Here is a 54,494-nt window from a genome sequence, read left to right as displayed (position 1 = left end):
GCCGCCGCCCGCGACCTGATCAAGAGCCGCCACGAGCAGCTCCGCGACCTGCTCGATCGCGCCGAGACCGAGGCCGAACGCGAGCTGCCGACCATCGTCGAGGCCGCCCAGACCCGCATGCGCGAGGCGCTGGACGCCGAGCTGACCCGCCTGGAGGCCCTGGCCCGCCGCAACCCGGCGGTGCGCGAGGACGAGCTGACGGCGCTGCGCGAGGAGCGCGCCGCCCTGGACGCCGCCATCGAGGGCACCCGGCTGCGGCTGGACGCGGTGCGGGTCATCGTCACCATCGACGAGAACTCCCGCTAGGCGAGGCGGATCCCCCGAACGACAGCCCCCGTCGGTCATTGGCCGGCGGGGGCTCGTCGTTTCAGGACATGGAGAGGCGAAAGGGATGCGCTGATTGATGTCGCGAGCGATGAGAGGCTGGATGCCGCCGGAGCGCAGGAACCGGAGTGTAGCCTGCTACATGAGGATTCCGATCGGACCGGCGCCCCGGCACCGCCGGCGCCCAGGATCACTAGGTTTGTTCCCGACGAACCTACGCACTTCCTGCATCCCTGCAGGTCGTCGAGCGCAGCAATAAATCGGCGTTTCACTAGCCGAGGATATCGGTCAGCGCCTCCTCCAGGGTCGGGAAGCGGAACACGAAGCCCGCCTCCTCCAGGCGCGCCGGGCGCATGTCGGCGCCGGTCAGCAGCAGCCGCGACATCTCGCCGAGGCCGATCTCCAGCGCCTTGGCCGGCACCGGCAGCAGCGCCGGGCGATGCAGGTGCCGCGCCAGCAGGCGGGTGAAGACGGCATTGGTGACCGGGTGCGGGGCGCTGCCGTTGAAGGCCCCCTGCAGGTCGTCGCGCTCGAGCAGCAGCAGGATGGCGCTCACCAGATCCTGACGATGCACCCAGGGCATGAACTGGGTGCCGTCGCCCAGGCGCCCGCCGAGCCCCAGCTTGAAGGGCGGCAGCAGGCGCTGCAGCATGCCGCCGCCGGCGTCCAGCACCAGCCCCAGGCGCAGGATCGCCAGCCGGGTGCCGAAGGCCGTCACGCCCTCGGCGGCCTCCTCCCAGCGCTGGCAGAGGCGATGGGCGAATTCGTCGTGGGGCGGGGTCGCCTCGGTGACCACCGTCGCGCCCTGGTCGCCGTAATAGCCCATGGCCGAGGCCGAGACCAGCACCGAGGGCGCGTGCCCATGAGAGGCCTTGAGCTGCTCGCAGAGCTGCACCAGCTCGCGGGTGGCGTCGAGGCGGGAATCCAGCAGCCGCTCCTTCTGCGCCTCGCTCCAGCGCTTGCCGGCGATCGGCTCGCCGGCCAGGTTGACCAGCGCCTCCGGGGGCGTATCGACGAAGTCCAGCGCCGAGCGCCGCACGTCGACGCCCTCCGGCAACCGGAGCCGCGCCTGGGCGGGGTCCCGCGACACCACCTGTACCCGATGCCCGTCCGTGATCAGTCGACGGCACAGGGCCTGACCGACGAAACCGCTGCCTCCGGTGATCAATATGCGCATACCGCTCTCCATTCCGGGCTCCTTGGGTGGCGCCGAGCAAGTGTTATACAGGCTTTGTACAGGTCTGTTAGTCTAGCGGTAAACCCCGTTGACTGCATGAGCCCGACATGACTTCGACGCCCTCTTCCCACGCCGTGATCGGGGCCGGCATCGCCGGCCTGGCCTGCGCCCGTGCGCTGGCGGAGGCCGGCCACGACGTCACCGTGTTCGACAAGGCTCGCGGCCCCGGCGGCCGGATGTCCAGCCGCCGGCTCGAGGAAGGCGCCATCGAGCTCGGCGCCCAGAGCTTTCGCGCCGCCCACCCGGCCTTCCGGCGGCAGGTGGATACCTGGGTGAAGGCCGGCGTGGCCGCGCCCTGGCCCGACGCCCTGTGGCGGCTGGAAGCGGGCCGGGCGACGCGGCGGGCCGACGGCCGCCCCCGCTACACCGGCACGCCGCGGATGAGCGCGGTCACGCGCCATCTGGCCCGCGGCCTGACCCTGCGCGCCGCCACCCGCATCGTGTCGCTGGCGCGCGATAGCGACGGCTGGCGGCTCGCCGACGAGCGCGGCGCCACGCACGGCCCCTTCGCCACGGTGAGCCTGGCGCTGCCCGCGCCCCAGGCCGAGGGCCTGATCGCACCCCATGCGCCGGGGCTCGCGAGCGAATGCCGACAGCTGCCCCAGCGCGCCTGCTGGGCGGCCTGGGCCCGCCTCGAGGCGCCGCTCACGCTGCCCGGCGCCGAGGCCGGCTGGCCGCTGCTGCAGTTCGACGAGGGCCCGCTGAAGCGCGTGGTCCGCCACCGCACCAAGCCCGGCCGCGAGGATGCGCCCGAGCTCATCACCCTGCTGGCCGATCTCGACTGGAGCGAACGCCGGCTCGAGGACGCCCCCGATGCCGTGGCCGAAGACCTGCTCGCCGCCCTGAGCGCCGCGCTCGAGACGCTCCGGCCCGCCGCCGGCCTGCCGGCGGTGCAGGCGCGAGGCGCCCATCGCTGGCGCTATGCCGAGCCTGGTGCGGTGGCGCCGGGCGATGATCATCGCCTGACGGACACCGGCCTGGCGCTGTGCGGCGACGGCTGGCGCGGCGGGCGCATCGAGGACGCCTGGCTGTCCGGCCACCACCTGGGCGAGGCGCTGTGCCATCGCCTTTCCGACCCTGGAGATTTCCCGACATGAGCAATGCCCTGATCCTGATGGCCCACGGCTCCAGCGACCCCAACTGGCGCGCGCCCTTCGAGCGTCTCGCCGAACAGCTCTCCGCCCGGCTCTCCACCCCGCTGCGCCTGGCCTACATGGAGATCTGCGCCCCCTCGCTGGAGGACACCGTGGCCGAGCTGGCGGCCGAGGGCGTCGAGCGCGCCGAGATCCTGCCGCTGTTCTTCGCCGCCGGCCGCCACCTGCGCAAGGATGTGCCCGGCCAGGTCGAGGCCCTCGGCGAGGCGCACCCCGAGGTGCAGCTGACGCTGCTGCCGCCGGTGGGCGAGCATCCTGCCTTCGTCGAGGCCCTGGCGGCGGTGATCGCCGAACGAGCCGGCGAGAGCGACTGATCGTCGTGTTGTACATCGACCGTCTTTTGTACAAAATTGGTGGTTGAAGCGACACCCCTTCCGTCACCGATCTCACCGAGGCAGAGACCGCATGAGCGATCAGGCGAACCATCCGGCCGATGCGCCGCTCTATCCGATCCGCGAAGTCTCGCGCCTGACCGGCGTCAATGCCGTGACCCTGCGTGCCTGGGAGCGCCGCTACGGGCTGATCCAGCCCAAGCGCACCCCCAAGGGCCACCGACTCTATGCCAAGGACGACATCGCCCGCGTCGAACGCATCCTGCAATGGCTCAACCGCGGCGTCCCCGTCAGCCAGGTCCGCGAACTGCTGGAACAGCCCGAGGCCGTGGAGGCGCCGCCACCCGCGGCCGGCGACTGGGACAGCCAGCGCCGCCAGCTGCTGGCCGCCGTCGAGGCGCTGGACCTCGAACGCCTGGAAGCGCTGTTCAATCAGGCGCTGGCGCTCTATCCGGTGACCACCTGCCTCGACGAGCTGTGGCAGCCGGTGCTGCGCGAGCTGGAGGAGCGCTGGGACGATCGCCTGGGCGCCGACCTCCAGCGCCGCACCCTGGAAGCCTTCCTGCGCACCCGCATCGGCACCCGGCTGTATCACGCCAACGCCCAGGCCGGCGAGGCCACGCTGCTGATCGTGCCGCTGCCCGACGACGGCCCGATGTGGGGGCTGCTGGCCGCCCTGGCCGCCGCCGATCGCGGCTATCGCGTGCAGTGGCTCGACGCCGCGCTGCCGCCCCAGGAGCTGACGCTGGCCGTGGAGCGCTTCCATGCCACCGCCCTGCTGCTGGCCAGCGGACGCGCCGAGCGCGCCGATCTGATCCGCCGCCAGCTGCCGCGCCTGGCCGAGCAGCTCGAGGTACCGGTGGCGCTGTGCGGGCCGGTGGCGCGCATCCGCGCGGCCGATCTCGACGCCTCCGGCGTGGAGCTGCTCGGCGACGACCTGAGCCACGCCATGACGCGCCTGAAATCCCTGACCCAAGCCGCCTGAACGGAGGCGCCGATGTCCCCGACCCTGGTCTGGTTCCGCAGCGACCTGCGCATCCACGACAACACCGCCCTGGCCGCCGCGGCCCGCCGTGGCCCGGTGATCGGCGTCTTCCTGCGCTGCCTGCCCCAGTGGCAGCAGCATGGCCACGGCGCCAACAAGCTCGACTTCACCCGACGCGGCGTCGCCGCGCTGTCGGAGTCGCTGGCCGGGCTCAACATTCCGCTGCTGCATCGCGACATCGAGCGCTTCGACGAAGCCCCGGCGATGCTGCTCGACCTGGCCCGGGAGCTCGGCGCCGAGGCCCTGCACTTCAACCGCGAGTATCCCCTCGACGAGGCGCGCCGCGACGCCGCGGTGATCGAGGCCTTCGAGGACGCCGGCCTGGCCGCCCACGGCCATCGCGACGCCGTGGCCTTCGCCCCGGGCGAGCTGTTGACCGGCAAGGGCGACGTCTACGGCGTCTTCACGCCCTTCGCCAAGGCCTGGCACAAGGCGATCACCGCCGAGCGGCTGGCGCTGCACGACGCGCCCGAGCCCCAGGCCAGCCTGCCCGTCGCCCCCGACCCGATTCCCGAGCTGCCCGAGCTCGAGGACGCCCCGATCGACGGCCGCCTGTGGCCCGCCGGCGAGGGCCCGGCCGGGGACCGCCTGGAGCGCTTCCTGCGCTTTCGCGGCCGCCACTACGGCGACCAGCGCGACTTCCCGGCGATCCGCGGCACCAGCGAGCTCTCGCCCTACCTGGCGCTGGGCATGATCTCCCATCGCCAGTGCATGCAGGCGGTGATGGCCGAGAACGATGGCGCCCTGGCCGACGGTGACGCCGGCCTCACGGCCTGGGTCGGCGAGCTGATCTGGCGCGAGTTCTACCAGCACATCGCCGCCGGCTTCCCACGCGTGTGCCGCCACCGTGCCTTCCAGCGTCACACCGAGGCGCTGCCGTGGCGCGACGACGAGGCCGGTTTCCGGGCCTGGTGCGAGGGGCGCACCGGCTACCCCATCGTCGATGCCGCCATGCGCCAGCTCGTCGCCACCGGCTGGATGCACAACCGACTGCGCATGGTCACCGCCATGTTCCTGTCCAAGCATCTGCTGATCGACTGGCGCCGCGGCGAGGCCTTCTTCCTGCGCCACCTGGTCGACGGCGAGTTCGGCGCCAACAACGGCGGCTGGCAATGGGCGGCCTCCACCGGCACCGACGCCGCGCCTTACTTCCGCATCTTCAACCCCACCACCCAGTCCCAGCGCTTCGACCCGGAAGGCCGCTTCCTCGCCGAATGGCTGCCGGAGCTCGCCGAGCTGTCGCCCAAGGCTCGCCACGCCCCGGGCAACGACCTGCTGAGCGGCGTCGACTATCCGCCGCCCATCGTCGACCACAAGGCCGCCCGCGCCCGGGCGCTGGACGCGTTCAAGAACCTGCCCGCTGCCTGAGGCGGGCGCGTCTTCCCGGCCGCGTCTCCCGGTTCCTGTTCCCCCGATCACGCCCCGCCCTCGCTTCTCCATCTTCCCTCGCCCAGGAGGCCGTCATGTCACCCGATCCGGACCTGGAGGCCTTCTGCGCCTTCTACAACAAGCTAGACAATTCCTGTACAAAAAATCTGTACAAGATATATACTCCAGACATTGCATTCACCGACCCGCTGCATCGCATCGACGGCCTGCCGGCCCTGGAAGCCTACTTCGCCGCCCTGTACGAGAACGTCACGGCGTGTCGCTTCACCTTTCACGAGCGTCAGCGTCACGGCGACATCGCCTTCGTGACCTGGACGATGCACCTGGCCCATCGGCGGCTGGCGGGCGGCAGGGACATCACGGTGGAGGGCGCCTCGCGGCTGGTCTTCGCCGACGACGGATCGGGGCGGGTGAGTGAGCACCGGGACTACTTCGACGCCGGCGAACTACTATATGAGCGACTGCCGCTGCTGGGCACGGTGATCCGCTGGCTCAAGCGCCGCGCGGGAGGCTGAGGGGCCCGCCCCTCGAGCCATACGGCTGAAACCCGCAGGCCGTGCCCCGCGTATCCCTAACAAGAGACATCGCAGGACGCGAGGAGACGACATGACGGCACCCCACACGCCCCGCTGCATCTGGCTGACCGGCGCGACATCCGGCATCGGCCGGGCGCTGGCGACACGGCTGCTCGACCAGGGCCATCGGGTCGCCCTCAGCGCCCGCCGCTCGGACGCCCTGCAGGAACTGGCCGGCGAGCGCGACAACGCCCTGCTGCTGCCGCTGGACGTCGGCGACCGGGCTGCCGTGCTGGCCGCCGGCGATCGCATCGCCGCCCGCTTCGGCCACCTCGACCTGGCGATCCTCAACGCCGGCACCTGCGAATATCTCGAGGCCGGCACCTTCGACGCCGCGCTGATCGAGCGAGTCTTCGCCACCAACTTCTTCGGTGCCCTGCACGGCGTGGAAGCGGCGCTGCCGCTGCTGCGCCGGGCCAGGGCCCGGGGTGGCCGGCCACTGCTGGCCGCCACCTCCAGCGCCTCGGCCTATCTGCCGCTGCCCCGCGCCGAGGCCTACGGCGCCTCCAAGGCCGCGCTCAGCCACTTCCTGGAATCGCTGCGCCTCGATCTGGCCGGCGAAGAGATCGACGTCAGCCTCATTCATCCCGGCTTCGTGAAGACGCCGCTGACCGATCGCAACGACTTCCCGATGCCGATGCGGGTCAGCGTCGATCAGGCCGCCGAGGCGATCCTCAAGGGCCTCGAGGCCCATCGCCTCGACGTCCACTTCCCGCGCCGCTTCACCCTGCCGCTCAAGCTGCTGGGCATCCTGCCGCCGGGGCTGCGCTTCCGCCTCGGGCGACGCCTGGCCCGCGGCGCCGACACGGAGGCCTCGTCATGACGTCGCTCGCCACTCCCGCCTCTCCCCAGGGCCGCCAGCGCATCGCGGTGATCGGCAGCGGCATCGCCGGCATGGCCGCCGGCTGGTATCTGTCCCGCCGCCACGAGGTCACGCTGTTCGAGGCCGACACCCGCCTCGGCGGCCACACCGCGACCATGGACGTCGAGCTCGAGGGCCGCCACTACGCCATCGACACCGGCTTCATCGTCTTCAATGACTGGACCTATCCCCACTTCCGGCGCCTGCTGGCGACCCTCGGCGTGGAGAGCCAGCCCACCGAGATGAGCTTCTCGGTGCACGAGACGGCCCGCGACTTCGAGTACAACGGCCACAGCCTGCCGCGGCTGTTCGCCCAGTGGTCGAACCTGCTGCGGCCGAGCTTCCATGGCCTGCTGCGCGACATCCTGCGCTTCAACCGCGAGGCCACCCAGGCGATGGTCGACGACCGCCTGCCGGCGGACCTGACCCTGGGCGACTACCTGGACGCCGGCGGCTACGGCGAGGGCTTCCAGCGCCACTACCTGCTGCCCATGGGCGCGGCGATCTGGTCGGCCAGCATCGGCCAGCTGCGCGCCTTCCCGGCCCGCTTCTTCGTGCGCTTCTTCCATCATCACGGCCTGCTGTCGGTCAACGAACGCCCCCAGTGGTACACCCTGGTCGGCGGCTCGCGGGCCTACATTCCGGCGCTGACCGCGCCCTACGCCGAGCGCATCCGTCTGGCCACGCCGGTGCGCGGCCTGCGCCGCGAGGCCGACGGGGTGCACGTCCGCAGCGACGCCGGCGAGGAGCGCTTCGACCAGGTGGTGCTGGCCTGCCACGCCGACCAGGCGCTGGCGATGCTCGACGACGCCAGCCCCGCCGAGCGCCAGATCCTCGGCGCCCTGCCCTACCACGACAACGAGGTGGTGCTGCACACCGACACCCGCCTGCTGCCCCGCCGCCGGCGTGCCTGGGCGAGCTGGAACTACCGGCTCGACGGCCGCGGCGACGACGCCCGGGTCTCGGTGACCTACGACATGAACATCCTGCAGCGCCTCGAGGCGCCGCACACCTTCTGCGTGACCCTCAACGACGGCGACAGCATCGACCCGGCCAGGGTGCTCGGGCGCTACACCTACGCCCATCCGCAGTTCAGCCTCGCCGGGATGAACGCCCAGGCCCGCCACGCCGAGATCTCGGGGCCGGGCCGGCGCACGCACTTCTGCGGCGCCTACTGGCGCAACGGCTTCCACGAGGACGGCGTGTGGAGCGCGCTGCGGGTCGCCCGGGCGCTGGGCTGCGACCCCGACGCGCCGGCCGGCGCCCGGGCGACCACGGAGGTGCCGGCATGATCCAGGCTCCGCGCTCGCGCATCTACCGCGGCTGGCTGCGTCATCGTCGCTTCCTGCCCCGGGCCCACGCCTTCCGTTACCGGCTGTGGATGGCCTGGCTCGACCTCGACGAGCTGCCGGAGCTGTTCGACGGCGTGCCCGGCTTCAGCGCCCGGCGGCCGGCGCTGGCGCGCTTCCGCCGCGAGGACTACCTGGCGCCCCACGACCGGCCGCTCAAGGACGCCGTGCGCGCCGAGCTGACGCGGCTGCTGGGCGACGCCCCGGACGGCCGCATCTGCCTGCTCACCCAGCTGCGCACCCTGGGCGTGGGCTTCAATCCGGTGTCGCTGTACTACGCCTACGACGCCCGCGGCGAGCTGCGCGCGCTGCTCGGCGAGGTCAGCAACACCCCCTGGGGCGAGCGCACCACCTATGCCTGCCGGGTCGAGCCGCGGCGCCACGGCCATCGCGCCGAGTTCGACAAGGCCATGCACGTCTCGCCGTTCAACCCCATGGACATGCGCTACCGCTGGCGCTTCGACAGCCCCGGCGAACGCCTGAACCTGAACATGGAGACCTGGCGCGGCGACGAGCGCCACTTCGACGCCAGCCTGAGCCTGGAGGCCCGCCCGGCGACCCGCGGCGTGCTGCTGGCCACCCTGGCCCGCCATCCGGCGATGGCGCTGAAGACCCTCGCCGGCATCCATTTCGAGGCCCTGCGCCTGTGGCTCAAGCGCGTCCCCGTCCACGACCATCCCCGCCATCAGGAGAGTTCGCCGTGAATACACGCACCGCCAACGCCCGTCCACTGCCGGCCGAGGGCGACCGCCTGACGCGCTGGCTCAAGGCTCGCCTGCTGCCCCAGCTGGATCGTCTGGAAGGCGGCGAGATCACCCTGATCGAGGGCCATCAGCGCCACCGCCTGGGCCGCGGCGGCCCGCTCTCGGTGACCCTGGTGGTGCGCGACTCGCGGGCCTGGCGGCGCATGGCGCTGGGCGGCACCGTGGGCGCCGGCGAGGCCTACATGGACGGCGACTGGGACGCCGACGATCCGGTGGCGCTGGTGCGGCTGTTCGCCGCCAACCTGGAACGGGTCAACGGCGAGATGGAGGGCGGCCTGGCCGGCGCCGGCCGCTGGCTGCTCGGCGCGCTCTACCGACTGCAGCGCAACAGCCTGAGCGGCTCGCGGCGCAACATCGCCGCCCACTACGACATCGGCAACGACCTGTTCGCGACCTTCCTCGACCGCCGCCACTGGATGTACTCCAGCGCCGTCTTCCCCCGCGCCGGCGCCAGCCTCGAGGAGGCCTCGACCCACAAGCTCGACCTGATGCTCGAGCGCCTCGACGTGCGTCCGCATCACCACCTGCTGGAGATCGGCACCGGCTGGGGCGGGCTGGCCATCCACGCCGCCCGCACCCGAGGCTGCCGGGTCACCACCACCACCATCTCCGACGAGCAGTATGCCCACACCGCCCGGCGGCTGGCCGAGGAGGGGCTCGAGGACCGCGTCACTCTGCTCAAGCGCGACTACCGGGAACTGGAGGGCCGCTTCGACCGGCTGATCTCGGTGGAGATGATCGAGGCGGTCGGCCATCAGTACCTGGAGACCTACCTGACCACCCTCGACCGGCTGCTGACCGACGACGGCATGGCCATGCTGCAGGCCATCACCATCCGCGATCAGCGCTACGAGACCGCCAAGCGCGAGATGGACTTCATCAAGCGCTACATCTTCCCCGGCGGCTTCCTGCCCTCCCACCGCGTCATCCTCGACGGCCTGACCCGCCACACCTCGCTGAACCTGGTGGGTCTGGACGAGATCGGCCAGCACTATGCGCACACCCTGCGCGAGTGGCGCCACCGCTTCGAGGCCAACCTGGAGACCGTGCGCCGGCTCGGCTACGACGAGCGCTTCATCCGCATGTGGCGCTATTACCTGTGCTACTGCGAAGGCGGCTTCCTGGAGCGCACCATCGGCACCAGCCAGCTGCTGCTGGCCAAGCCCGGCGCGCGGCCGGCGCCGCTCTCGGGGGCGGTGTGAAGCGAGGGGTCTGGCGGGCGCTGGCCAACCTGGCCGGGTTCCAGCTGGGCTGGCTGGCCTGCGTGATGGGCGGCAGCCTCGCGGGGCTCGTCGTGGCGGGCGGGGTGATCGCGGCGCATCTGCGCTGGCAGGCACAGCCAGGAGAATGGCGCTGGCTGGCGGGTTTCGCGGGGCTGGGGCTCGCCATCGACGGCGGCCTGGCGCTGGCCGGGGGCTTTCGCTTCCCGCCGGAGACCCTCCTGCTCGGCCCGCTGCCACCGTGGCTGTGGCTACTGTGGCCGCTGTTCGCCACCCTGCTGCACCATTCCCTGGCCTGGCTGTGGCGCCACCCCTGGCTGGCGGCGGCCGGCGGCGCGACCAGCGGGCCGCTGTCCTACTATGCCGGCGCCCGGCTCGCCGGCGTCACCCTCGCACCCTGGCTGCTGGCCGTCGAGGCGCTGTGCTGGGCGGCGCTGTGCCTGTGGCTATGCCATCGACTCGGCCGACGCGGCGACCTCGCTCGCTTCGGCTGAGGACCATTCGCGCCAGCGCGTCTCCACGCCTTCGGCCACCACCTCCAGCGCCAGCCCCCGGGCCATGGCGGGCAACGCATCCAGCCCGACGGGCGATTCAGGGAAAGCACGGGCCACATGGCTTCGCTCTCGACTCTTCGACATGAATGTTTGCCCCCTCTTGTGAGCGGGCCATATCGTCACCATATCGGCCGATGCGAACATAACTGTACCCCGGACGACGGCGATGACCCTCCGGCACCCCGGCCGGCGTGCATTCGCGAGACACGAACAGTAGACTAGGCGTGGCCGCCAGGGCGGCCCATGCCGTTTCGATACGGCATACCACCATCTCGACACTCGGAACGATTCAGTGACCAAGCAACATTCCTTTGATCGCGAAGCACTGCTGGCATGCAGCCGTGGCGAGCTGTTCGGCCCCGGCAACGCCCAACTGCCGGCACCCAACATGCTGATGCTCGACCGCATCGCGCACATCCATGAAGAGGGTGGCGAACACGGCAAGGGCGAACTGATCGCCGAGCTGGATATCCGCCCGGACCTGTGGTTCTTCGACTGCCACTTCCCCGGCGATCCGGTCATGCCGGGCTGCCTGGGCCTCGACGCCATGTGGCAGCTGGTCGGCTTCTATCTCGGCTGGCTGGGTCACCCGGGCCGCGGGCGCGCCCTGGGCTGCGGCGAGGTCAAGTTCAGCGGTCAGATCCTGCCGGATGCCGAGAAGGTGACCTACCGCATCAACATCAAGCGCATCATCACCCGGCGCCTGATTCTGGGCATCGCCGACGGCACCGTGTCCGTCGACGGCCGCGACATCTATCAGGCCAACGACCTGCGGGTCGGCCTGTTCACCTCCACCGCGAATTTCTGATCAGGAGGCTCCCATGCGACGAGTGGTAGTCACCGGCCTGGGCATCGTGTCCTGCCTGGGCAACGACGCAACACAGGTTCTCGACGCCCTGCGCACCGGGCGCTCAGGCATTCGCTTCAAGGATGAATACGCCGAGCTCGGCTTCCGCAGCCAGGTGGCGGGCGTCGTCGATATCGATCTCGACGCCCTGGTCGACCGCAAGCTGCGCCGCTTCATGGGCGACGCCGCGGCCTATGCTTATGTCAGCATGGCCCAGGCGGTCGAGGACTCCGGCCTCACCCCGGAGCAGGTCTCCAACGAGCGTACCGGCCTGATCGCCGGCTCCGGCGGCGCCTCCAGCGCCAACCAGGTCGAGGCCGCCGACGTGATGCGCCAGAAGGGCCTGCGCCGAGTGGGGCCCTATCGGGTCACCCGCACCATGGGCAGCACCGTGTCCGCCTGCCTGGCCACGCCGTTCAAGATCAAGGGCGTGAACTACTCCATCTCCTCCGCCTGCGCCACCTCCGCGCACTGCATCGGCAGCGCCATGGAGCAGATCCAGCTGGGCAAGCAGGACGTGGTCTTCGCCGGCGGAGGCGAGGAGGAGCACTGGACGCTGTCCTGCCTGTTCGACGCCATGGGCGCGCTCTCGACCCACTACAACGAGACGCCCGAGCAGGCCTCCCGCCCCTATGACCAGGCCCGAGACGGCTTCGTCATCGCCGGCGGCGGCGGCATGCTGGTGCTCGAGGAGCTGGAGCACGCCCGCGCCCGCGGCGCCAAGATCTACGCCGAGCTGGTCGGCTACGGCGCCACCTCCGACGGCGTCGACATGGTCGCCCCGTCCGGCGAGGGCGCGGTGCGCTGCATGCGCCAGGCCATGGCCACGGTCGACGGCGACATCGACTACATCAACACCCACGGCACCTCCACCCCGGTCGGCGACGTCGCCGAGCTGAAGGCGGTGCGCGAGGTGTTCGGCGACTCCACGCCGGCGATGAGCTCGACCAAGTCGCTGACCGGGCACTCGCTGGGCGCCACCGGCGTGCAGGAAGCGATCTACTCGCTGCTGATGATGGAGAACGACTTCATCGCCGCCTCCGCCAACGTCGAGAACCTCGACGAGCAGGCCGACGGCTTCGACATCGTCACCGAGCGTCGCGAGGCCAAGGTCGAGCGCGTGCTGTCCAACAGCTTCGGCTTCGGCGGCACCAACGCCTGCCTGGTGCTGGAGAAGTATCGCGACTGACGCGCGATCATCGCCGCGGCCTGAACCCGCGCCGCGGCGATAAAAATGAAGAGAGGCGCCCCGCGGGGCGCCTCTCTTTTTTGTGTCTCGTGGCGCGGGTGGCGCCGGCGGTGAGTCGGCTCAGCTCGCCGCCGTCTCCCGGGGGCCGGCCTCGGCGTTCTCGTCGCGGGGGCGCGGCACCTCGGAGATCTCGGCCAGCTGCGCCTCGATCCAAGCCTCGGTCTCGGCCAGCACCTCTTCCGGGCTGCGGCCGACGGTCTCGATCGGCTCGCCCACCACCAGCGTCAGGCGCCCGGGATGCTTGACCCAGTGACGCCCCGGCCAGCGCTCGCCGGCATTGTGCGCCACCGGCACCACCGGCTTGCCGGCGCGGCAGGCGATCACCGCCCCGCTCTTGTTGTAGCGGCGACGCTTGCCCGGCTCGACCCGGGTGCCCTCGGGGAAGATCAGCACCGAGAGCCCTTCCTCGAGGCGCGTCTTGCCCTGGATCAGCACCTGCTTCATGGCCCGGGCCGGCTTGGAGCGGTCCAGGGCGATGGGATGCAGCAGCCTGAGCCCCCAACCGAAGATCGGAATGCTGAGCAGCTCCTTCTTGAGCACCGTGCACACCGGCGGCTTGAGCAGCTGCAGATAGACGGTCTCCCATTCGCACTGGTGGTTGGACAGCAGCACGCAGGGGCCATCGGGCAGCCGCTCGAGCCCGCGGATCTCGTAGCGCACCCCGCAGACCAGCCGGAACCAGGCGATGATGAAGTGGTTGTAGAGGTTGAGCAGGCGATAGCGCGAACGCAGCGGCAGCAGCGGTGCCGGCGGCAGGAACAGCACGCCGCACACCAGCATGGCGATGAAGTAACCGATATAGAAGATGATGCTGCGGATCACGCTCATGTCTCGCGGGTCTCCTCGACGGGGCGGGCATCGTCGTCGCGCGCCAGGCACCAGATGTCGAGCATGCGCCCCACCTCGAGCCGCCAGGGCTTCTGGTGGACGCCGAAGACGTCGAGCACCCGCCGGCAGTTCAGCACCCGGCGCAGCGGCTGGTCGTGGTGGTGGCTGAGCGCCTTGACGCCGCCCAGCGCGACCGTCTCGCCGCGCCCCTCGAGGCGGGTGACCAGCTGGGTGCGCACCATCGACACGAAGGTGTAGGCGCTGACCGGCTCGGTGCCGGCCAGATGGTAGCTGCCCCAGGCAGCGGCGCCGCAGCCCTGCTGCTGGAGCATGCCGATCAGCGCCATGGACACCGAGTCGGCGGACGTGGGGCAGAAGATCACGTCGTCCTCGGCGCGCAGGTCGTTGCCGCTGACCAGGGTGTCGAGCAGCTCGCCGAGCCAGGCATGGCTGCCATCCAGGGCGAACAGCGGCCCCAGGCGCACGATCAGGTGCCTCGGCAGCTCGGCGCGGATGCGCTCGCCGGTGGCGACCAGGCGCCGCAGCCCCTCGTCGCGGGGCGCGGGCACCACATGCTCGTCGATGGGCTCCTCGTACCCCTCCTCGTAGAGCTGGTCGGACACGCACCACACCAGCGGCACCTCCCGCTCGCGGCAGGCGGTCACGCAGGCCTCCACGGCCTCGGCATGGGCGGTCACGGCGGCCGGCGCATCGGTGATCGGGCGCGACAGCGGCGGAATCAGCAGCGCATCGGGGCGCACCTCGTCGAGCCGCTCCCGCGACAGCGTCAGGCCGGGCTCGATGACCAGCTCCACGTCGGTGCGACGATTGGCCTCGCGCGCCATGGCGAGGCTCAGACAGTGTCCGGCGTCCAGGATCAGCAGCTTCACGATGACTCCTCGGGGCTGGGCGTCGGGATCGCAGCGACCACGACTCACCAGACGGCGACAATCTTGGGAACCATGACGTGAGGGGCATCCTGAAACAGGACGCCCCTCACGTCGGCAATCGCGCCACTATACCATTACCGCCCGCCGTCATGGCAGCGCCGACCGTGCCGCCGGCACCGCAGGAGAACGCGCACGCACAGACGACAACGCCCTGCCGAAGCAGGGCGTCGTGAAGCCGCACGGGGAACGCGCCGAGGCTCGCCTCAGAACGGGATCTCGTCGTCGAAGTCGTCGAAGCTGCCCGGATCCGGGGCGCCGAAGTTGCCACCCTGCTGCTGGCCGCCGCCCTGGTTGGGTGCCGGCTGGGGCGCGGGACGCTGGCCGCCCTGCTGCTGACCGCCGAAGCCGCCGCCCTGCTGGGGCTGGCCGCCCGGGGGCTGACCGTAGTTGCCGCCCTGCTGCGGGCCGCCGAAGCCGCCGCCCTGCTGCGGCTGACCGCCCTGGGTCTGGCCGTAGCTGCCGCCCTGCTGACGCGGCTGACCGCCGCCGAAGCCGCCCGGCTGGCCGCCACCCATCTCGCCGCCACGCGAATCCAGCATCTGCATGTCGTTGGCGACGATCTCGGTGGAATACTTGTCCTGGCCGTTCTGGTCCTGCCACTTGCGCGTCTGCAGGCGGCCCTCGACGTAGACCTTGCTGCCCTTGCGCAGGTACTGCTGGGCGATCTCGGCGGTCTTGTTGAACATCACCACCCGGTGCCACTCGGTGCGTTCCTGACGCTGGCCGCTCTGGCGATCCATCCACGTATCGGTGGTGGCGAGGTTGAGGTTGGCCACGGCGGTGCCGGACGGGGTGAAGCGCACCTCGGGATCCTGTCCGAGGTTGCCGATGAGAATGACCTTGTTGACGCCACGGGCCATGGTTGACTCCTTGATTCTGTCGGAGGGCGGACCGCCGGGCGAGGCCCGGGCGAAGAGCCCCGGCCCCCGGAACGCTCGAATGCATGTAGGTAGATTGACGCGCCGGCCGCACCCGCGCGTGAAAGCCGGCCGCACCCGCGCGTGAAAGACCGATCCCGATACTATACGCGAGTTCCCGCCTCGACGCCGCCGGCGGAGCGGCGATCGCCGAGGCTCGGTCAGCGTGACCCGGTCAGCGTGACCCGGTCAGCCGCGACAGGGCCTCGGTGTCCAGCCGCTCGCGGTCGACCTTGAGATAGGCCAGCCGCTCCTCGGGCACCACCAGCACGTCCTCGACGCCGGCCACGGCGGCGAAGCGGGCCATCAGGGCGTCGAGGGCATCGTCCTGCTGCTGCTCGGCCAGCGCCACCACCTCGCTGGAGAGATGCCGCGGCGGCGTCATGCCGAGCATGAACACGAACCAGGCCAGGCCGATCACGGCCACCCCGAGGAACACCGCCGTCAGGCCGAAGTGCTGCGACAGGAAGCCGCCCAGCACGCCGCCGAGGAAGGCGCCCAGGAACTGGCTGGTGGAATACAGCCCCATGGCGGTGCCCTTGGCGCCGGCCGGAGCGAGCTTGCTGATCATCGACGGCAGCGTCGCCTCGAGCAGGTTGAACGCCGTGAAGAAGGCGAACAGCCAGCCGATCAGCGGCATCAGGCCGTGCCCCTCGAGGCCCAGGCCCAGCAGGCTGGCGACGATGACGGCGATGGCCCCCAGGCACATCAGCTTCATCTTGCGCCGCTTCTCGGCCACGATCACCAGCGGCACCATGGCCACGAAGGACAGCCCCATCACGCCGAGGTACACCAGGCCGTGATGCGGCTCGGCGATGCCGGCGTCGACCAGCCGGAACGGCACGGCGACGAAGATCGCCATCAGCACCAGGTGCAGGCCGAAGATGGAGGCATTGAGGCGCCACAGGTCGAGACGCCCGACGAGCCCCTTGAGCTGGTCACGGTCGACGCCCACGTCCTGGTGCCCGCGCCGCTGCGGCGCCCGGGGCACCAGCTTCCACAGCACGCCGAGCCCCAGCACGGCCAGGGCGGCGGTGAACCAGAACACGCCGGACAGGCCGAAGTGCGCCGACACCAGCGGCCCCAGCACCATGGCCACGGCGAAGGCGACGCCGATCGACAGCCCGATGGTGGCCATGGCGGCGGTACGCACCTGCTCGCGGGTCTGGTCCGCCAGCAGCGCCATGATGGCGGCGGCCACGGCGCCGCTGCCCTGCAGGCAGCGCCCCAGGATGATGCCGGCGATGCTGTCGGCCTGGGCCGCCACCACGCTGCCGACCAGGAACAGCAGCAGCCCGCCGGCGATTACCGGCTTGCGCCCGATGCGGTCGGAGAGCAGGCCGAAGGGGATCTGCAGCACGGCCTGGGTGAGGCCGTAGATGCCGAGCGCGAACCCGACCAGCAGCGGCGTGGCGCCGATCAGCTCCTCGGCCTTCAGTGCCAGGACGGGCAGCACCATGAACAGGCCGAGCATGCGCGTGGCATAGAGCCCGGCCAGGCCGACGATGGCCCGCCGCTCGGCGGCTAACAGCAAGCTGGCCTTGGACATAGCGATTCCAGTGCTTCCAGAGGGAGGGCGCGGGGCCCCGGAGATGATGGACCGCGTATTCTACCGCGTCGCTTCGGCACACGAAACGCCGCCTCATCGAGCGACTTTGCCGCACTCCCGGCCGGGCCCGTATAATCGATCTTTTGCCGCGGCCCGCGAGGTAGGAATGGACAGGATTCTGGTCAGGGGTGCTCGCACCCACAACCTCAAGCAGATCGACGTCGAGCTGCCCCGGGACAAGCTGATCGTGGTCACCGGGCTGTCGGGCTCCGGCAAGTCGTCGCTGGCCTTCGACACCCTCTACGCCGAGGGCCAGCGGCGCTACGTGGAGTCGCTCTCCACCTACGCCCGGCAGTTCCTGTCGATGATGGAAAAGCCCGACGTCGACCACATCGAGGGCCTGTCGCCGGCGATCTCCATCGAGCAGAAGTCGACCTCCCACAACCCGCGCTCCACCGTGGGCACCATCACCGAGATCTATGACTACCTGCGCCTGCTGTTCGCCCGCGCCGGCACGCCGCGCTGCCCCGAGCACGGCGAGGATCTCGAGGCCCAGACCATCTCGCAGATGGTCGACCAGGTGACGGCACTGCCCGAGGGCAGCAAGCTGATGCTGCTGGCCCCGGTGGTCAGCGGCCGCAAGGGCGAGCACCTGCAGCTGCTGGCCGAACTGCGCGCCCAGGGCTTCGTGCGCGCCATGGTCGACGGCCAGGTGCTCGAGCTCGACGACATTGCCCCGCTCGACAAGAACAAGAAGCACGACATCAGCGTGGTGGTGGACCGCATCAAGGTCCGCGAGGGCCTGGAGCAGCGCCTGGCCGAGTCCTTCGAGACCGCCCTGGGGCTGGCCAACGGCACCGCGCTGCTCCACTTCATGGACGGCGAGCGCGACGACATCGCCTTCTCCTCGCGCTTCGCCTGCCCGGTGTGCGGCTACTCGATCTCCGAGCTCGAGCCGCGGATGTTCTCGTTCAACAACCCGGCCGGCGCCTGCTCGAGCTGCGACGGCCTGGGCGTGCAGCAGTACTTCGACCCCGACAAGCTGATCAGCCATCCCGAACTGTCGCTGGCCGAGGGCGTCATCAAGGGCTGGGACCGTCGCAGCGTCTACTACTTCAACCAGCTGCAGGCGGTGGCGGACCACTACCGCTTCACCCTGGAGACGCCCTGGCAGGACCTCGCCCGCCACGAGCGCGAGGTCATCCTGCACGGCAGCGGCAGCGACGAGATCGCCTTCCACTATGTCAACGACCGCGGCCGCAAGGTCATCCGCGAGCATCCGTTCGAGGGCGTGCTGCCCAACATGCAGCGCCGCTATCGCGAGACCGAGTCGAACTCGGTGCGCGAGGAGCTGGCTCGCCACATCGCCGTGCAGCCCTGCCCGACCTGCCACGGCTCGCGGCTGCGCAAGGAGTCGCGCCACGTCTACATCGACGATCAGACCCTGCCCGACGTGGTGCGCCTGCCGATCGGCGAGGGGCTGTCCTACTTCCAGGCCCTGTCGCTGCCGGGGCGCAAGGGCGAGATCGCCGAGAAGATCCTCAACGAGATCCGCGCGCGCCTCGAATTTCTGGTCAACGTCGGGCTCGACTACCTCAACCTCGAGCGCAGCGCCGAGACGCTCTCCGGCGGCGAGGCCCAGCGCATCCGCCTGGCCAGCCAGATCGGCGCCGGCCTGGTCGGGGTAATGTACATCCTCGACGAGCCCTCCATCGGCCTGCACCAGCGCGACAACGACCGCCTGCTGCACACCCTCGAGCACCTGCGCGACCTGGGCAACACCGTGATCGTGGTCGAGCACGACGAGGACGCCATCCGCGCCGCCGACCACGTGCTCGACATCGGCCCCGGCGCCGGCGTCCACGGCGGCCGGGTGGTGGCCGAAGGCACCCCCGAGCAGGTCATGGCCACGCCGGACTCGCTGACCGGCCAGTACCTGTCCGGCGAGAAACGCATCGAGGTGCCGCCCTGGCGCATCCCCGGCAACCCCGAGAAGCAGGTGGTACTGCACGGCGCCCGGGGCAACAACCTGCAGGACGTGACCCTGCGCCTGCCGCTGGGGCTGTTCGTGTGCGTGACCGGGGTCTCCGGCTCCGGCAAGTCGACGCTGATCAACTCGACGCTGATGCCGATCGCCGCCCGCGAGCTCAACCGCGCCACGGCGCTGAGCCCGGCGGCCCACAACCGCATCGAGGGCCTCGAGCACCTGGACAAGGTGATCGACATCGACCAGAGCCCGATCGGCCGCACGCCGCGCTCCAATCCGGCCACCTACACCGGCATCTTCACGCCGATCCGCGAGCTGTTCGCCGGCACCCAGGAGGCACGCTCCCGCGGCTACAAGCCCGGCCGCTTCTCGTTCAACGTCAAGGGCGGGCGCTGCGAGGCCTGCCAGGGCGAGGGCATGATCAAGGTGGAGATGCACTTCCTGCCGGACATCTACGTGCCCTGCGACGTGTGCAAGGGCAAGCGCTACAACCGCGAGACCCTCGAGGTGCAGTACAAGGGCAAGAGCATCCACGAGGTGCTGGAGATGACCGTCGAGGAGGCGCTCGAGTTCTTCAGCCCGGTCCCGGCCATCGCCCGCCGCCTGCAGACGCTGATGGACGTGGGGCTGTCCTACATCCGCCTGGGCCAGAGCGCCACCACGCTGTCCGGCGGCGAGGCCCAGCGCGTCAAGCTGGCCCGGGAGTTGGCCAAGCGCGATACCGGCAAGACGCTCTACATCCTCGACGAGCCCACCACCGGCCTGCACTTCGAGGACATCCGCCAGCTCTTGACCGTGCTCCACCGCCTGCGCGACCACGGCAACAGCATCGTGGTGATCGAGCACAACCTGGATGTGATCAAGACCGCCGACTGGCTGATCGACCTCGGCCCCGAAGGCGGCTCCGGCGGCGGGCGGATCATCGCCGAGGGCACGCCGGAGCAGGTCGCCCGCCAGGAGGTCTCGCACACCGGGCGCTTCCTCCAGCCACTGCTGGCGCGGGCAAAGGCCGGCAAGGAGCAGCCGGAAGCCACAGCCTGACAGCGCCCCGGAAGCGGCCAAGCGGCCAAGCGGCCAAGCGGCCAAGCGGCCAAAGATAGAGCAAGATGAAAAAGAGAAACCCCGCAGACCATAGGATCGGCGGGGTTTCTTCTTGGCGGACGGCTGCCGCCGTCCCTCATCGAGCGGCTTGGCGCTTGTGGCTCGGCGCAAAAAAAACCGGCTCCCTAGGGAGCCGGTTTCGTGTCGGACCTTGAGGTCGCGCGCGAGGATCAATCCTCGGCGGCTTCCTCGACGACCGGACGGTCGACCAGTTCGACGTAGGCCATGGGTGCGTTGTCGCCGGTGCGGAAACCGCACTTCAGCACACGGACGTAACCGCCCGGGCGATTGGCGTAACGCGGACCCAGCTCGTTGAAGAGCTTGCCGACCACTTCTTTGGAGCGGGTGCGGCTGAAGGCCAGACGACGGTTGGCGACGCTGTCCTGCTTGGCCAGAGTGATGAGCGGCTCGATGTGACGACGCAGCTCTTTGGCCTTGGGCAGGGTTGTCTTGATCACCTCGTGCTCGACCAGCGACACGCTCATGTTCTGGAACATGGCCTGGCGGTGCGAGCTGGTGCGATTCAGATGACGACCACTCTTACGATGACGCATGGTTGTGATTCCTTACCAAACTGGGACTCGAGTCGACGCTCACGCGGAGGCCTTGTCGTCCTTCAGGCTAGCGGGCGGCCAATTTTCCAGCCGCATACCCAGGGACAGACCACGGGCGGCCAACACGTCCTTGATTTCGTTCAGGGACTTCTTGCCGAGATTCGGGGTCTTCAGCAGCTCCACCTCGGTGCGCTGGATCAGGTCCCCGATGTAGTAGATGTTCTCGGCCTTCAGGCAGTTGGCGCTGCGAACGGTCAACTCGAGATCGTCTACGGGGCGCAGCAGGATCGGATCGATGTGATCCTCTTCCTCTTCCACTTCCTGTTCCTTGTCGGCTTCCAGGTCGACGAACGCGGCCAGCTGCTCTTGCAGGATAGTCGCGCTGCGACGGATCGCCTCTTCCGGATCCAGGGTGCCGTCGGTTTCCAGATTGAGAATCAGCTTGTCGAGGTCGGTGCGCTGTTCGACACGCGCGGCCTCGACGTTATAGGAAACCCGACGCACGGGGCTGAAGGTCGCATCCAGCTGCAGTCGGCCGATGGCGCGAGACTCGTCGTCGGCGTCGCCACGAACGTCCGCCGGCTCATAGCCGCGGCCGCGGGCCACCTTGAGCTGCATCTTCAGCTCGGCGCCTTCGTTGACGTGCGCGATGACGTGCTCGGGGTTGACGATCTCGACGTCGTGGTCGAGGGCGATGTCACCCGCGGTCACGATGGCCGGGCCCTGCTTGTTCAGCGAGAGCACCGCCTCGTCGCGGCTGTGCATCTTGATCGCCACGTCCTTGAGGTTCAGGAGGATTTCGATGACATCTTCCTGGACGCCCTCGATCGCGCTGTACTCGTGGTCGACACCGGCGATCTCCGTTTCTACCACGGCACAGCCGGGCATGGACGAGAGCAGGATACGACGCAGAGCGTTGCCCAGAGTGTGGCCGAAGCCACGCTCGAAGGGCTCGAGCACGATCTTTGCGTGGTGCGCGTTGATCTCTTCGACCTTGATGTCGCGAGGACGGAGAAACTCTGTCACTGAACGCTGCATGATGAATACCTTTCAGGCTGCCAAACGGATACTCGGTACTGAAGGCCGCCCACCCCGCGGGGAGGGCGGCGCGGCGATCGCCGCTTACTTCGAGTACAGCTCGACGATCAGTTGCTCATTGATGTCGGCAGACAGGTCACCGCGTTCAGGCAGAGCCTTGAAAGTGCCTTCCATCTTCTTGGCATCGACCTCGACCCAGGCGACATCGCCACGGTTGGCGGCGATGCTCAGGGCGTTCTGGATACGCGCCTGGTTCTTGGCCTTTTCGCGGACGGAGACCACGTCACCCGGCTTGACCTGGTAGGACGCCACGTTGACGGTCTTGCCGTTGACGGCGATCGCCTTGTGGCTCACCAGCTGGCGGGCCTCGGAGCGAGTGGCGCCGTAGCCCATGCGGTAGACGACGTTGTCCAGTCGGGATTCGAGAAGCTGCAGCAACAGCTCACCGGTCGCGCCCTTCAGACGGGCCGCTTCCTTGTAGTAGTTGCGGAACTGCTTCTCGAGCACGCCGTACATGCGGCGTACTTTCTGCTTCTCGCGAAGCTGCAAGCCGTAGTCGGAAATCCGCTGACGACGCTGGCCGTGCACACCCGGGATCTGCTCGGATTTGCACTTCTTCTCGAAGGGAGTGACACCGCTCTTCAGGAAGAGGTCGGTGCCTTCACGACGAGACAGTTTGCACTTCGGTCCAATATAACGAGCCATGAATCTGTCTCCTTAAACGCGGCGTTTCTTCGGCGGACGGCAGCCATTGTGCGGAATGGGCGTCGCGTCGGTGATGCTTTGCACGCGGAAGCCGGCGGCATTCAGTGCACGCACGGCGGATTCACGGCCCGGACCGGGGCCTTTGACCAGCACGTCGACGTTTTTCACACCATACTCGGCTGCAGCGGTCGCTGCACGTTCACTTGCCACTTGGGCAGCGAACGGGGTGCTCTTGCGAGAACCACGAAAACCCGAACCACCGGCAGTCGCCCAGGAAAGGGCGTTGCCCTGGCGGTCTGTGATCGTAATGATCGTGTTGTTAAAAGAGGCGTGGATATGCGCGACGGCATCCACTACCTGCTTTTTAACCTTTTTACGGTTGCTACGCGGGTTAGCCATGTTGATGTCAATTCCTGTCGTTACGCAGAACGTGCGTGTTATTTGCGAATCGGCTTACGCGGACCCTTACGGGTGCGCGCATTGGTCTTGGTCCGCTGACCCTTCAGCGGGAGACCACGACGATGACGCAGACCACGATAGCAACCCAGGTCCATGAGACGCTTGATGTTCAGCGTCACATCACGACGAAGATCGCCTTCAACGGTGTACTTACCGACTTCGGAACGCAGGGTGTCGACTTCGTCAGAAGACAGCTCCTGGATCTTGGTGGTCGGCGCAATGCCGGCCGCGACACAGATGTCCTGTGCGCGAGTGCGGCCAATCCCGAAGATATAGGTCAGCGAGATCGCCGCATGCTTGTTGTCCGGGATATTGACGCCTGCAATACGGGCCATCAGCTTACTCCGAAATTTGAGCGGCTTGCTCGATTAATCATCTACAAAAGGCGCAACAGCATACCCCTTCACCCTGCGAAGGGCAAGGGGCATGCCGGCACCCGGTTTAGTGCAGTGTCAGGAATCAGCCCTGACGCTGCTTGTGCCGCGGCTCGCTGCAGATGACGCGCACGGCGCCATTGCGACGAATGATCTTGCAGTTACGGCACATTTTCTTCACGGAAGCTCGAACTTTCATCGTTCCTCTCCATTGTTGGCCCGCGTCGCGAGCCAACAATTCAGCTCGCGGCGCGCCAATTCACCAGCGGCGCACTCAGCGCGTGATGCCGCCGCTGCCGTAGCCTTTCAGGTTGGACTTCTTCATCACCGAATCGTACTGATGCGACATGAGGTGCGACTGCACCTGGGCCATGAAGTCCATGATGACCACCACCACGATCAGCAACGAAGTACCGCCGAAGAAGAACGGTACGTTCCAGGCCACGATCAGGAACTGGGGCATCAGGGAAACAGCAGTGATGTAGAGGGCACCGAACAGGGTCAGACGGGTCATGACCTTGTCGACGTAGCGAGCGGTCTGCTCGCCGGGGCGGATGCCCGGAAGGAAGGCCCCCGACTTCTTGAGGTTGTCGGCGACGTCCTTGGGATTGAAGACCAGCGCTGTGTAAAAGAAGCAGAAGAATACCACCGCTGCCGCGAAAAGCAAGATGTACAGCGGCTGACCCGGGCCAAGAGCCTGGGAGGCACGCTGCAGCCACTCCATGCCGTCCCCGGCACCGACCCACTGACCCAGCGAAGCCGGGAACAGCAGGATGCTCGAGGCGAAGATCGCCGGAATAACGCCCGCCATGTTGACCTTGAGCGGCAGATAGCTGCTCTGGCCGGCGTACATCTTGTTGCCGACCTGGCGACGCGGATAGTTCACCGTGATGCGGCGTTGGCCGCGCTCGATGAACACCACGAAGGCCACGGTGGCGATGCCCAGAAGGGACAAGGCCAGCAGCGGCAGCACGTTCCATGCGCCTTCATTACGGGCCAGTTCGAAGGCCTGGCCCACGGCCCCCGGCAGACCGGCGACGATCCCCGCGAAGATCAGCAGCGAAATGCCGTTGCCGATGCCCTTCTCGGTGATCTGCTCGCCCAGCCACATCATGAACACCGCGCCGCACACGAAGGTGACGACGGCGGTGAAATAGAAGCTGAAGTCGGCCGTGTAGGCAATACCCTGGCTCGCCAGGCCCACCGACATGCCGGTGGCCTGGACGAGAGCCAGCAGTACGGTGCCGTAGCGGGTGTACTGGCTGATCTTGCGACGACCGGCCTCGCCCTCCTTCTTCAGCTGCTCCAGCTGAGGCGAGACGGCGGTCAGCAGCTGCATGATGATCGACGCGGAGATGTACGGCATGATGCCGAGTGCGAAGATACTCATGCGCTCCAGGGCACCGCCCGAGAACATGTTGAACATGCCCAGGATGGTGCCCTGCTGCTCCCTGAACAAGGCAGCAAGCTGGTCAGGATTGATACCGGGAACGGGAATGTGGGCACCGATACGGTAGACCACGATGGCGAGGAGCACGAAGCGCAGACGCGCCCAGAGTTCACTCAGACCGCTGCCCATCGCCGGCATATTTCCTGACTTGGCCATTTAGTCCTCTACCTTACCGCCGGCGGCTTCGATCGCGGCACGGGCACCCTTGGTGACCTTGAGTCCGCGGACGGTAACCGCCTTGTTCAGTTCGCCGGAAAGGATCACCTTGGCATACTGGGTGGCATCCTTCAGCACGTTGGCCTGCTTCAGGGTGTCCAGGGTGACTTCGTCACCCTCGACCCGGCCGAGTTCGGCCAGGCGGACTTCCTGGGAGACCAGCGACTTCGCGGAAGTGAAACCGAACTTCGGCAGACGACGCTGCAGCGGCATCTGACCGCCTTCGAAGCCGGGCTTCACGCTGCCGCCGCTGCGCGACTTGAGGCCCTTGTGGCCCCGGCCACCGGTCTTGCCCAGACCGGAGCCGATGCCACGACCGACGCGCTTTTCGGCGTGCTTGGAGCCCGGTGCCGGGCTCAGGCTATTGAGTTTCATGGATTACTCTCCCTCAACACGCACAAGGTAGTTGACCTTGTGGATCATGCCGCGAACGGCAGGGGTGTCTTCCAGTTCGACCGTGTGACCGATGCGACGCAGGCCGAGGCCCTTCATGGTGGCCTTGTGCTTGGCCAGCACGCCGATGGTGCTGCGGGTCTGGGTAACCTTGATCGTAGCTGTCATGGTACTCACCCCGTGATCGCTTCGACAGACAGACCGCGCTTGGCGGCCACGTCTTCCGGAGAGCGCTGGGCGGTCAGACCGTTGACGGTCGCACGCACCACGTTCACCGGATTGGTGGAGCCGTAGCACTTGGCCAGGACGTCATGGACGCCGGCCAGCTCGAGCACGGAGCGCATGGCGCCGCCGGCGATGATGCCGGTACCCTCGGAAGCCGGCTGCATGTACACCTTGGAGGCACCGTGACGGGCCTTGACGGCGTACTGCAGAGTGGCACCTTTCAGGTTGACCTTGACCATGTTGCGACGCGCCTGGTCCATGGCCTTCTGGATCGCGACCGGCACTTCACGCGCCTTGCCACGACCGAAGCCAACACGACCGTTACCGTCGCCGACGACGGTCAGGGCGGTGAAGCCGAAGATCCGGCCACCCTTGACCACCTTGGCGACACGGTTGACCTGCACGAGTTTTTCCTGCAGATCGCCGCTTTGCTGTTCGTTCTTCGCCATCGTAAAACCCTTTAGAATTCCAGGCCGCCTTCACGAGCGGCGTCGGCCAGGGCCTTGACACGACCGTGGTACTTGAAACCGGCACGGTCGAAGGCCACCTGGGTGATGCCTGCCTGCTTGGCCCGTTCGGCAATCAGCGCGCCGACCTTGGTGGCGGCGTCGACGTTACCGGTCGCACCCTCGCGCAGGGCCTTGTCCAGCGTGGAAGCGCTGGCCAGGACCTTGCCACCATCCGGCGAGATGATCTGCGCGTAGATGTGGCGCGGGGTACGGTTGACGCACAGGCGATACACGCCCAGCTCGCGGATCTTGGCGCGAGCGCGGCGGGCACGACGGAGACGAGATTCTTTCTTCGCGTTCATAACCCTGCCTTACTTCTTCTTGGCTTCTTTGCGGCGGACTTGTTCGTCGCCGTACCGGATACCCTTGCCCTTATAGGGCTCGGGCGGACGGTAAGCGCGAATTTCCGCGGCAACCTGGCCGAGCTTCTGCTTGTCCGCGCTTTTCAGCACGATAGTGGTGTTCTTCGGCGTTTCCGCCACGACACCTTCAGGCAGTTCGTAGTCGACCGGGTGTGAGAAGCCCAGTGTCAGGTTCAGCGTCTGGCCCTTGGCCTGGGCACGATAACCGACGCCATTAATTTCGAGGGACTTGGTGAAGCCCTCGGAAACACCGGTGACCAGGTTCTGAACCAGGGCACGGGTGGTGCCGACCATCGCCCAGCTCTTGGCGGACTCGCTCGGCTGGAAGGTCACTTGACCTTCCTCATGAGCGATCGCCACGTCGGGGTGAACGGTCATGGACAGCGCGCCCTGGCTGCCCTTGACGGACAGCTGGTCGCCGTCGAGCTTGAGCTCGACGCCGGCGGGCACTTTAACCGGATATTTGGCTACGCGTGACATTCCAAACTCCTAGAATACGGTGCAGATGACTTCACCACCGACACCGGCCAGACGGGCCGCGCGGTCGGTCATCACACCATTGGAGGTGGTGACGATCGCGATACCCAGGCCATCGGCAACCTTGGGCAGGGAGTCCTTGCCCTTGTAGCTGCGCAGAGACGGCTTGGAAGCCCGTTGCAGATGTTCGATGACCGGCTTGCCTTCGAAGTACTTGAGGGTCACGGTCAGCGACGGCTTGGCCTCTTCGCTGACGGCATAGTCCGTGACATAACCCTCTTCCTTCAGCACGCGGGCCACCTCGACCTTGAGCTTGGAGGACGGCATGGAAACCGTCTCCTTGGTGGCCATCTGCGCATTGCGGATACGGGTGAACATATCCGCCAGAGTGTCTTGCATGCTCATTTACGTTGCGCTCCTGATGATTCTACGTGACGTTACCAGCTGGACTTCTTGAGTCCGGGTACATCGCCACGCATGGCGGCTTCACGCAGCTTGTTGCGGCCGAGGCCGAACTTGTTGTAGTAGCCGTGCGGACGGCCAGTGACGCGGCAGCGGTTGCGCTGGCGCACCGGGCTGGAGTCACGCGGCAGCTGCTGCAGCTTGAGCTGCGCATCGAAGCGCTCTTCGTCAGAAGCGTTCACGTCCTGGATGATCGCCTTGAGCTCGGCGCGCTTGGCGGCATACTTCTCCACCAGCTCGGCGCGCTTCGCCTCACGCTCTACCATGCTTTTCTTTGCCATGATCCCACCCTTATTTCTTGAACGGGAAGTTCAATGCGCTCAGCAGCGCACGACCTTCTTCATCGGTGTTGGCGGTGGTGGTGATGGTGACATCCAGACCACGGATCCGATCGATCTTATCATACTCGATCTCCGGGAAGATGATCTGCTCACGCACCCCCATGGAATAGTTGCCACGACCGTCGAAGGACTTCGGGTTGAGACCACGGAAGTCACGAACGCGGGGGATCGCGATATTCACCAGGCGATCGAGGAAGTCCCACATGCGCTCGGAGCGCAGGGTCACCTTGATCCCGATCGGCCAGCCTTCACGCACCTTGAAGCCCGCGATGGACTTGCGCGCCTTGGTCACCAGCGGCTTTTGACCGGAGAGTTTCTCCAGGTCACCGATGGCGTTGTCGATCAGCTTCTTGTCGCTGGTCGCTTCGCCGATGCCCATGTTCAGGGTCACCTTGGTGATCCTGGGCACCTGCATAACGTTGGCATAGCTGAACTGCTCTTGGAGTTTAGCCGCCACCTCGTTTTGATAACGTTCTTTCAAGTTCGCCATTTTGCTACCCGACTCGCGTTAGGCGTCGATCTGCGCTTGCGTCGACTTGTAGATACGTACCTTGGTACCGTCTTCCTGAACCTGGACGCCGACGCGATCTGCCTTACCGGTCTCCTGGTTGAAGATGGCCACGTTGGACGCGTGAATCGGAGCCTCGCGCTCGACGATACCGCCCTGATTACCCGCCATGGGATTGGGCTTGGTGTGACGCTTGATCATGTTCACACCGGACACAATGTAGCGGTCGTCCTGGAGGACGCGCTTCACGGTGCCACGCTTGCCCTTGTCTTTCCCGGCGATGACGACGACTTCGTCGTCACGTTTAATTTTTTGCATATCCGCCTCGCTCCTTACAGCACTTCAGGCGCCAAGGAAATGATCTTCATGAACTTCTCAGTACGAAGTTCACGGGTCACCGGACCGAAGATCCGGGTACCAATCGGCTGATCGTTGGTGTTGTTCAACAGAACGGCCGCATTTCCATCGAAGCGGATCAGCGAACCGTCGTTACGACGGACGCCACTACGGGTGCGAACGACCACCGCTTTGAGGACCTGGCCTTTCTTGACCTTGCCACGCGGGATGGCTTCTTTCACCGTGACTTTGATGATGTCACCAACGCGGGCGTAGCGGCGGTGTGAACCGCCGAGCACCTTGATGCACTGCACCCGGCGCGCCCCGCTGTTGTCGGCGACATCCAGCATTGTCTGAGTCTGAATCATCGGTTTTCTCCAAACCTAAACTGACTGCACTGGTTCGACTGGCGTTTGCCGATCAACCCTTGGCCTGTTCGAGAACTTCGACCAGGGCCCAGGCCTTTTTCTTCGACAGCGGACGGCTTTCCTGAATGGAGACCGTGTCGCCAGCCTTGGCCTGGTTCGCCTCGTCATGGGCGTGCAGCTTGGTGGAGCGCTTGACGTACTTGCCGTAGATCGGGTGGCGCTCACGACGCTCGATCATCACAACGATGGACTTGTCCATCTTGTCGCTCACCACCTTACCGGTGAGCGTACGGGCTTTTTTCTCTTCGGCCATCTCAGACACCTGCCTTCTCGTTGAGCACAGTCTTCACCCGGGCGATATCCCGACGAACCTGCTTGAGCAGATGCGTCTGGCTGAGCTGGCCGGTGGCCTTCTGCATGCGCAGGTTGAACTGCTCGCGGAGGAGTTCGAGGAGCTGCTCCTTGAGCTGCTCTGCGGACTTTTCACGAATTTCCTGGGCTTTCATCACATCACCGTCCGTTTCACAAAGGTGGTGGAGACCGGGAACTTCTGCGCGGCGAGACCAAATGCCTCGCGAGCCAGCTCCTCGGAAACGCCTTCGATCTCGTACAGGACACGGCCGGGCTGGATCTGCGCGACCCAGTACTCGACGGAGCCCTTGCCCTTACCCATACGGACTTCCAACGGCTTCTTGGAAATCGGCTTGTCGGGGAAGACACGGATCCAGATCTTGCCGCCACGCTTGACGTGACGCGTGATGGCACGACGACCGGCTTCGATCTGACGGGCGGTGACACGACCGCGGCCAGTGGCCTTGAGGCCGTATTCGCCGAAGCTCACCTTGCTACCGCGATGCGCCAGGCCACGGTTGCGGCCTTTCTGCACCTTACGGAATTTCAAACGCTTGGGTTGTAACATCGACTCGCTCTCCCCTTACTTGGAACCTTTCTTCTTGGAGGGCGCGCTCTGCGGCTGCTTGGCCTTGGCGCGGACCTCCTCGATGCCCCCGAGGATTTCACCCTTGAAGACCCAGACCTTGACACCGATGATGCCGTAGGTGGTCTTGGCTTCGTAGGTGGCGTAGTCGATGTCCGCACGCAGGGTGTGCAGCGGCACGCGACCTTCGCGATACCATTCGGTGCGGGCGATCTCGGCACCGCCGAGACGGCCGGAGAGCTGCACCTTGATACCGCCGGCGCCCAGGCGCATGGCGTTCTGGACGGAGCGCTTCATGGCGCGGCGGAACATGACGCGGCGCTCGAGCTGGCCGGCGATGTTCTGCGCGACGAGCTGGGCGTCCAGCTCCGGCTTGCGGACTTCCTCGATGTTGACGTGAACGGGCACACCCATCATCTGAGTGACTTCGCGACGCAGCTTGTCGACGTCCTCGCCCTTCTTGCCAATCACGATGCCCGGACGGGCGGTGTGAATGGTCACGCGGGCGTTGTTGGCCGGACGCTCGATGGTGATCTTGCTGACAGAGGCGTTCTTGAGACGCTCTTCCAGGAAGCTACGCACCTCGAGGTCGTTGTTCAGCTTATCGGCATAGGCGCCGCGCTCGGCATACCAGACCGAGGTATGGTCCTTGACGATACCCAGGCGAATGCCTGTCGGATTGACTTTCTGACCCATCTGGTCGACTCCTACTTCTCGGCTACCTTGACGGTGATGTGGCAGGTGCGCTTCAGAATGCGATCCGCACGGCCCTTGGCGCGCGGACGGATGCGCTTGAGCGTCATGCCCTCATCGACGCAGATGGTCGAGACACGCAGCTCGTCGATATCCATGCCGTTGTTTTCTTCCGCGTTCGCGATGGCGGACTGCAGCACCTTCTTGACCAGCTTCGCTGCCTTCTTCGGGGAGAAGGTCAGCAGGTCGAGTGCTTCGGCGACCGGCTTACCGCGCACCTGGTCAGCCACCAAACGGGCCTTCTGGGCGGATAAGCTAGCGCCACGCAGCTTTGCTGTGACTTCCATCTCTAATCCTCTCTCGGCTTACCGTTTGGCTTTCTTGTCCGCCGCGTGACCGCGATAAGTGCGGGTGGCAGCGAATTCGCCCAGCTTGTGGCCAACCATTTCCTCGGAGACGTGCACCGGGACGTGTTGGCGACCGTTATGGACCGCAATGGTGAGCCCGACCATGTTGGGCAGGATCATGGAGCGACGCGACCAGGTCTTGATCGGTTTGCGTTCGCCCTTCTCCACTGCAGTCTCAACCTTCTTCAGCAGATGAAGGTCAATAAAAGGACCTTTCTTCAGTGAACGTGGCACAGCCGTTACCTCTTAATGTCTTGGCGTGGGATCTTATTTCCGGGCCTTGCGGCGACGGACGATCAGCTTGTCGGTGCGCTTGTTCTTGCGGGTCTTGTGGCCCTTGGTGGGCATACCCCACGGAGACACCGGATGACGACCACCGCTGGTGCGGCCTTCACCACCACCGTGCGGGTGATCCACCGGGTTCATGGCCACACCGCGAACGGTCGGGCGCACGCCTTTCCAGCGCTTCGCACCGGCCTTGCCAAGCTGACGCAGGCTGTGCTCGGAGTTGCTCACCTCACCCAGGGTCGCGCGGCATTCGGCCAGCACCTTGCGCATCTCGCCGGAGCGCAGACGCAGGGTGGCGTAGTTGCCTTCACGGGCCACCAGCTGGGCGCTGGTGCCGGCACTGCGAGCGATCTGAGCACCCTTGCCGGGCTTGAGCTCGATGCAGTGCACGGTGGAACCCAGCGGGATGTTGCGCAGCGGCAGGGCGTTGCCCTTCTTGATCGCTGCATTCACGCCGGACTCGAGACGGTCGCCGGCTTTCACACCGCGCGGAGCGATGATGTAGCGACGTTCGCCGTCCATGTACTTCAGCAGCGCGATGTGGGCGCTACGATTCGGATCGTGCTCCAGGCGCTCGACGACGGCGGGAATGCCATCCTTGGTGCGCTTGAAGTCGATGATCCGGTAGTGCTGACGGTGACCACCGCCCACGTGGCGGGTGGTGATGCGACCGTAGTTGTTACGGCCACCGGACTTGGACTGCTTTTCGAGCAGCGGCGCGTACGCGCGGCCCTTGTGCAGCTCATCGCCGACGATCTTGATGACGTGGCGACGACCGGCGGAAGTAGGTTTAGTCTTGACGATTGCCATGATCCGTGCTCCTGCCTTTACTCGGCGCCAGAGAAGTCTTCGAGCGTCTCGCCGGCGGCCAGGGTGACGTACGCCTTGCGATAGCCTTTACGGAGACCGGTGCCATGCGCGGTGCGCTTGGTCTTGCCCTTGACGTTCAGGACCTGAACGCTGTCGACCTTCTTGCCGAACAGTTCCTGCACGGCGGTCTTGATCTCGGGCTTGGTCGCGTCGCTTGCCACCTTGAACACGTACTGGTTGCGCTCGGCGGCCATGGCGGCCTTCTCGGTCACGTGCGGACCCAGCAGCACCTTGAATACACGTTCCTGGTTCATGCCAGCTTCTCCTCGAATTTACGCAGAGCGGAGACGGTGGCCAGGACCTTGTCGAAGGCAACCAGGCTCACCGGGTCGGCGGCAGCGACGTCCACGACATCCACGTTGGGGATGTTGCGGGCGGCGAGGTACAGATTCTCGTCGACCTCTTCGGTGACGATCAGCACCTTGTCCTCGAGGCCCAGCTCGTTGAGCTTGGCGACCAGCTGCTTGGTCTTGGGGGTCTCGACGGCGAAGGCGTCGACGGCCACCAGACGCTCCTGGCGCACGAGCTCGGAAAGGATCGAGCGCATGGCCGCGCGGTACATCTTGCGGTTGACCTTCTGGGTGTAGTCCTGCGGACGAGCCGCGAAGGTCACGCCGCCGGCACGCCAGATCGGCGAGCGGATGGTACCGGCACGGGCACGACCGGTGCCCTTCTGGCGCCACGGCTTCTTGCCGCCGCCACGCACGTCGGAACGGTTCTTCTGGGCGCGGGTGCCCTGACGACCACCGGCCAGATAGGCGGTGACGACCTGGTGCACGAGTGCTTCGTTGAACTCTTTGCCAAAGGTGGCTTCGGCGACTTCGACGGTGCCGCCAGCACCTGCAAGATTCAGATTCATCGGTAAATTCCCCTTCAGCCTGCTTTGACGGCGCTGCGCACGATGACATCACTGCCGGTGGCACCGGGCACGGCACCCTTGACCAGCAGCAGGTTACGCTCGGCGTCGACACGGACGACTTCCAGGCTCTGGACGGTGCAACGCTCGTTGCCGAGCTGACCGGCCATCTTCTTGCCCTTGAACACGCGACCCGGGGTCTGGCACATGCCGATGGAACCCGGAGCACGGTGGGCCAGGGAGTTACCGTGGCTGTTGTCCTGGGTACGGAAGTTCCAGCGCTTCACGGCGCCCTGGAAACCCTTACCCTTGGAAGAGCCGGTCACGTCGATCTTCTGACCAGCCTCGAAGAGGGATACGGTGAGTTCGCCGCCCACTTCCGGAGCCTCGACACCTTCGTCCAGGCGGAACTCCATCAGCGAACGACCAGCCTCAACGCCGGCTTTCGCGAATTGACCGGCTTGGGCCTTGGAGAGATGCTTGGCCTTGCGGGAACCGGTTGTCACCTGCACCGCGGCATAGCCGTCGGACTCGACGGTCTTGACGCGAGTCACGCGGTTCGGATCAACCTCGATCACGGTCACGGGCACTGAGGCGCCGTCTTCGGTAAAGACACGGGTCATCCCGGCCTTCGTACCGACCAAACCGATAGTCATTACTACGTCTCCTTTAGTGTACGGGGCTATCACCCGCTATGGCTGCCCTTTCCAGAGCATTCCACTAGCACGTTGTGTGGCGCCATCCCGGCGCGGCGGCTGCTGCCTGTGCGAACTTCTGACAGGCGCTGGGCCGCGAGTGTCTAGTGTGGTCTCAGTCGAGCTTGATCTGCACGTCCACGCCGGCGGCGAGGTCGAGCTTCATCAGTGCATCAACGGTCTTCTCGGTCGGCTCGACGATATCGAGCACACGCTTGTGAGTACGAATCTCGTACTGATCACGGGCGTCCTTGTTCACGTGCGGAGAGATCAGCACGGTGTAACGCTCGCGATTGGTCGGCAGAGGAATCGGACCCCGCACCTGGGCGCCGGTACGCTTGGCGGTATCAACGATCTCCGCGGCGGACTGGTCGATCAGGCGGTGGTCGAAGGCCTTCAACCGAATGCGAATCTTCTGGTTCTGCATTTGCCCTAAACTCCAATGGATCTTGACGGCGCGAGCCGTCAACCCACGCATTCAAAGGATGCGCATTATAGGCGCGCCACCGACGAGAGTCAAACCCCTCGTGACGGTGCGCAGAAAGGGGGCTCCGCAAGGAGCCCCCTTCGATCGCTCGATCAGCGTAATGCTTACTCGACGATCTTGGCCACGACGCCGGCGCCGACGGTACGACCGCCTTCACGAACGGCGAAACGCAGACCTTCGTCCATGGCGACCGGGGCGATCAGGCTGACAACCATCTTGACGTTGTCACCCGGCATGACCATCTCGACGCCTTCCGGCAGCTCGCAGGTACCGGTGATGTCGGTGGTACGGAAGTAGAACTGCGGACGGTAGCCCTTGAAGAACGGAGTGTGACGACCACCCTCGTCCTTGGACAGCACGTACACCTCGGCCTCGAACTTGGTGTGCGGGGTGATGGTGCCCGGCTTGGCCAGGACCTGACCACGCTCGACGTCGTCACGCTTGGTGCCGCGCAGCAGGGCGCCGATGTTCTCGCCGGCACGACCTTCGTCGAGCAGCTTGCGGAACATCTCGACACCGGTAACGGTGGTCTTGGTGGTGTCCTTGATGCCGACGATCTCGACTTCTTCGCCAGACTTGACGATGCCGCGCTCGACACGACCGGTCACAACGGTACCGCGACCGGAGATAGAGAACACGTCCTCGATCGGCATCAGGAACGGCTGATCGATGGCACGCTCCGGCTCCGGGATGTACGCGTCCAGGGCCTTGATCAGGTTGGCAACGGCGGTGGTACCCATGCCGTTGTCGTCCTTGCCTTCCAGGGCCATCAGGGCAGAGCCGGTGATGATCGGGCAGTCATCGCCCGGGAAGTCGTACTCGCTCAGGAGCTCACGAACTTCCATCTCGACCAGCTCGAGCAGCTCTTCGTCGTCGACCATGTCGGCCTTGTTCAGGAACACGACGATGTACGGCACGCCGACCTGGCGAGACAGCAGGATGTGCTCGCGAGTCTGCGGCATGGGGCCGTCGGCGGCAGAGCAGACCAGGATAGCGCCGTCCATCTGGGCGGCACCGGTGATCATGTTCTTGACGTAGTCGGCGTGACCCGGGCAGTCGACGTGAGCGTAGTGACGCTCTTCGGACTGGTACTCGACGTGAGCGGTCGCGATGGTGATGCCGCGCTCACGCTCTTCCGGGGCGTTATCGATGGAGTCGAACGCACGAGCGTCGCCACCGAAGACTTCCGCGGACACGCGAGTCAGGGCCGCAGTCAGCGTGGTCTTACCATGGTCGACGTGACCGATGGTACCGACGTTGACGTGCGTTTTGGAACGTTCGAATTTTTCCTTAGCCACTGCTATGACCTCTTTACGTTAGCTAACGGTTAACCGTTCTGGTTGATGACGGCTTCAACGACGCTGTTCGGCGCCTCTTCGTAATCCGCGAACTCCATGGTGTAGCTCGCGCGGCCCTGGGTCTGAGAGCGCAGGTCGGTTGCGTAACCGAACATCTCAGCCAGCGGAACGGTGGCGCGGATGACCTTGCCCGCAGGCGAGTCGTCCATACCCTGGACCAGGCCACGGCGACGGTTCAGGTCGCCCATGACATCCCCCATGAATTCCTCGGGAGTCACGACTTCGACCTTCATCACCGGCTCGAGGAGCACGGCCTTGGCCTTGGGTGCGCCTTCCTTGATCGCCATGGAAGAGGCGACCTTGAACGCGGTCTCGTTAGAGTCCACGTCGTGGTAGGAACCGTCGAACAGCGTGACCTTGACGTCAATCATCGGGTAGCCCGCGATGACACCGTTCTGGAGCTGCTCATAGGCCCCTTTCTCGACGGCCGGCACGTATTCCTTCGGAACCACACCGCCGACGATCTCGGAAGCGAATTTGAAGCTCATCTCTTCATCTTCGCCCTTGTCCTCGGCCGTCAACGGCTCGATGCGCAGGATAACGTGACCGTACTGACCGCGACCACCGGACTGGCGAACGAACTTGCCTTCCTGCTCGACGCTCTGACGGATGGTTTCGCGGTAGGCGACCTGCGGCTTACCGATGTTGGCCTCCACCTTGAACTCGCGACGCATGCGGTCGACGATGATGTCCAGGTGCAGCTCGCCCATGCCGGAGATGATGGTCTGGCCGGTTTCCTCGTCGGTCTTGACCTGGAAGGACGGATCCTCCTGGGCCAGCTTGCCGAGGGCGACGCCCATCTTCTCCTGGTCGGCCTTGGACTTCGGCTCCACGGCCACGGAGATCACCGGATCCGGGAACTCCATGCGCTCGAGAATGATCTTGTCATTCAGGTCGCACAGGGTATCACCGGTGGTGACGTCCTTCAGGCCGATGCAGGCGGCGATATCGCCGGCCAGCACTTCCTTGATCTCCTCGCGGGAGTTGGAGTGCATCTGCACGATACGGCCGACGCGCTCCTTCTTCTGCTTGACGGAGTTGTAGACGCTGTCGCCGGACTTCAGCACGCCGGAGTAGACGCGGATGAAGGTCAGGGTGCCGACGAACGGGTCGGTGGCGATCTTGAACGCCAGAGACGCGAACGGCGCGCTGTCATCGGCCTCACGAGTGGCGATGGTGCCGTCCTTGTCGTCCAGCTCACCCTCGATGGCCTTGACCTCGGTCGGAGACGGCATGTACTCGATCACGCCATCCAGAACCGCCTGCACGCCCTTGTTCTTGAACGCGGAGCCACAGGTGACCAGCACGATCTCGTTGTCGAGGGTACGACGACGCAGGCCGGCCTTGATCTCCTCCTCGGAGAGGTCGCCTTCCTCGAGGTACTTCTCCATCAGCTCTTCGGAGGCCTCGGCGGCGGACTCGACCATGTGCTCGCGGTATTCCGCGGCCTTGTCCTGCAGATCGGCAGGAATGTCGACCAGCTCGTAGTTCATCCCGAAGTTGGCTTCATCCCACTGGATGGCCTTCATCTGGATGAGGTCGATCACGCCCTTGAACTCGTCCTCGGCACCCCAGTTGATCTGGATCGGCACGACGTTGGCGCCCAGCTTGTCTTTCAGCTGGTCGACGACCATGAAGAAGTCGGCACCGGCACGGTCCATCTTGTTGACGAACACCATGCGCGGGACTTCGTACTTGTTGGCCTGACGCCAGACGGTCTCGGTCTGCGGCTGCACACCGGAGGAACCGCACAGCACGACGACCGCACCGTCGAGCACACGCAGGGAACGCTCGACCTCGATGGTGAAGTCAACGTGCCCCGGGGTGTCGATGATGTTGATGCGGTGCTCATCGAACTGCTTGTTCATGCCCTGCCAGAAGCAGGTGGTCGCCGCGGAGGTGATCGTGATGCCACGCTCCTGCTCCTGCTGCATCCAGTCCATGGTGGCGGCGCCCTCATGGACCTCGCCGACCTTGTGGGACAGACCGGTGTAGAACAGGACACGCTCGGTAGTGGTAGTCTTACCGGCGTCGACGTGGGCCACGATACCGATATTGCGGTAACGCTTGAGCGGAGTCTTGCGAGCCACGATGTAACTCCCGTTGGTTGGCGGTGCGGTTTAGAAGCGGTAGTGAGAGAAGGCCTTGTTGGCCTCTGCCATGCGATGCACGTCTTCACGCTTCTTGACGGCCGAACCCTTGCCTTCGGCGGCATCCAGCATTTCGCCAGCCAGACGCTGCACCATGGTCTTCTCACCGCGACGACGTGCGGCGTCCACCAGCCAACGCATGGCCAGCGCCTGACGGCGAGACGGACGCACTTCGACCGGCACCTGATAGGTCGCACCGCCGACGCGGCGAGACTTCACCTCGACCATGGGCTGGATGGTTTCCAGCGCCTTGTCGAAGATCTCCAGCGGCTCTTCGTTGGAACGATCGGCAACCCTGTCCAGCGCACCATAGACGATGCGCTCAGCTACGGACTTCTTGCCGCTGATCATCAGGTGGTTCATGAACTTCGCCAGGCGCTCGGATCCGAACTTGGGATCCGGGAGGATCTCGCGCTTGGCCGCAACTCTTCTTCTAGGCATGATAAGCCCTCTTCCGAAGGGTCCTTCAGGTAAACCCGAGACGACCGGATGGGCGCTCGACCTTACTCTTATCAGACCGTGTCAATATCAATGTTCTGGTGTGGCCGTAGCCGGTAACGCTGCGTGGAGGCTTAGGCCTTCGGACGCTTGGTACCGTACTTGGAACGACCCTGCTTACGGTTCTGGACGCCGGAGGTATCCAGGGCACCGCGAACGGTGTGGTAACGGACACCCGGAAGGTCCTTCACTCGACCGCCACGAATCAGGACCACGGAGTGCTCCTGGAGGTTGTGGCCTTCACCGCCGATGTAGGAAGACACCTCGAAGCCGTTGGTCAGGCGCACACGGCAGACCTTACGCAGGGCCGAGTTCGGCTTCTTCGGGGTGGTGGTGTAGACGCGGGTGCAAACGCCGCGCTTCTGCGGGCAGGCCTGCAGCGCAGGCACGTCGCTCTTGGCGGCCTGACGCTTGCGCGGCTTGCGCACGAGCTGATTGATGGTAGCCATTTATCGCTCCAAATGGGTTGCCTTGGCGGAAGCGAGTAGCCGTTCGCTTCCTGTCTTGCGTTCCTCTTTCCCAATGGCGCGGGCGCACCCGCCCCACTGTTAAAGGCTGCGCATTCTAATGGCTGACGCCATGCACCGTCAAGCGCGACGCCCCGAGGAGCGCCGCACTTGGGGCCATCGACGTCAGATCTCGTCGTCGTCCGAGTCGAGCGCGGTGAGCTGAGCGCCCAGTTCCTGCTCGACGTCGTGAGCCGACGGCTGGAGCACGCGCTCGGCGTCTTCACGCTTGCGGCGACGCTCCGCGTGATGGGTCAGGCCGGTACCGGCCGGGATCAGACGACCCACCACCACGTTTTCCTTCAGGCCGCGCAGGTAGTCGCGCTTGCCGGTGACCGCCGCTTCGGTCAGCACCCGCGTGGTCTCCTGGAAGGAGGCCGCGGAGATGAACGACTCGGTGGCCAGGCTGGCCTTGGTGATGCCCAGCAGCAGGCGCTGGAACTTGGCCGGGAACTTGTCGGTGGCGGCGAGTGCCGCGTTCTGCTCCAGCACACGCACCAGCTCGACCTGATCGCCCGGAATGAAGTCGGAATCGCCGGCGTCGGTGATCTCGACCTTGCGCAGCATCTGACGCACGATCACTTCGATGTGCTTGTCGTTGATGCCCACGCCCTGCAGACGGTAGACGTCCTGCACCTCGGCGACGATGTACTTGGCCAGTTCGGCGATGCCGAGCAGACGCAGGATATCGTGCGGGTTGCTCGGGCCATCGGAGATGACCTCGCCCTTCTCGACGTTCTCGCCCTCGAACACGGCGATCTGGCGCCATTTCGGGATCAGCATCTCGAACGGATCACCGGATTCCGGGGTGATCGCCAGACGACGCTTGCCCTTGGTTTCCTTGCCGAAGCTGATGGTGCCGCTGATCTCGGCCAGAATCGCCGGTTCTTTCGGCTTGCGCGCCTCGAACAGGTCGGCCACGCGCGGCAGACCACCGGTGATGTCCTTGTTGCCGGTGGCTTCCACCGGAATACGGGCCACCACCTCGCCGACGCCGATCTTGGAGCCGTCGTCGACGGTCACGATCGCGTTGCCGGGCAGCAGGTACTGCACCGGAGTGTCGGAGTTGGCCAGGGTCACCGGCTTGCCGGCCTCGTCGGACAGCAGGATCATCGGGCGCTTGTCGCGGCCGGCCATGGGGCGCGCCGCCGACTCGATCACCTCGATGGAGGACAGGCCGGTCATCTCGTCCACGCTGCGGTGGATGGTGACACCCTCGTCCATGTCCGCGTACTGCACCTTGCCCTCGGCCTCGGCCACGATCGGGTGGGTGTGCGGATCCCACTTGGCCACGGTCTGGCCGGCATCGACGGCATCGCCGTCCTTGACGGAGAGCTCGGCGCCATAGGGCAGCTTGTAGTACTCGCGCTCGCGGCCATGCTCGTCGGCGACGGCCAGGGCGCTGGAGCGGGAGACCACGACCAGCTTGCCGTCGCCGCGCTCCACGTGCTTGATGTTGTGCAGGCGCACCTTGCCGCCGTGCTTGACCTGGACGCTGTCCACCGCGGAGGCGCGAGAGGCCGCACCACCGATGTGGAAGGTCCGCATGGTCAGCTGGGTACCCGGCTCACCGATCGACTGGGCGGCGATGACGCCCACGGACTCGCCGACGTTGACCTGATGGCCGCGCGCCAGGTCGCGGCCGTAGCACGAGGAGCAGACGCCATGGCTGGTGTCGCAGCTGATCGTGGAGCGCACCACGATCTCGTCGACGCCCATGGTGTCGAGCTCGGCGCACCACGCCTCGTCGAGCAGGGTGCCGCGCGGAATCAGCACTTCCTCGCTCTCGGGATCGACGACGTCCTGAGCGACCACGCGGCCGAGCACACGCTGGGCCAGCGAGACGATGATGTCGCCGCCCTCGATGACCGGGTGCAGGGTCATGCCGTTCTCGGTGCCGCAGTCGGTCTCGGTGATGACCATGTCCTGGGCCACATCGACCAGGCGACGGGTCAGGTAACCGGAGTTGGCCGTCTTGAGGGCGGTATCCGCCAGACCCTTACGCGCGCCGTGGGTCGAGATGAAGTACTGGAGTACGTTCAGACCTTCACGGAAGTTGGCGACGATCGGGGTCTCGATGATCGAGCCGTCCGGTTTGGCCATCAGGCCACGCATGCCCGCCAGCTGGCGGATCTGGGCGGCACTACCCCGGGCGCCGGAGTCGGCCATGATGAAGACGCTGTTGAAGGAGTCCTGCTCGACCTCGTTGCCCTCGCGGTCGATCACGCTCTCCTTGGAGATGCCCGTCATCATCGCCTTGGCGACTTGGTCGTTGGCCCGTGCCCAGATATCGATGACCTTGTTGTACTTCTCGCCCGCGGTCACGAGACCGGAGGAGAACTGGTCCTCGATTTCCTTGACCTCTTCCTCGGCGGCTTCGACGATCTCGGCCTTGGCGTCCGGGATGACGAAGTCGTTGACGCCGATGGAGGCGCCGGACCAGGTGGCCATGCGGAAGCCGGTGTACATCAGCTGGTCGGCGAAGATCACCGCCGGCTTCAGGCCGGAGCAGCGGTACACCTCGTTGATCAGCTGGGAGATCGCCTTCTTCTTCATCGGCTGATCGATCAGCTCGAAGGACACGCCCTCGGGCAGGATGCGGAACAGCAGCGCGCGACCCACGGTGGTGTCGTAGATCTTGCGGGTCTCGGTCTTCTCGCCGGTCTCTTCGTCGATGGCCACCTCATCGAGGCGCACCTTGACGCGAGCGTGCAGGTCGACGCTCTGGGTGCCGAAGGCGCGCTCGACCTCGTTGAGGTCGGAGAACACCATGCCTTCACCCTTGGCATTGATCTTCTCGCGGGTCATGTAATACAGACCCAGCACCACGTCCTGGGACGGCACGATGATCGGCTCGCCGTTGGCCGGTGACAGCACGTTGTTGGTGGCCATCATCAGCGCTCGGGCCTCGAGCTGCGCCTCCAGCGTCAGCGGCACGTGCACGGCCATCTGGTCGCCGTCGAAGTCGGCGTTGTAGGCGGCACACACCAGCGGGTGCAGCTGGATCGCCTTGCCCTCGATCAGCAGCGGCTCGAAGGCCTGGATGCCGAGACGGTGCAGGGTCGGGGCGCGGTTGAGCAGTACCGGATGCTCGCGGATGACATCGGCGAGGATGTCCCACACTTCCGGCAGCTCGCGCTCGACCATCTTCTTGGCGGCCTTGATGGTGGACGCCTGGCCGCTGGCCTGCAGCTTGGAGTAGATGAACGGCTTGAACAGCTCGAGCGCCATCTTCTTCGGCAGGCCGCACTGGTGCAGACGCAGGGTCGGACCCACGGTGATGACCGAGCGGCCGGAGTAGTCGACGCGCTTGCCCAGCAGGTTCTGACGGAAACGACCCTGCTTACCCTTGATCATGTCGGCCAGCGACTTCAGCGGACGCTTGTTCGAGCCGGTAATGGCCCGACCGCGACGGCCGTTATCGAGCAGGGCGTCGACCGCTTCCTGCAGCATGCGCTTCTCGTTGCGCACGATGATGTCCGGCGCGTTGAGATCCAGCAGCCGCTTGAGGCGGTTGTTGCGGTTGATCACGCGACGGTACAGGTCGTTGAGATCCGAGGTCGCGAAGCGGCCGCCGTCCAGCGGCACCAGCGGACGCAGGTCCGGCGGCAGCACCGGCAGCACTTCCATGACCATCCACGCCGGATCGTTGCCGGAGCCCTGGAAGGCCTCCAGCAGCTTCAGGCGCTTGGACAGCTTCTTGATCTTGGTCTCGGAGTTGGTCTGCGGGATCTCCTCACGCAGACGCTCGATCTCTTCCTCGAGATCGATGTCCTTGAGCATGGCCTGGACGGCCTCGGCACCCATGCGGGCGTCGAAGTCGTCGCCGAACTCCTCGAGGGCCTCGAAGTACTGCTCGTCGTTGAGCAGCTGGCCGCGCTCGAGGGTGGTCATGCCCGGGTCGACGACCATGAAGCTCTCGAAGTACAGCACACGCTCGATGTCGCGCAGAGTCATGTCCAGGAACATGCCGATGCGGGACGGCAGCGACTTCAGGAACCAGATGTGCGCGACTGGGCTGGCCAGCTCGATGTGACCCATGCGCTCGCGGCGCACGGCGGCCTTGGTGACCTCCACGCCGCACTTCTCGCAGATGATGCCGCGATGCTTCATCCGCTTGTACTTGCCGCACAGGCACTCGTAATCCTTCACCGGGCCGAAGATCTTGGCACAGAACAGGCCGTCACGTTCCGGCTTGAAGGTACGATAGTTGATGGTCTCGGGCTTCTTGACCTCGCCGAAGGACCAGCTGCGAATCATGTCCGGCGACGCCAGCGTGATCTTGATCGCGTCGAACTCGTCGGACTGAGACTGCGATTTGAGGACTTTCACCAAATCTTTCATGGGTCGGCTCCGTTGCGGAGTTGTCATGGGCGGGGGCGCGCACGCCCCCGCGGACCGTCATTACTGCGAAGCGCCTAGCGGCAGCCTCAGCTCTCCAGTTCGATATCGATGCCCAGCGAACGGATTTCCTTCACCAGCACGTTGAAGGATTCCGGCATGCCCGCCTGCATGGTGTGATCGCCATCCACGATGCTCTTGTACATCTTGGTGCGGCCTTCCACGTCATCGGACTTGACGGTGAGCATTTCCTGAAGGGTGTAGGCGGCGCCATAGGCTTCCAGGGCCCAGACCTCCATTTCCCCGAAGCGCTGACCACCGAACTGCGCCTTGCCGCCCAGCGGCTGCTGGGTCACCAGGGAGTAGGAGCCGGTGGAACGCGCGTGCATCTTGTCATCCACCAGGTGGTTGAGCTTCAGCATGTACATGTAACCCACGGTGACCGGGCGATCGAAGGCATCGCCGGTACGCCCGTCGTAGAGGGTCGTCTGACCGGAGTCCGGCAGATCGGCCAGGGTCAGCAGGTGCTTGATCTCCTGCTCGCGAGCACCGTCGAAGACCGGCGTGGCCATGGGCACACCCGCCTTGAGGTTCTTGGCCAGGGAGATCACCTCGTCGTCGGAGAGCGAGTCGATGTCCTCGACCCGGGTGCTCGACTCGGTATTGTAGACCTTGCCCAGGAACTCGCGGATCTGCGAGACCTGCTGGTCGCGGGCGTCGCGCAGCATGTGCTCGATCTTCACCCCGAGGCCACGAGCGGCCATGCCCAGGTGGGTCTCGAGGATCTGGCCGACGTTCATCCGCGACGGCACACCCAGCGGGTTCAGCACCACGTCGATGGGCTCGCCGTTGTCGTCGAACGGCATGTCCTCGATCGGCATGATGGCCGAGATGACACCCTTGTTACCGTGACGACCGGCCATCTTGTCGCCCGGCTGCAGGCGACGCTTGATGGCGAGGTAGACCTTGACGATCTTGAGCACGCCCGGCGCGAGGTCGTCGCCCTGGGTGAGCTTGCGCTTCTTGTCCTCGAAGCGCTCGTCCATCTCCTTGCGACGGGTCTCCAGCTGCTCGTCGGCCTGGGCCAGCAGCTCGTTGAGGCTCTCGTCCTGCATGCGCAGCTTGAACCACTGCTGACGCGGCAGCTCTTCGAGGTACTCGTCGCTGAGCACGTCGCCCTTCTTGAGCTTCGGACCGCCGTTGACCGGCTGACCGACCAGGGTGCGCTGCAGACGCTCGAAGGTCGCGTCCTCGGCGATGCGGTAGGTCTCCTGGAGATCCTTGCGCACCTCGTCGAGCTGCTGCTGCTCGATGGAGAGCGCACGGGAGTCCTTCTCGACACCGTCGCGGGTGAACACCTGGACGTCGATGACGGTGCCCTTCATGCCGGTGGGGGCACGCAGGGAGGTGTCCTTCACGTCGGACGCCTTCTCACCGAAGATCGCACGCAGCAGCTTCTCCTCCGGAGTCAGCTGGGTCTCGCCCTTGGGCGTGACCTTGCCGACCAGGATGTCGCCCGCGCCGACCTCGGCACCGATGTAGACGACGCCGGCCTCATCCAGCTTGCCGAGCGCGGACTCGCCGACGTTCGGGATATCGGAGGTGATCTCTTCCGCGCCCAGCTTGGTGTCGCGGGAGACGCAGGTCAGCTCCTGGATGTGGATGGTGGTGAAACGGTCTTCCTGGACGGCCCGCTCGGAGAGCAGGATGGAGTCCTCGAAGTTGTAGCCGTTCCACGGCATGAAGGCGATGCGCATGTTCTGGCCCAGGGCCAGGTCACCCATGTCGACGGACGGACCGTCGGCCAGGATGTCGCCGCTCGACACGCTGTCGCCGGGGCGCACGATCGGACGCTGGTTCTGGCAGGTGTTCTGGTTGGAACGCAGGTACTTGGTCAGGTTGTAGATATCGACGCCGGCTTCGCCGCCGATGATCTCGTCCTCGTTGACCCGCACCACGATGCGCTTGGCATCGACGGAGTCGATGGTGCCGCCACGGCGGGCCACGGCGCAGACGCCGGAGTCGCGGGCGACGAACTTCTCCATGCCGGTACCGACCAGCGGCTTGTCGGCGCGCAGGGTCGGCACGGCCTGACGCTGCATGTTCGCCCCCATCAGGGCGCGGTTGGCGTCATCGTGCTCGAGGAACGGGATCAGGGCCGCGGCCACGGACACCACCTGACGCGGCGAGACGTCCATCAGGGTGACCTGCTCGGGGCGCATGAAGGTGGTCTCGCCGCGGTGGCGGACCTGCACCAGGTCGTCGACCAGCTTGCCGCCCTCGTCCACGGTGGCCGAGGCCTGGGCGATGACGAAGTTGCCCTCCTCGATCGCGGAGAGGTGCACCACGTCGTCGGTCACCTGACCGTCCACGACCTTGCGGTACGGCGTCTCGAGGAAGCCGTAGCTGTTGGTGTGGCTGTAGGTGGCCAGCGAGTTGATCAGGCCGATGTTCGGACCCTCGGGGGTCTCGATCGGGCACAGGCGGCCGTAGTGGGTGGCGTGAACGTCACGCACCTCGAAGCCGGCACGCTCGCGGGTCAGACCGCCCGGGCCGAGGGCGGAGACGCGGCGCTTGTGCGTCACCTCGGACAGCGGGTTGTTCTGGTCCATGAACTGCGACAGCTGGGAGGAGCCGAAGAACTCCTTCACCGCCGCGGCCACCGGCTTGGCGTTGATCAGGTCCTGCGGCATCAGGCCTTCGCTCTCCGCCATGGAGAGGCGTTCCTTGACCGCACGCTCGACGCGCACCAGGCCGACGCGGAACTGGTTCTCGGCCATCTCGCCGACGCAGCGGATGCGGCGGTTGCCCAGGTGGTCGATGTCGTCGACGTCGCCGAAGCCGTTACGGATGTTGATCAGCTCGCCGAGCACGTCGAGGATGTCGCGCTGGTCGAGGACGCCGGCGCCCTCGTCCTGCTCGCGGCGCAGACGACGGTTGAACTTCATGCGACCGACGCCGGACAGGTCGTAGCGGTCTTCGGTGAAGAACAGGTTGTTGAACAGCGTCTCGGCGGCTTCCTTGGTGGGCGGCTCGCCGGGGCGCATCATGCGGTAGATCTCGACCAGCGCCTCGAGCTGGGAACCGGTGGTGTCCAGCTTGAGGGTGTCGGAGACGAACGCGCCGCAATCCAGATCGTTGGTGTACAGGGTCTCCAGGCGGGTCAGGCCGGCCTGGCCCACGGACTCCAGCACTTCCGGGGTGATCGCGGTGTTGCAGGGGCAGATCAGCTCGCCGGTGTTGGGATCGATCTGGTCCTTGGCCAGCACCTTGCCGAACAGGTAGTCCATCGGCACCTCGAGACGCTCGAGGCCGGCCTTCTCCAGCTGGCGGATGTGCTTCTGGGTGACGCGACGACCTTCCTCGACGATGACGTTGCCGTCACCATCCTTGATGTCGAAGGTCGCGGTCTCGCCGCGCAGGCGAGACGGCACCAGCTCCACGGAGAAGCCGCGCTTCTCGATGTGGAAGGTGCTGGTGTCGAAGAACTCGTCGAGGATCTCCTCGGCGCTCATGCCCAGCGCGCGCAGCAGCACCGTGGCCGGCAGCTTGCGGCGACGGTCGATACGCACGAAGACGTTGTCCTTGGGATCGAACTCGAAGTCCAGCCAGGAACCGCGGTAGGGAATCACCCGAGCGGAATACAACAGCTTGCCAGAGGAGTGGCTCTTGCCCTTGTCGTGATCGAAGAACACGCCCGGTGAGCGGTGCAGCTGGGAAACGATGACGCGCTCGGTACCGTTCACCACGAAAGTACCGTTCTCGGTCATCAGGGGGATTTCCCCCATGTAGACTTCCTGCTCCTTGATGTCCTTGATCGCCTTGTTGGACGAATCCTTGTCATAGATGATCAGGCGGACTTTAACGCGCAGGGGAGCCGAATAGGTGACGCCACGCAGCTGGCATTCCTTGACATCGAAGGCCGGAGTACCAAAACGGTAGCTGACGTATTCCAGCGCAGCATTGCCGGAGAAGCTCTCGATCGGGAAGACCGAGCGGAAGGCGGCATGCAGGCCCAGGTCGAGGCGCTCTTCGGGTGAGCGATCCTGCTGGAGAAAGTCGTAATAGGAATCAAGCTGGATGGCCAGCAGGTAAGGCACATCCATCACTTGGGGCAGTTTGCCGAAATCCTTGCGGATGCGTTTTTTCTCAGTGTATGAGTAAGCCATCTGTATTCCCCAGCTTGTTCACCATGGGTGACCGATGCGTGTCGGCGCCACCCAACGGACGCGGCTCCGTCAGGCGCTGACGGCAAGCCCCCGGAGGGAGGCTCGCCGTCGGAATTCGGCTAGCGGAGGCCCGAAGGGCGAACCGCCTAGCGACAACAGAAAAAGGCCGGCAGCGGGTGTCCCGCCACCAGCCATGGAAGCTTACGCAGCGCGTGAAGCCATGGGCACAAGGATTACTTGAGCTCCACGCTCGCGCCGGCTTCTTCCAGCTTGGTCTTGGCTTCTTCGGCGTCTTCCTTGGACATGGCTTCCTTCAGGGTAGCCGGGACGCCGTCGACGGCACCCTTGGCTTCCTTCAGGCCCAGACCGGTGATCTCGCGGACGGCCTTGATGACGTTGACTTTCTTGTCACCAGCGGCGGTCAGGACGAGGTCGAACTCGGTCTGTTCTTCGGCAGCAGCGGCTTCACCGCCACCCGGGCCAGCGACGACAGCAGCGGCGGCGGTCACGCCGAACTTCTCTTCCATCGCTTCGATCAGCTCGGCGACTTCCATCACGGACATGTCGGCGACGGCGTTGATGATGTCTTCTTTGGTCAGTGCCATTTTCACGTTCCTAACTTTGCGGGAGCCTCGGCAGGCCGACGACTCGGTGATTCAATATTCGATTCGCGAGAGGAGGTCGAGTTCGCCGTTCAGGCGGCCTCGCCTTCCTTCTGGTCACGCAGCGCGGCGAGAGTACGAACCAGCTTGCCGGCAGAAGCCTCCTTCATGACGGACATCAGCTTCGCGATGGCCTCGTCATAGGTCGGCAGGCTTGCCAGGCGGTCGAGATCGCTCGCCGGGATGAACTCGCCTTCGTATGCCAGCGCCTTGACTTCGAAGTCTTCCTCGGACTTGCCGAACTCCTTGAACAGACGGGCGGCAGCGCCCGGATGATCGGTGGAGAAGGCCAGCAGAGTCGGACCCACGAAAGACTCGTTCAGGCACTCCCACTGAGTGCCTTCGAGGGCGCGGCGTGCCAGGGTGTTGCGGACAACACGGATCTGGACGCCATTCTCGCGGGCCTGCTTGCGCAGTTCGGTCATCTTGGTGACCGAGACGCCACGAGAGTCGGCAACGACGACGGAGAGAGCATCCTTGGCCGCTTCACTGACCTCGGCAACAATGGCCTTCTTGCCTTCGAGTGCTAGTGGCACGGTGATCACTCCTTCGTGCCGGAATCTCCGCAGAGGATTCCGGTGGTTACCATCTCCCCCGGCCGGGCCGTGAGGCCGCGGCCGGGGGTCCTGGGTGATGGTGCTCACCAGATATCTGGCGGTCACACCATCTGCGCAGGCGGCCCCGAGGGACGATTAAGCCGCCTCGGCAGCGAGGCGGCACCTGCGGTCTTTGACGATGCCCCGCCGACTCGCATCGATGTCGTGCACGGGGACCGCAAAGTTCTTGCTCGATTGTCGATCGCGGCGTTAGACGAACGCAGCGTGATCGACGGTCAGACCCGGGCCCATGGTGGTGGACAGGGAAATCTTCTTGAAATACACGCCCTTGGAAGTGCTCGGCTTGAGCTTCTTCAGGTCGGCGATCAGGGCTTCGAGGTTGCCGCGAATAGCGTCAGCTTCGAAGCTGGCCTTGCCGAGGGTGGCGTGGATGATGCCGTTCTTGTCGGTACGGAAGCGCACCTGACCGGCCTTGGCGTTCTTGACGGCGGTGGCCACGTCCGGGGTCACGGTACCGACCTTCGGGTTCGGCATCAGGCCGCGCGGACCGAGGATCTGACCCAGCTGGCCGACGACGCGCATGGCGTCCGGCGAGGCGATGACCACGTCGAAGTCGAGCTGACCTTTCTTGACCTGCTCGGCCAGGTCGTCCATGCCGACGATGTCGGCACCGGCTTCCTTGGCGGCTTCTTCGTTGGCACCCTGGGTGAAGACGGCAACACGCACGTCCTTGCCAGTGCCGTTCGGCATGACGGTGGCGCCACGCACGACCTGGTCGGATTTACGCGGGTCGACGCCCAGGTTGACGGCGACGTCAACGGACTCGTTGAACTTGACGGTGGACAGCTCGGAGAGCAGGGCCACGGCCTCCTCGAGGGAGTACGCCTTGTTCGGGTCGACCTTCTCGCGAATCTGCTGAGCGCGCTTGGTGAGCTTAGCCATGATCAGAGGCCCTCCACGTTGAGGCCCATGCTGCGGGCACTACCGGCAATGGTACGCACCGCGGCGTCGAGGTCGGCAGCGGTCAGATCCGGCTCCTTGGCCTGGGCGATCTCTTCGAGCTGCTCGCGGGTCACGGTACCGACCTTGTTCTTGTTCGGCTCACCGGAGCCGGACTTGATACCAGCGGCCTTCTTCAGCAGGACGGCGGCGGGCGGCGTCTTGGTGACGAAGGTGAAGCTGCGGTCGGAGTACACGGTGATGACGACGGGCGTCGGCAGACCGGCCTCGAGGTTCTGGGTCTCGGCGTTGAACGCCTTGCAGAACTCCATGATGTTCACGCCGTGCTGACCCAGCGCGGGGCCCACGGGGGGACTCGGGTTGGCCTTACCGGCTGCAACCTGCAGCTTGATGTAAGCCTGTACTTTCTTGGCCATGATTTACTCCAGATGGGTGATAGCGCCTTGCGGCTCCCCGGTTAAGACGGCCGCTCTCGGCGGCCGTCACGAAAGTCTGCTTGGCGAGAGGACGCTTATTCCTTCTCGACCTGGGAGAACTCCAGCTCGACCGGCGTGGCGCGACCGAAGATCAGCACGCTGACCTGCAGACGGCTCTTGTCGTAGTTGACTTCCTCGACAACGCCGTTGAAGTCAGCGAACGGGCCGTCGATGACGCGCACGGACTGACCCGGCTCGAACATCGTCTTGGGGCGCGGCTTGTCGGTGCCGTCCTTGACCCGGCTGAGGATGGCATCGGCCTCCCGCTGGGTGATCGGCGCCGGCTTCTCCTTGGTGCCACCGATGAACCCCATGACGCGCGGAGTCTCGTTGACCAGGTGCCAAGTCTCGTCATCCATTTCCATCTCGACCAGCACATAGCCGGGATAGAACTTGCGCTCGCTCTTGCGGCGCTTGCCGTCACGCATCTCGACGACTTCTTCGGTCGGCACCAGGATCTCGCCGAAGCGATCCTCCATGCCGTACATCTTCACGCGCTCGATGAGCGAGCGCATGACATGCTTCTCGAAGCCGGAGTAGGCGTGAACGACGTACCAACGCTTGGACATGAAGACTCCTAACCAATGACGCCGGACATGGCCCAGCCAAGCAGCGTGTCGATGAGCCACAGCGCCAGGCCCACGACCAGAACGGCGACCAGCACGATGGCGGTGGTCTGCACGGTCTCGGGACGGCTGGGCCAGACGACGCGCTGAATTTCCTTCTTGGCACTGCGGGCCAGCTCGACCAGCTCACGCCCCTTGGTGGTGGTCAGCGCCACCAGCGCCGCCACCACACTCAGGGCGACGACGCCAAGCACGCGATAGAGCAGCGCCTGATCGGCAAAATAGGTGTTGCCGACCACGGCAAGAACCAGCAGGGTAACGACAACCGCCCACTTGAGACCGTCGTGGCGCGTCTCCTGCACCTCGGCGTTATGTTTCATGAAAACGAGACTCCTCAAGGTGCGGCAATCGAAACATGAAAGACAAAAGAAATCTCACCAGCCTGGGGAAGACTGGCAGGCCAGGAGGGAATCGAACCCCCAACCTGCGGTTTTGGAGACCGCTGCTCTGCCAATTGAGCTACTGGCCTGTTGCTTCCGCGACCGCCCTTTGCGGGAGGCCTCAGCGACAGCGGGCGCCATCATAGCGAATGCCGCCCGTACTGACAACCCCTGATCCAGCCTCTCTCGCACCGGCCAGGGAAAGAGAAAAGGCGAGCTCGCGCTCGCCTTTTCAATTTGGAGCTCATGGACGGATTTGAACCGTCGACCTCACCCTTACCAAGGGTGTGCTCTACCCCTGAGCTACATGAGCAAAACCTTAGCTTGGAGCGGGCAGCGGGGATCGAACCCGCATCATCAGCTTGGAAGGCTGAGGTTCTACCATTGAACTATGCCCGCCTGCCCGCTCTTGCTGCCACCACCCGCCTCGACGAGTGCGGCCAAACCTGGTGGAGGGGGAAGGATTCGAACCTTCGAAGCTTTCGCGGCAGATTTACAGTCTGCTCCCTTTGGCCACTCGGGAACCCCTCCAACTGGCGGAGCATTTTACCGCTCCCGTTCTCGGTGTCAAGTGATTGTTTTACCAATCTTCTTGAAGCATGGCACGGCGGCCTCGGCTCACCTGCTTCCCTAGAACGCGACGCATTGTGTCAAAGCAGCATGGAGAACGCAAGCCCTGCGCGAATCTTTTCCAGCGGCACCCGACGCGGCACCGTCGGCGCCCCGGACATCCGGCCCGCCCGCTCCGCCGCCGTGAGCGGAAAGCAGGCCTCCAGCCCGCCGTAGACCATGTCCGGCCAGACGGCATGCGGGACCTGCACCCCGCGGGAGACCACCCGCGCATCCCCCCCGGTCAGCAGCAGCGGCAGCGACACCCCCTCGCGGTCGCACACCTCGCTGTAGATCCGGTTCACCGCACTCACCGCCGCCATGTAGATGCCATGATTGACGGCCTCCACCGTGCGTTCGCCCGGCACCAGCAGCGCGTCGGCCTCGCTGTCGGGATCGATCGCCACGTTGCGCGTACCGAGCTTGAGACTTTCCTTCATCAGCCGGAGTCCGGGCAGGATATAGCCGCCCAGATGCTGCCCGCCGGGCAGCACGAAATCCACGGTGATGGCGCTGCCGCAGTCGACCGTGCAGCAGCCGCCCGCCAGCTGATAGCCGGCCAGCACGCCCAGCCACCGGTCCACCCCCAGCTTGCCGGGCTCCTGATAGCCGTTGGCGACCCCCAGCGCCTCGGGCTCCGAGCGCGCCACATGCACGCTGCGCACCCGACGCTGCAGCAGAGCCACGGTCTGGGCCAGCACCGCCTTGCGCGCCACGCTGGAGATCCTCACCGCCTCGACCACGTCGAGATCGGGGATGTCGGCCCCGGGGCGCCATTCCTCGCGCGTCCACACGGCTCCGCGCGAACGGATCTCGCTGCTCTCGGCATCCTTCAGCCGCCACTTGGACAGGGTGTTGCCGATATCCAGGTCCAGGATCATTACCGCCCCCGCACGCTGATCTCGCCCCCGGCGAGACGCTCGCGACCGCCCTCCCCTTGCACCCAGAGGTTGCCAGCGGCATCGACCCCCTCGGCGATCGCCGGCTCGCGGCGCTGGCCGCGGATGATGTCCACCTCACGCCCGGCGAAGGCATGCCGAGCATTCCAGGCCTCCTGCCAGGCACCGAAGCCCTGATGTTCGAACTCCGCCAGCAGCGGCATCAGGCCGTCGAACAGCTCCACGGCCAGCTGGTTGCGCGACAGCCCCGGGGCCTGGTCGCGGACCGCCCCCACCGGCTGCTCGATCCCTTCCCGGAACGCCAGCGGCAGATCCACGTTGATCCCCATGCCGACCACCAGCTCACAGGGCCCCGTCGCATCCCCCGTCAGCTCGACCAGGATGCCCGCCAGCTTGCCCAGCTCGCCAGAATCCGCCTCCAGCAGCACGTCGTTAGGCCACTTGAGGCGAGGCCGCACCCCATGGCGCTCCAGCACCTGGGCCAGCACGACACCGACGGCCAGGCTGAGCCCTTCGAGAGCGGCCACCCCGGATTCCACCCGCCAGCCGATCGAAAACATCAGGGTCCGCCCCCAGGGCGTCACCCAGGTGCGCCCACGGCGCCCACGACCGGCACTCTGCTGCTCCACCAGACAGATCTCGCCGTGGCCCGCCCCCTGCGCGAAGCGCTCGCGCAGGAACAGGTTGCTCGAGGGCAGCGTCTCCTCGACGAACAGGCGACTGACGTGCTGACGCACCTCCCGCGACAGGCCGGCCACGATGGTGGCGCCGTCGAGCAGCTCCAGCGGCTCGGCCAGGCGGTAGCCCTGCCCTTTCACCGCCTCCATGGGAATTCCCAGCGACTCCAGCTTGCGCAGCTGCTTCCAGACGGCCGCGCGGGACACGCCCAGCCGCTCGCCCAGCTGTTCGCCGGAATGAAATTCGCCATCGCTCAACAGGCGGATCAGGTCACCAATGGTCATGCATGCGCCCCTGCCGGGAAAAACGCTCATTCTAGCGGAACTGCCGCGGCGCCGGAAATTCCCGGGCACAAGCCCCGACTCGCGCCACAACGCAAAAGGCCGGGCGAATGCCCGGCCTTTTGCATGTCACGCTTCACACGAGACGCGCCACTTCGACTCAGTAGCTTGAGTCGGCCTCCTCGGCGGCGTCCTCGACGCTATCGCCCGCCTCTTCGACGGCATCGCCCGTGGCGTCGGCGGCCTCGCCGGCCTCTTCCATGCCCTCGTCGGCGGCGCCTTCGATGGCATCGCCCGTCGCGTCGGCGGCCTCACCGGCTTCTTCCATGCCGTCGTCGGCGGTAGCGGCGATGCTGTCGCCCGCTTCCTCGACGGAGTCACTGGCCTGATCCATGGTTTCATCCACGCTTTCACCAGTCTCTTCCATGGTCTGGTCGATGTTTTCACCGGCCTCTTCTGCCGGCCCTTCCTCTTCACAGGCGGCCAGGCCGAAGGCCGTCATGCCAATGAAGCTCGCCAGGGCGATCTTGCGCAGGATCTGCTGTGTCATCATGATATCTCCTCCTGAGATGTGTCGGCTTCCGCGTCAATACCCTCCCAGACTAGCCGCCAAGTATCGCCGTGGCCACCCCTGAAACGCATCGCGCTAGGCCAGTCTGTCGCCTCTCACCGACACGTACACCCTCTACCCCTTCAGCACCCTCGACGGCCCCGACGAAGGCCCGGGCCGGGCCGACCCGACGCAGCCCGAGAGCAGGAGCGCCCCGCACTCCCACGAGGAACCGGCGTCCGTTTTTGTCAGGCCCAGACATGGAAAAACCCCGATCTCAGATGAGGCCGGGGTTTTTCCGGGATAAGTACCTGACGATGATCGGGCCGGGCTCCGGCGGTCGGCGTTCCGATACTCTTCATGGGAACTCCCCGATCCGATACGCGGCCTGTCGGCCAGACATGAAAAAACCCCGAGCCTTTTGGGCTCGGGGTTTCTTCGATATAAGTGCCTGACGATGACCTACTCTCGCATGGGAACTCCCACACTACCATCGGCGCTGAGCGGTTTCACTGCTGAGTTCGGCAAGGGATCAGGTGGTTCCCGCACGC

62 protein-coding genes, 4 tRNA genes and 1 rRNA gene (1 of these 67 running past the window's edge) are annotated in these 54,494 nt (G+C 65.8%); 14 read left to right on the top strand and 53 right to left on the bottom strand.

Translation table 11 applies throughout. The annotated features are described in order from the left end of the window. Positions 1-306, top strand: the 3' portion of a protein-coding gene (gene rapA, locus ACGTNF_RS15425; RefSeq protein WP_394602404.1) for an RNA polymerase-associated protein RapA. The gene continues 2,634 nt to the left of window position 1, outside the view; only the last 306 of its 2,940 coding nucleotides appear in the window; its start codon lies off the left edge, out of view; it ends in the stop codon at positions 304-306. A gap of 289 nt (positions 307-595) precedes the next feature. Here the strand turns inward: rapA and ACGTNF_RS15420 are convergent, their stop codons facing one another. Beyond that, entirely contained in the window at positions 596-1,501 is a 906-nt protein-coding gene (locus ACGTNF_RS15420) for a TIGR01777 family oxidoreductase (RefSeq protein ID WP_394602403.1), read from the bottom strand. A gap of 107 nt (positions 1,502-1,608) precedes the next feature. On the opposite strand from ACGTNF_RS15420, the gene ACGTNF_RS15415 reads away from it, so the two are divergent. From ACGTNF_RS15415 to fabB, 12 genes are all read left to right on the top strand, one after another. Then, the gene (locus ACGTNF_RS15415) at positions 1,609-2,658 is read left to right on the top strand and encodes an NAD(P)/FAD-dependent oxidoreductase (RefSeq protein WP_394602402.1); all 1,050 of its coding nucleotides are present in this window, start codon (positions 1,609-1,611) and stop codon (positions 2,656-2,658) included. Then, positions 2,655-3,029 (top strand): sirohydrochlorin chelatase, encoded by a 375-nt coding sequence (locus tag ACGTNF_RS15410; protein WP_016856378.1) that lies wholly within the window; start codon positions 2,655-2,657, stop codon positions 3,027-3,029. The genes ACGTNF_RS15415 and ACGTNF_RS15410 overlap by 4 nt, the downstream gene beginning before the upstream one ends. Positions 3,030-3,120: 91 nt before the next feature. After that, positions 3,121-4,032 (top strand): MerR family transcriptional regulator, encoded by a 912-nt coding sequence (locus ACGTNF_RS15405; RefSeq protein ID WP_394602401.1) that lies wholly within the window; start codon positions 3,121-3,123, stop codon positions 4,030-4,032. 12 nt (positions 4,033-4,044) lie between these two features. Further along, positions 4,045-5,460: a deoxyribodipyrimidine photo-lyase gene (gene phrB, locus ACGTNF_RS15400; protein ID WP_152479850.1), complete on the top strand. Its 1,416-nt coding sequence runs from the start codon at positions 4,045-4,047 to the stop codon at positions 5,458-5,460. Between the two features lie 95 nt (positions 5,461-5,555). Further along, positions 5,556-5,996 carry a nuclear transport factor 2 family protein gene (locus ACGTNF_RS15395; RefSeq protein ID WP_152479851.1) on the top strand — a complete coding sequence of 147 codons (441 nt, stop codon included), beginning with the start codon at positions 5,556-5,558 and terminating at the stop codon, positions 5,994-5,996. Between the two features lie 91 nt (positions 5,997-6,087). Then, positions 6,088-6,879 (top strand): SDR family NAD(P)-dependent oxidoreductase, encoded by a 792-nt coding sequence (locus ACGTNF_RS15390; protein WP_394602400.1) that lies wholly within the window; start codon positions 6,088-6,090, stop codon positions 6,877-6,879. Continuing rightward, on the top strand, positions 6,876-8,210 hold the full coding sequence (locus ACGTNF_RS15385) for an NAD(P)/FAD-dependent oxidoreductase (RefSeq protein ID WP_394602399.1): 1,335 nt from the start codon (positions 6,876-6,878) through the stop codon (positions 8,208-8,210). Before ACGTNF_RS15390 ends, ACGTNF_RS15385 begins: the two co-directional genes overlap by 4 nt. Continuing rightward, the gene (locus tag ACGTNF_RS15380; protein ID WP_394602398.1) at positions 8,207-8,971 is read left to right on the top strand and encodes a DUF1365 domain-containing protein; all 765 of its coding nucleotides are present in this window, start codon (positions 8,207-8,209) and stop codon (positions 8,969-8,971) included. The genes ACGTNF_RS15385 and ACGTNF_RS15380 overlap by 4 nt, the downstream gene beginning before the upstream one ends. Next, positions 8,968-10,233, top strand: coding sequence for a class I SAM-dependent methyltransferase (locus tag ACGTNF_RS15375; RefSeq protein WP_394602397.1), 1,266 nt, complete (start codon positions 8,968-8,970; stop codon positions 10,231-10,233). Before ACGTNF_RS15380 ends, ACGTNF_RS15375 begins: the two co-directional genes overlap by 4 nt. Continuing rightward, positions 10,230-10,745 carry a DUF2878 domain-containing protein gene (locus tag ACGTNF_RS15370; RefSeq protein WP_394602396.1) on the top strand — a complete coding sequence of 172 codons (516 nt, stop codon included), beginning with the start codon at positions 10,230-10,232 and terminating at the stop codon, positions 10,743-10,745. Before ACGTNF_RS15375 ends, ACGTNF_RS15370 begins: the two co-directional genes overlap by 4 nt. A gap of 352 nt (positions 10,746-11,097) precedes the next feature. Next, a complete protein-coding gene (gene fabA, locus ACGTNF_RS15365; protein WP_016856387.1) occupies positions 11,098-11,613 on the top strand; it encodes a 3-hydroxyacyl-[acyl-carrier-protein] dehydratase FabA in 516 nt (171 codons plus the stop codon). A 13-nt stretch (positions 11,614-11,626) separates the two neighbouring features. Further along, on the top strand, positions 11,627-12,841 hold the full coding sequence (fabB, locus tag ACGTNF_RS15360; protein WP_394602395.1) for a beta-ketoacyl-ACP synthase I: 1,215 nt from the start codon (positions 11,627-11,629) through the stop codon (positions 12,839-12,841). A gap of 120 nt (positions 12,842-12,961) precedes the next feature. Here fabB and ACGTNF_RS15355 read toward each other — a convergent pair whose 3' ends face one another. From ACGTNF_RS15355 to ACGTNF_RS15340, 4 genes are all read right to left on the bottom strand, one after another. Beyond that, positions 12,962-13,729 (bottom strand): lysophospholipid acyltransferase family protein, encoded by a 768-nt coding sequence (locus tag ACGTNF_RS15355; RefSeq protein ID WP_394602394.1) that lies wholly within the window; start codon positions 13,727-13,729, stop codon positions 12,962-12,964. Then, complete coding sequence (locus ACGTNF_RS15350) at positions 13,726-14,619, bottom strand: sugar nucleotide-binding protein (protein ID WP_394602393.1); 894 nt, start codon at positions 14,617-14,619, stop codon at positions 13,726-13,728. The genes ACGTNF_RS15355 and ACGTNF_RS15350 overlap by 4 nt, the downstream gene beginning before the upstream one ends. A gap of 263 nt (positions 14,620-14,882) precedes the next feature. After that, entirely contained in the window at positions 14,883-15,539 is a 657-nt protein-coding gene (ssb, locus tag ACGTNF_RS15345) for a single-stranded DNA-binding protein (RefSeq protein WP_394602392.1), read from the bottom strand. 232 nt (positions 15,540-15,771) lie between these two features. After that, entirely contained in the window at positions 15,772-17,145 is a 1,374-nt protein-coding gene (locus ACGTNF_RS15340; RefSeq protein WP_016856393.1) for an MFS transporter, read from the bottom strand. Positions 17,146-17,311: 166 nt separating this feature from the next. Here ACGTNF_RS15340 and uvrA point away from each other — a divergent pair, with 166 nt between their 5' ends. Further along, positions 17,312-20,173: an excinuclease ABC subunit UvrA gene (gene uvrA, locus ACGTNF_RS15335; RefSeq protein WP_394602391.1), complete on the top strand. Its 2,862-nt coding sequence runs from the start codon at positions 17,312-17,314 to the stop codon at positions 20,171-20,173. 230 nt (positions 20,174-20,403) lie between these two features. On the opposite strand, the gene rplQ is transcribed toward uvrA, so the two are convergent. The 48 genes from rplQ to rrf form a co-directional block, all read right to left on the bottom strand. Then, positions 20,404-20,787, bottom strand: coding sequence for a 50S ribosomal protein L17 (gene rplQ, locus ACGTNF_RS15330; protein ID WP_394602390.1), 384 nt, complete (start codon positions 20,785-20,787; stop codon positions 20,404-20,406). 39 nt (positions 20,788-20,826) lie between these two features. Then, the gene (locus ACGTNF_RS15325) at positions 20,827-21,825 is read right to left on the bottom strand and encodes a DNA-directed RNA polymerase subunit alpha (RefSeq protein WP_394602389.1); all 999 of its coding nucleotides are present in this window, start codon (positions 21,823-21,825) and stop codon (positions 20,827-20,829) included. Positions 21,826-21,909: 84 nt separating this feature from the next. Continuing rightward, positions 21,910-22,530, bottom strand: a complete 621-nt coding sequence (gene rpsD / locus ACGTNF_RS15320) for a 30S ribosomal protein S4 (protein WP_016856398.1) — start codon at positions 22,528-22,530, stop codon at positions 21,910-21,912. 12 nt (positions 22,531-22,542) lie between these two features. Beyond that, on the bottom strand, positions 22,543-22,929 hold the full coding sequence (gene rpsK, locus ACGTNF_RS15315) for a 30S ribosomal protein S11 (protein ID WP_013331014.1): 387 nt from the start codon (positions 22,927-22,929) through the stop codon (positions 22,543-22,545). A gap of 38 nt (positions 22,930-22,967) precedes the next feature. Further along, positions 22,968-23,324 carry a 30S ribosomal protein S13 gene (gene rpsM / locus ACGTNF_RS15310; protein ID WP_394602388.1) on the bottom strand — a complete coding sequence of 119 codons (357 nt, stop codon included), beginning with the start codon at positions 23,322-23,324 and terminating at the stop codon, positions 22,968-22,970. Positions 23,325-23,448: 124 nt separating this feature from the next. Continuing rightward, positions 23,449-23,562, bottom strand: coding sequence for a 50S ribosomal protein L36 (gene rpmJ, locus ACGTNF_RS15305; protein WP_008959154.1), 114 nt, complete (start codon positions 23,560-23,562; stop codon positions 23,449-23,451). A gap of 75 nt (positions 23,563-23,637) precedes the next feature. Next, entirely contained in the window at positions 23,638-24,969 is a 1,332-nt protein-coding gene (gene secY, locus ACGTNF_RS15300) for a preprotein translocase subunit SecY (RefSeq protein WP_026068603.1), read from the bottom strand. Then, complete coding sequence (gene rplO, locus ACGTNF_RS15295) at positions 24,970-25,404, bottom strand: 50S ribosomal protein L15 (RefSeq protein WP_016856402.1); 435 nt, start codon at positions 25,402-25,404, stop codon at positions 24,970-24,972. It lies immediately after the preceding gene. 3 nt (positions 25,405-25,407) lie between these two features. Continuing rightward, entirely contained in the window at positions 25,408-25,590 is a 183-nt protein-coding gene (rpmD, locus tag ACGTNF_RS15290; protein ID WP_183389489.1) for a 50S ribosomal protein L30, read from the bottom strand. A 5-nt stretch (positions 25,591-25,595) separates the two neighbouring features. After that, on the bottom strand, positions 25,596-26,096 hold the full coding sequence (rpsE, locus tag ACGTNF_RS15285; protein ID WP_016856403.1) for a 30S ribosomal protein S5: 501 nt from the start codon (positions 26,094-26,096) through the stop codon (positions 25,596-25,598). Positions 26,097-26,107: 11 nt separating this feature from the next. After that, positions 26,108-26,458, bottom strand: a complete 351-nt coding sequence (gene rplR / locus ACGTNF_RS15280) for a 50S ribosomal protein L18 (RefSeq protein ID WP_016856404.1) — start codon at positions 26,456-26,458, stop codon at positions 26,108-26,110. Positions 26,459-26,467: 9 nt separating this feature from the next. After that, complete coding sequence (gene rplF / locus ACGTNF_RS15275) at positions 26,468-26,998, bottom strand: 50S ribosomal protein L6 (protein ID WP_394602387.1); 531 nt, start codon at positions 26,996-26,998, stop codon at positions 26,468-26,470. Between the two features lie 9 nt (positions 26,999-27,007). After that, positions 27,008-27,400 carry a 30S ribosomal protein S8 gene (rpsH, locus tag ACGTNF_RS15270; protein ID WP_394602386.1) on the bottom strand — a complete coding sequence of 131 codons (393 nt, stop codon included), beginning with the start codon at positions 27,398-27,400 and terminating at the stop codon, positions 27,008-27,010. Between the two features lie 32 nt (positions 27,401-27,432). Further along, positions 27,433-27,738, bottom strand: coding sequence for a 30S ribosomal protein S14 (gene rpsN / locus ACGTNF_RS15265; RefSeq protein ID WP_026068604.1), 306 nt, complete (start codon positions 27,736-27,738; stop codon positions 27,433-27,435). Positions 27,739-27,748: 10 nt separating this feature from the next. Continuing rightward, entirely contained in the window at positions 27,749-28,288 is a 540-nt protein-coding gene (gene rplE, locus ACGTNF_RS15260) for a 50S ribosomal protein L5 (RefSeq protein WP_016856408.1), read from the bottom strand. A gap of 18 nt (positions 28,289-28,306) precedes the next feature. Further along, positions 28,307-28,624 carry a 50S ribosomal protein L24 gene (gene rplX, locus ACGTNF_RS15255; protein WP_016856409.1) on the bottom strand — a complete coding sequence of 106 codons (318 nt, stop codon included), beginning with the start codon at positions 28,622-28,624 and terminating at the stop codon, positions 28,307-28,309. Between the two features lie 14 nt (positions 28,625-28,638). Then, positions 28,639-29,010 (bottom strand): 50S ribosomal protein L14, encoded by a 372-nt coding sequence (gene rplN, locus ACGTNF_RS15250; protein ID WP_163577741.1) that lies wholly within the window; start codon positions 29,008-29,010, stop codon positions 28,639-28,641. A 52-nt stretch (positions 29,011-29,062) separates the two neighbouring features. Beyond that, positions 29,063-29,323, bottom strand: a complete 261-nt coding sequence (gene rpsQ, locus ACGTNF_RS15245; protein WP_016856411.1) for a 30S ribosomal protein S17 — start codon at positions 29,321-29,323, stop codon at positions 29,063-29,065. 1 nt (position 29,324) lies between these two features. Then, positions 29,325-29,516: a 50S ribosomal protein L29 gene (gene rpmC / locus ACGTNF_RS15240; protein WP_016856412.1), complete on the bottom strand. Its 192-nt coding sequence runs from the start codon at positions 29,514-29,516 to the stop codon at positions 29,325-29,327. Then, positions 29,516-29,929 carry a 50S ribosomal protein L16 gene (gene rplP / locus ACGTNF_RS15235; protein ID WP_136248652.1) on the bottom strand — a complete coding sequence of 138 codons (414 nt, stop codon included), beginning with the start codon at positions 29,927-29,929 and terminating at the stop codon, positions 29,516-29,518. The genes rpmC and rplP overlap by 1 nt, the downstream gene beginning before the upstream one ends. Before the next feature lie 15 nt (positions 29,930-29,944). Further along, positions 29,945-30,643 carry a 30S ribosomal protein S3 gene (gene rpsC / locus ACGTNF_RS15230; RefSeq protein WP_016856414.1) on the bottom strand — a complete coding sequence of 233 codons (699 nt, stop codon included), beginning with the start codon at positions 30,641-30,643 and terminating at the stop codon, positions 29,945-29,947. A gap of 11 nt (positions 30,644-30,654) precedes the next feature. After that, a complete protein-coding gene (gene rplV, locus ACGTNF_RS15225) occupies positions 30,655-30,987 on the bottom strand; it encodes a 50S ribosomal protein L22 (RefSeq protein ID WP_016856415.1) in 333 nt (110 codons plus the stop codon). A gap of 18 nt (positions 30,988-31,005) precedes the next feature. After that, entirely contained in the window at positions 31,006-31,281 is a 276-nt protein-coding gene (gene rpsS / locus ACGTNF_RS15220; RefSeq protein ID WP_026068605.1) for a 30S ribosomal protein S19, read from the bottom strand. 33 nt (positions 31,282-31,314) lie between these two features. Further along, a complete protein-coding gene (gene rplB, locus ACGTNF_RS15215; protein WP_016856417.1) occupies positions 31,315-32,145 on the bottom strand; it encodes a 50S ribosomal protein L2 in 831 nt (276 codons plus the stop codon). A 17-nt stretch (positions 32,146-32,162) separates the two neighbouring features. Then, positions 32,163-32,459 (bottom strand): 50S ribosomal protein L23, encoded by a 297-nt coding sequence (rplW, locus tag ACGTNF_RS15210; RefSeq protein ID WP_016856418.1) that lies wholly within the window; start codon positions 32,457-32,459, stop codon positions 32,163-32,165. Then, complete coding sequence (rplD, locus tag ACGTNF_RS15205; protein WP_016856419.1) at positions 32,456-33,064, bottom strand: 50S ribosomal protein L4; 609 nt, start codon at positions 33,062-33,064, stop codon at positions 32,456-32,458. The genes rplW and rplD overlap by 4 nt, the downstream gene beginning before the upstream one ends. Positions 33,065-33,078: 14 nt before the next feature. Next, positions 33,079-33,717 carry a 50S ribosomal protein L3 gene (gene rplC / locus ACGTNF_RS15200; protein ID WP_016856420.1) on the bottom strand — a complete coding sequence of 213 codons (639 nt, stop codon included), beginning with the start codon at positions 33,715-33,717 and terminating at the stop codon, positions 33,079-33,081. A 154-nt stretch (positions 33,718-33,871) separates the two neighbouring features. Next, complete coding sequence (gene rpsJ / locus ACGTNF_RS15195) at positions 33,872-34,183, bottom strand: 30S ribosomal protein S10 (RefSeq protein ID WP_010626466.1); 312 nt, start codon at positions 34,181-34,183, stop codon at positions 33,872-33,874. Positions 34,184-34,347: 164 nt separating this feature from the next. Next, positions 34,348-35,541, bottom strand: a complete 1,194-nt coding sequence (gene tuf, locus ACGTNF_RS15190; RefSeq protein ID WP_035596342.1) for an elongation factor Tu — start codon at positions 35,539-35,541, stop codon at positions 34,348-34,350. A gap of 29 nt (positions 35,542-35,570) precedes the next feature. Beyond that, the gene (gene fusA, locus ACGTNF_RS15185; protein WP_394602385.1) at positions 35,571-37,691 is read right to left on the bottom strand and encodes an elongation factor G; all 2,121 of its coding nucleotides are present in this window, start codon (positions 37,689-37,691) and stop codon (positions 35,571-35,573) included. Between the two features lie 30 nt (positions 37,692-37,721). Further along, positions 37,722-38,192: a 30S ribosomal protein S7 gene (gene rpsG, locus ACGTNF_RS15180; protein WP_016856423.1), complete on the bottom strand. Its 471-nt coding sequence runs from the start codon at positions 38,190-38,192 to the stop codon at positions 37,722-37,724. A 131-nt stretch (positions 38,193-38,323) separates the two neighbouring features. Beyond that, on the bottom strand, positions 38,324-38,698 hold the full coding sequence (gene rpsL, locus ACGTNF_RS15175) for a 30S ribosomal protein S12 (protein ID WP_016856424.1): 375 nt from the start codon (positions 38,696-38,698) through the stop codon (positions 38,324-38,326). A 183-nt stretch (positions 38,699-38,881) separates the two neighbouring features. After that, positions 38,882-43,099: a DNA-directed RNA polymerase subunit beta' gene (gene rpoC, locus ACGTNF_RS15170; RefSeq protein WP_394602384.1), complete on the bottom strand. Its 4,218-nt coding sequence runs from the start codon at positions 43,097-43,099 to the stop codon at positions 38,882-38,884. Positions 43,100-43,185: 86 nt separating this feature from the next. Then, a complete protein-coding gene (gene rpoB, locus ACGTNF_RS15165; protein WP_394602383.1) occupies positions 43,186-47,265 on the bottom strand; it encodes a DNA-directed RNA polymerase subunit beta in 4,080 nt (1,359 codons plus the stop codon). Between the two features lie 233 nt (positions 47,266-47,498). Continuing rightward, entirely contained in the window at positions 47,499-47,870 is a 372-nt protein-coding gene (gene rplL, locus ACGTNF_RS15160; protein WP_394602382.1) for a 50S ribosomal protein L7/L12, read from the bottom strand. Positions 47,871-47,959: 89 nt separating this feature from the next. Further along, positions 47,960-48,463, bottom strand: a complete 504-nt coding sequence (gene rplJ / locus ACGTNF_RS15155) for a 50S ribosomal protein L10 (protein WP_016856428.1) — start codon at positions 48,461-48,463, stop codon at positions 47,960-47,962. A gap of 270 nt (positions 48,464-48,733) precedes the next feature. After that, entirely contained in the window at positions 48,734-49,426 is a 693-nt protein-coding gene (rplA, locus tag ACGTNF_RS15150) for a 50S ribosomal protein L1 (RefSeq protein ID WP_394602381.1), read from the bottom strand. Positions 49,427-49,428: 2 nt separating this feature from the next. Continuing rightward, positions 49,429-49,860, bottom strand: a complete 432-nt coding sequence (rplK, locus tag ACGTNF_RS15145; RefSeq protein WP_016856430.1) for a 50S ribosomal protein L11 — start codon at positions 49,858-49,860, stop codon at positions 49,429-49,431. Positions 49,861-49,955: 95 nt separating this feature from the next. After that, complete coding sequence (gene nusG, locus ACGTNF_RS15140) at positions 49,956-50,489, bottom strand: transcription termination/antitermination protein NusG (RefSeq protein ID WP_016856431.1); 534 nt, start codon at positions 50,487-50,489, stop codon at positions 49,956-49,958. 8 nt (positions 50,490-50,497) lie between these two features. Beyond that, positions 50,498-50,866, bottom strand: a complete 369-nt coding sequence (gene secE, locus ACGTNF_RS15135; RefSeq protein ID WP_016856432.1) for a preprotein translocase subunit SecE — start codon at positions 50,864-50,866, stop codon at positions 50,498-50,500. 73 nt (positions 50,867-50,939) lie between these two features. Continuing rightward, positions 50,940-51,015 (bottom strand) — tRNA-Trp (locus tag ACGTNF_RS15130). A 149-nt stretch (positions 51,016-51,164) separates the two neighbouring features. Continuing rightward, positions 51,165-51,239: transfer RNA gene (locus ACGTNF_RS15125), tRNA-Thr, on the bottom strand. A 12-nt stretch (positions 51,240-51,251) separates the two neighbouring features. Continuing rightward, positions 51,252-51,325: transfer RNA gene (locus ACGTNF_RS15120), tRNA-Gly, on the bottom strand. Positions 51,326-51,373: 48 nt separating this feature from the next. After that, a tRNA-Tyr gene (locus ACGTNF_RS15115) sits at positions 51,374-51,457 on the bottom strand. Between the two features lie 119 nt (positions 51,458-51,576). Next, positions 51,577-52,416, bottom strand: coding sequence for a type III pantothenate kinase (locus tag ACGTNF_RS15110; RefSeq protein WP_394602380.1), 840 nt, complete (start codon positions 52,414-52,416; stop codon positions 51,577-51,579). Continuing rightward, positions 52,416-53,396, bottom strand: coding sequence for a biotin--[acetyl-CoA-carboxylase] ligase (locus ACGTNF_RS15105; RefSeq protein WP_394602379.1), 981 nt, complete (start codon positions 53,394-53,396; stop codon positions 52,416-52,418). The genes ACGTNF_RS15110 and ACGTNF_RS15105 overlap by 1 nt, the downstream gene beginning before the upstream one ends. A gap of 157 nt (positions 53,397-53,553) precedes the next feature. Further along, positions 53,554-53,946, bottom strand: coding sequence for a hypothetical protein (locus ACGTNF_RS15100; protein ID WP_394602378.1), 393 nt, complete (start codon positions 53,944-53,946; stop codon positions 53,554-53,556). Positions 53,947-54,392: 446 nt separating this feature from the next. Further along, a 5S ribosomal RNA gene (rrf, locus tag ACGTNF_RS15095) occupies positions 54,393-54,494 on the bottom strand; the annotation flags it as partial.

It is taken from the genome of Halomonas sp. B23F22_10 (genome assembly GCF_043496975.1).
GTDB classification, from domain to species: domain Bacteria; phylum Pseudomonadota; class Gammaproteobacteria; order Pseudomonadales; family Halomonadaceae; genus Halomonas; species Halomonas smyrnensis.
The sequence above is the reverse complement of the archived record's forward strand: the minus strand, read 5'-3'. Positions and strand labels throughout refer to the sequence as shown.

Excerpts from the sequence above, each read along its gene's own strand:
- ACGTNF_RS15420 (WP_394602403.1), bottom strand. The coding sequence starts at position 1,501 with ATGCGCATATTGATCACCGGAGGCAGCGGTTTCGTCGGTCAGGCCCTG.
- ACGTNF_RS15415 (WP_394602402.1), top strand. The coding sequence starts at position 1,609 with ATGACTTCGACGCCCTCTTCCCACGCCGTGATCGGGGCCGGCATCGCC.
- ACGTNF_RS15410 (WP_016856378.1), top strand. The coding sequence starts at position 2,655 with ATGAGCAATGCCCTGATCCTGATGGCCCACGGCTCCAGCGACCCCAAC.
- ACGTNF_RS15405 (WP_394602401.1), top strand. The coding sequence starts at position 3,121 with ATGAGCGATCAGGCGAACCATCCGGCCGATGCGCCGCTCTATCCGATC.
- phrB (WP_152479850.1), top strand. The coding sequence starts at position 4,045 with ATGTCCCCGACCCTGGTCTGGTTCCGCAGCGACCTGCGCATCCACGAC.
- ACGTNF_RS15395 (WP_152479851.1), top strand. The coding sequence starts at position 5,556 with ATGTCACCCGATCCGGACCTGGAGGCCTTCTGCGCCTTCTACAACAAG.
- ACGTNF_RS15390 (WP_394602400.1), top strand. The coding sequence starts at position 6,088 with ATGACGGCACCCCACACGCCCCGCTGCATCTGGCTGACCGGCGCGACA.
- ACGTNF_RS15385 (WP_394602399.1), top strand. The coding sequence starts at position 6,876 with ATGACGTCGCTCGCCACTCCCGCCTCTCCCCAGGGCCGCCAGCGCATC.
- ACGTNF_RS15380 (WP_394602398.1), top strand. The coding sequence starts at position 8,207 with ATGATCCAGGCTCCGCGCTCGCGCATCTACCGCGGCTGGCTGCGTCAT.
- fabB (WP_394602395.1), top strand. The coding sequence starts at position 11,627 with ATGCGACGAGTGGTAGTCACCGGCCTGGGCATCGTGTCCTGCCTGGGC.
- ACGTNF_RS15355 (WP_394602394.1), bottom strand. The coding sequence starts at position 13,729 with ATGAGCGTGATCCGCAGCATCATCTTCTATATCGGTTACTTCATCGCC.
- ssb (WP_394602392.1), bottom strand. The coding sequence starts at position 15,539 with ATGGCCCGTGGCGTCAACAAGGTCATTCTCATCGGCAACCTCGGACAG.
- ACGTNF_RS15340 (WP_016856393.1), bottom strand. The coding sequence starts at position 17,145 with ATGTCCAAGGCCAGCTTGCTGTTAGCCGCCGAGCGGCGGGCCATCGTC.
- uvrA (WP_394602391.1), top strand. The coding sequence starts at position 17,312 with ATGGACAGGATTCTGGTCAGGGGTGCTCGCACCCACAACCTCAAGCAG.
- rplQ (WP_394602390.1), bottom strand. The coding sequence starts at position 20,787 with ATGCGTCATCGTAAGAGTGGTCGTCATCTGAATCGCACCAGCTCGCAC.
- ACGTNF_RS15325 (WP_394602389.1), bottom strand. The coding sequence starts at position 21,825 with ATGCAGCGTTCAGTGACAGAGTTTCTCCGTCCTCGCGACATCAAGGTC.
- rpsD (WP_016856398.1), bottom strand. The coding sequence starts at position 22,530 with ATGGCTCGTTATATTGGACCGAAGTGCAAACTGTCTCGTCGTGAAGGC.
- rpsK (WP_013331014.1), bottom strand. The coding sequence starts at position 22,929 with ATGGCTAACCCGCGTAGCAACCGTAAAAAGGTTAAAAAGCAGGTAGTG.
- rpsM (WP_394602388.1), bottom strand. The coding sequence starts at position 23,324 with ATGGCCCGTATTGCAGGCGTCAATATCCCGGACAACAAGCATGCGGCG.
- rpmJ (WP_008959154.1), bottom strand. The coding sequence starts at position 23,562 with ATGAAAGTTCGAGCTTCCGTGAAGAAAATGTGCCGTAACTGCAAGATC.
- secY (WP_026068603.1), bottom strand. The coding sequence starts at position 24,969 with ATGGCCAAGTCAGGAAATATGCCGGCGATGGGCAGCGGTCTGAGTGAA.
- rplO (WP_016856402.1), bottom strand. The coding sequence starts at position 25,404 with ATGAAACTCAATAGCCTGAGCCCGGCACCGGGCTCCAAGCACGCCGAA.
- rpmD (WP_183389489.1), bottom strand. The coding sequence starts at position 25,590 with ATGACAGCTACGATCAAGGTTACCCAGACCCGCAGCACCATCGGCGTG.
- rpsE (WP_016856403.1), bottom strand. The coding sequence starts at position 26,096 with ATGGCGAAGAACGAACAGCAAAGCGGCGATCTGCAGGAAAAACTCGTG.
- rplR (WP_016856404.1), bottom strand. The coding sequence starts at position 26,458 with ATGAACGCGAAGAAAGAATCTCGTCTCCGTCGTGCCCGCCGCGCTCGC.
- rplF (WP_394602387.1), bottom strand. The coding sequence starts at position 26,998 with ATGTCACGCGTAGCCAAATATCCGGTTAAAGTGCCCGCCGGCGTCGAG.
- rpsH (WP_394602386.1), bottom strand. The coding sequence starts at position 27,400 with ATGAGCATGCAAGACACTCTGGCGGATATGTTCACCCGTATCCGCAAT.
- rpsN (WP_026068604.1), bottom strand. The coding sequence starts at position 27,738 with ATGGCAAAGAAAAGCATGGTAGAGCGTGAGGCGAAGCGCGCCGAGCTG.
- rplE (WP_016856408.1), bottom strand. The coding sequence starts at position 28,288 with ATGGCGAACTTGAAAGAACGTTATCAAAACGAGGTGGCGGCTAAACTC.
- rplX (WP_016856409.1), bottom strand. The coding sequence starts at position 28,624 with ATGCAAAAAATTAAACGTGACGACGAAGTCGTCGTCATCGCCGGGAAA.
- rplN (WP_163577741.1), bottom strand. The coding sequence starts at position 29,010 with ATGATTCAGACTCAGACAATGCTGGATGTCGCCGACAACAGCGGGGCG.
- rpsQ (WP_016856411.1), bottom strand. The coding sequence starts at position 29,323 with ATGGCCGAAGAGAAAAAAGCCCGTACGCTCACCGGTAAGGTGGTGAGC.
- rpmC (WP_016856412.1), bottom strand. The coding sequence starts at position 29,516 with ATGAAAGCCCAGGAAATTCGTGAAAAGTCCGCAGAGCAGCTCAAGGAG.
- rplP (WP_136248652.1), bottom strand. The coding sequence starts at position 29,929 with ATGTTACAACCCAAGCGTTTGAAATTCCGTAAGGTGCAGAAAGGCCGC.
- rpsC (WP_016856414.1), bottom strand. The coding sequence starts at position 30,643 with ATGGGTCAGAAAGTCAATCCGACAGGCATTCGCCTGGGTATCGTCAAG.
- rplV (WP_016856415.1), bottom strand. The coding sequence starts at position 30,987 with ATGGAAGTCACAGCAAAGCTGCGTGGCGCTAGCTTATCCGCCCAGAAG.
- rplB (WP_016856417.1), bottom strand. The coding sequence starts at position 32,145 with ATGGCAATCGTCAAGACTAAACCTACTTCCGCCGGTCGTCGCCACGTC.
- rplW (WP_016856418.1), bottom strand. The coding sequence starts at position 32,459 with ATGAACCAGGAACGTGTATTCAAGGTGCTGCTGGGTCCGCACGTGACC.
- rplD (WP_016856419.1), bottom strand. The coding sequence starts at position 33,064 with ATGAATCTGAATCTTGCAGGTGCTGGCGGCACCGTCGAAGTCGCCGAA.
- rplC (WP_016856420.1), bottom strand. The coding sequence starts at position 33,717 with ATGACTATCGGTTTGGTCGGTACGAAGGCCGGGATGACCCGTGTCTTT.
- rpsJ (WP_010626466.1), bottom strand. The coding sequence starts at position 34,183 with ATGCAGAACCAGAAGATTCGCATTCGGTTGAAGGCCTTCGACCACCGC.
- rpsG (WP_016856423.1), bottom strand. The coding sequence starts at position 38,192 with ATGCCTAGAAGAAGAGTTGCGGCCAAGCGCGAGATCCTCCCGGATCCC.
- rpsL (WP_016856424.1), bottom strand. The coding sequence starts at position 38,698 with ATGGCTACCATCAATCAGCTCGTGCGCAAGCCGCGCAAGCGTCAGGCC.
- rpoC (WP_394602384.1), bottom strand. The coding sequence starts at position 43,099 with ATGAAAGATTTGGTGAAAGTCCTCAAATCGCAGTCTCAGTCCGACGAG.
- rpoB (WP_394602383.1), bottom strand. The coding sequence starts at position 47,265 with ATGGCTTACTCATACACTGAGAAAAAACGCATCCGCAAGGATTTCGGC.
- rplL (WP_394602382.1), bottom strand. The coding sequence starts at position 47,870 with ATGGCACTGACCAAAGAAGACATCATCAACGCCGTCGCCGACATGTCC.
- rplA (WP_394602381.1), bottom strand. The coding sequence starts at position 49,426 with ATGGCTAAGCTCACCAAGCGCGCTCAGCAGATTCGCGAGAAGGTCGAC.
- rplK (WP_016856430.1), bottom strand. The coding sequence starts at position 49,860 with ATGGCCAAGAAAGTACAGGCTTACATCAAGCTGCAGGTTGCAGCCGGT.
- nusG (WP_016856431.1), bottom strand. The coding sequence starts at position 50,489 with ATGTCCAAGCGTTGGTACGTCGTTCACGCCTACTCCGGCTTCGAGAAG.
- secE (WP_016856432.1), bottom strand. The coding sequence starts at position 50,866 with ATGAAACATAACGCCGAGGTGCAGGAGACGCGCCACGACGGTCTCAAG.
- ACGTNF_RS15110 (WP_394602380.1), bottom strand. The coding sequence starts at position 52,416 with ATGATCCTGGACCTGGATATCGGCAACACCCTGTCCAAGTGGCGGCTG.
- ACGTNF_RS15105 (WP_394602379.1), bottom strand. The coding sequence starts at position 53,396 with ATGACCATTGGTGACCTGATCCGCCTGTTGAGCGATGGCGAATTTCAT.
- ACGTNF_RS15100 (WP_394602378.1), bottom strand. The coding sequence starts at position 53,946 with ATGATGACACAGCAGATCCTGCGCAAGATCGCCCTGGCGAGCTTCATT.